The sequence below is a fragment of the Marinobacter manganoxydans MnI7-9 genome (assembly GCF_000235625.1).
Lineage (GTDB): Bacteria > Pseudomonadota > Gammaproteobacteria > Pseudomonadales > Oleiphilaceae > Marinobacter > Marinobacter manganoxydans.
Map to the genome: position 1 here is coordinate 1 of NZ_AGTR01000055.1, position 56,741 is coordinate 56,741.

Below are 56,741 nucleotides of genomic sequence, written 5' to 3' on the forward strand. Positions count from 1 at the left end.
GCACTGAGGTAACTGCCTTCCATCACCTGCGACAGTTCGGCACTGCACTCGTCCTCGGAGATGGCCCCAGCCGCATTGGCCGTAAGACAATCGTCCATCTGTCGCTGGTACGTCTGTGTGTTATCGCGGTTGTTGCCGGTGCCATCGAAAAAGATGCCAGCCTCCACCCGGACCTTAGGACGGTTCTCTTCTTCGGGCGAATCCTCTGGCGATTCGTCAGAAACACCTTCGTCAATCAACGCGCCTTTCTGCGCAGCTTTGCGCACAAACTCCTGCGGATCTTTGTCCAGCAACTCTTTGGCGGCAGGGGTAAGCTGGCCTTTGTCATCCAGCGCACCAGCCATGGCGAAGTCCACAACCGGTGCCGTATTCGTGGCGACACCCAAAATCACTCGTGGATTACCGCTGACAATGGAACCACCATGACTGGTGGGGCTGCCAAGGTATGCCACCGGCATACCATCGGCTAACGCCAACGGGTAGCCTTGAGTAATAACCGCACCACAGCCGGTGACATCACCAACGCGAGCGATAGGTTTACCTTCAACAAGGATGCTGGAGCCGTTTGGCATGATGGGGGAAGAGCCGTGCCCTTTGATCGGGCAAACGTGCATATCGCCGACGCAGGCGGCAATCAGATTGCTCATGGTGAGAGTTCCTTTCTGTGATAAGTAGCGTCCTGGCTATCCGTGATTAAACATTGTTCAAAACCGGCAATTTTAGCATGGTTGGCACCACATAACTCCCGACATCACCGGTGACAGAACCGCAGCGAAGCGGAGGTTTTGGCATCCGGTGCATGGCCTGGTTATGTGCTGCTTCAGGCTGCAACAAGCTTCTTCACGTTGAGCTCTTTGCGGTGTTGTTCAGCATGCCAAAGTTCATATTGGGACTGCTGATTTAGCCAGCTTTCTGCCGAGGTATCGAAAGCGATAGAGAGCCGGATCGCCATTTCTGGACTGATGCCGGCCTTGCCATTCAACACGGCACTCAGCGTTTTGCGGCTAACGCCCAATGCCTCTGCTGCTGCTGTGACAGAAAGGCCAAGGGGCTCAAGACAAAGCTCTCGCAGCACTTCACCCGGGTGTGGAGGGTTGTGCATTAACATTGGCGGTACCTCAGTGATAATCTTCGTAGTTCACAATCTCGGCATCTCCGTCTTCGAATCGAAAGGTCACTCGCCAGTTACCGCTGACGGTCACTGACCAGATTCCGGCACGATTGCCAGAGAGCTCGTGCAAGCGAAGACCGGGTAAGTCCATATCTTTGGCATTCGATGCTGCATTCAATCTACCGAGAATGAGCCGAAGCCTCTTTTCATGAGCGGCCTGAATCCCTGCAGTGCTGCCGGACTTGAAGAATTTTGCCAAGCCCTTGTGTTTGAAGCTTCGAATCATTCCTTGAATGTACCCTGCAACGTATCAGGTGTCAAAACATATAACGAGGCTGTAGAAAAACCCGATTCCGAGTCGTTCCCAGCGCCTGATTCCTAAAATTTTTGTAGCGGCCACCAGCTAGTCGATTATCGCCATTCCGATGATCAGCCATCAGTTTCGCCCATTTGATGGGGTCAGTGTCAGTCCTGCTGGCAACCAGCGACCACGTTTCCGGCCTTCTGCTCTTTGTGTCACGCCGCCAACTGCCCGTAATTCGCCAGCTTCTCAATATTGTGCACCAGGCAGTATAGCTGCCACTGGCCCTGTACTTTCTTCTTGCCCCGCAGACTGAAGCGGTTCAGCCGTTTGGTCGTGCCAATGTTGCCGAACACCGGTTCTACCACCGACATGCGGTGACTGTAGATCTCTTTGCCCTGCCGGCTGTCGACGCGTTGCTTCATCCAGTCGGTGTAAGTGGGCCCGCGCTTTAGCTCCAGGGTGTAGGAGACCTGCCGTCCTTTGCCCTTGCGATGATTTGCAGATTCCGGGTTCTGCATGCACTGGTGTTTCCTGGAACACTGACGACACTGGAGTAACCGGCCCTGGAAATGAGCCCGGGGCACACCATTCTGATCCGTTCTCGTGCCCTCGTAATGCAAGGATTTCCCGGCTGGGCAGATACAGGTCATAGTGACCGGATCGAACTGGAATTCACTGGCCGGGATGGTCTTCTTCCAGCCAGTATCCGGCAGCTTCTGATGACGTTTGCCGTATTTGTCTTTCTGGTTCTGGAACTTCGGATCTCGACTGCGGAACCGGTTGTCTGGCACGTAGCCGTTGATCTGCCGTTCGTGCAGGTACTTCATGTTGGCTTCGTTGGCGAAGCCGGTGTCGGCGGTGATCACAGTGCCTTGCTGGTAGATGCTCTCGGCAATGCCCAGTTTTTTGAAACGGGCTTCGACCGTTTCCAGGACCGGTTGTAGAGTGTGGTGTTCCTGGCCTTCGCCAAAGGCCTGGGCATCGATGATCACCTGGTGTTTCCTGTCCACCGTGGCCACACCGTTATAGCCCTGGATCGTGCCCTTGCTGGTGGTCATCTTGGCGCTTTCGTTGTCAGTCAGGTTGCTCTTCACTTCCTTGCTCCGCTTCCCCCGGCCCATCCTTGGGCGGTTCGTCTTTAGGAAGCGGTCCACTTTGTTCATGGCTTCATCCAGCGAGAGGATGGTGTTTGCACGGCGAATATCCCGATCCAGTTCAGCTTCGGTCTCCGTCTCGTCACGCTCGTAATGTTCCTTCAAGTGGTGACGGATCAGTCGTCGCAACTTCTCTCGTTTCTCTCCCAGTTCCTTGAAGGTACCCGACCATTCCTTGGCAGCGTTGGAGGACATCTTGCAGCCGTCGATGGCAAAGAGTTCGTTGCCCAATAAGCCCCGCTCGTGACACACCAGCAGCACCTGCTCGAACAGTTCTTCAATCTCGCCGGAATGGCTGCTGACAAACTTGGCCAATGTCGTGAAGTGGGGAACGGTATCGCAAGACAGTGCCTTGAAGATGATATTGGTCTCGCAGCACCACTGCATCTCGCGGCTCGAGGTGATGCCTTTGGAATAGGCGAACAGGATGATCTTCAGCAGGATGGCCGGATCGTAGGCCAGCCGGCCGGTGTCTTCGTTGCGGTACTTCGGATGAAAGACTGACAGATCAAGCTTGTGCTCGATCAGGTAGTGCACCGCGTGCTCGAAGGTGCCGGGCTGGAGCTGTTCCTGGTAGTTGATCACGACCATCGCATCCTGGTCGTAGTTGTAGTGCTTGAAGCGGGGCATGGGACGGATCCTTGTCGGGCTGCGATGCCCTGATCCTACCAGGTCTGGAGCAGCGATTCTGGGACTTTTTCTACAGCCTCAACGCCCGCTATCACCGGTGACAAAACCAGAGCGAAGCGGAGGTTTTGGCATCCGGTGCATGGCCTGGTTATGCAGCATGTAGCGGCTTGATCCGATCCACTTCTTCCTTGACCGACTGAGCGGCGGTCCAAAGATCAACAGATCGCTGCGCATTCAGCCAGAATTCCGGCGAATTACCAAACAAACGTGCAAGCCTAAGCGCCATTTCAGGGCTGACAGCACGACGCTCGCGCAGTAATTCATTAACTGACTGGCGAGAGACACCCAGAGACTCAGCCAACCCCGAAACAGTCAGGCCATAGTCCGGAAGAAAATCCTCCCTCAGCATTTCGCCAGGATGAGTCGGTTTGCGCTGCATACCGGCAGTATTAAGAATAGCCATAGTCATCCCCTCACTCAGTGGTAGTCACACACCTCGACTTCATACGCATCGCCATCTTCAAAACGAAAACAGATACGCCACTGATCATTTATTGAAATTGCATGCTGCCCCTGCCTGTCTCCCGACAGCGGGTGAAGGCGATTGCCAGGCGGCACTTTCAAATCCTCTAACTGTACGGCCAGATCCACGTATTCAAGTTTTCTAGCGGCTCTCGATGCAACATCCGCAGGAAATTTCTTTGACTTGCCCTTGGAGTAAAGTTCTTGGGTTCGTTTGTCAGCAAAGGATTTGATCATGAAACGAAGTGTATTGCGTCACGTGACGCTTGTCAATATGGCCTGAGAATTACTGCATAACGCTGAGCTTAGCGGCGCCACGACAGTGGCGTCCGGTGGACGGCCCTCGGGCCGGGAACGCACTACAGCGACTGGTTATACGTGAGTTTCCTTCGGAATCAGAGCCAATAGGTCAGTAACCCCAACGTCCGCACCTGCCTGTGATAATAGAGCGGAAACTTGCCCTCGATGATGAGCCTGATGGTTAAAAAAATGAAGGACAAGACTCGAATATCGCTTATTGGCCGGAATCCCTTTGGTGTTGTGGTAGCTGAGAACGAAATCCAGATCGCTTTGGGTTAACCCGGCTACCCAGCTAATAATCTGCCGGTCAAGCCAAGTCCGATGTTCGAATAAGCTACCAATATCGTCAAACACTATCTGGCTTAGGCTTGTCGGATTTGGAAGGTTGGCGACCTCCTGCAACGAGCCCACGCAGGATGGATGGTTGGCAAACCGCTTCAGCCAGATCGTGTCACCAACGACGATGTGATTCAGAGTTCCAAGAATAGAGCCGAAAAAAGCCCCGCGATCCTGAGTTAAGTCTGTTGCAGAGAGCGAACTTGCAGACTCGTAAATTTTGGAATTCATCCATTGGTTGTATATGGACAGCAATTCAAAGTGATCTTTCAGGCTCACCTGAGTTCCCTCTCATGTATAACATTTTTATATTGGTCGCGATGACCATTTTTCCGACCAACTATCCAGAATGACCACTTTGCCAATCGAACCAAAAGTTCAAAAAATCTCAATATCTTGAATTCCAAACTTGCCTCAAAACTTCTATAAAAACGATCACAACGACTGCTTTTCCTGAGATCACCAATTTTTCGATAAAACCGATGACTTTTCCTGCCCACCAAACAAAAAGGCCCGAAGTTCTCACTCCAGGCCTTCTTGTTACTCAGTGCCGCTCATCATCTCAACCGCACTTGCTATCGCCGCAGGAGAGGCAAGTCGCACAGCCGTCCATCACAATCACCGCCTTGGTGCTGCACTTGCCGCACATGGTGGCGTTGGGTGGGTAGTCGTCGGCTTTTTCGTCGTTCGTGGCCGTGCTGTGGCTGGCTTCGAACTCGGCGCGCTTTTCAGCGAGGATGCGCTTGGTGGTTTCGCTCATTTCCTCGCTTTCCAGCAGGCCGATGGCCTTCAGGTGCTTCTCAATCACGGCGCCGATTTCAGCGACCAGGGACGGCATGAACACGCCGCCTTTCTTGAAGTAGCCGCCGTTGGGGTCGTACACGCTACGCAGCTCTTCCACCAGGAAGGTTACGTCGCCACCCTTGCGGAATACCGCAGAGATAACGCGGGTGAGGGCGATGACCCACTGGAAGTGTTCCATCGACTTGGAGTTGATGAACACTTCGTACGGCTGCCGGCTTTCGTGGTCGGTGCCTTCGTTGAGCAGGATGTCGTTGATGGTGATGTACATCGCGTGCTCAGCCACCGGCGGCTTGATCTTGTAGGTGGTGCCCAGCAGGAAGTCCGGCCGTTCGATGTATTCGTTCATCTGAACGGGCTTGGTTTCTGCGTGCACCGGTGCCTGGTGTTCGGTAGCTTCGGGGTCGACCTTCTTTACGCGGTAGCCGACGATTTTGTTTCTGATTTTAACTGTCATGTTCGTTTTCCTGTGTCGGTTCCCGGATCAGTACTTGCCGTAGGTGCCTTCTTTAAGCGCGTCAAACAGGTTGGCGGCGTTGTGGATTTCGCCGTCGTACTCTACCTGCTCGTTGCCCTTGAGGGTGACCTTGCTGCCATCGTCCAGGGTGAACTCGTACAATGTGTTCTCGAGGTCTTTTTCCTTAACCAGTACGCCCTGGAAGGCTTCCGGGTTGAAGCGGAAAGTGGTGCAACCCTTCAGGCCCATGTCGTAGGCGTAGAGGTAAATGTCCTTGAAGTCCTGGTAGGCGAAGTCTGTCGGAACGTTCGCGGTCTTGGAAATCGAGGAATCTACCCACTTCTGGGCGGCGGCCTGGATGTCCACGTGCTGCGACGGTGTTACGTCGTCGGAGGTGGTGAAGTAGGCCGGCAGCTTCTTGTCCTCGTCATCGGAGAACGGCATGGCGCCCGGGTTCACCATATGACGATATGCGAGCAGCTCGAAGGAAAATACGTCTACCTTCTCTTTTGTCTTCCGGCCTTCGCGGATGATGTTACGCGCGTAGTGGTGCGAGAAGCTCGGCTCGATGCCGTTACTGGCGTTATTGGCCAGAGACAGGCTGATGGTGCCGGTCGGCGCGATGGAGGTGTGGTGGGTAAAGCGGCCACCTTTCTCGGCCAGTTCTTCCACCAGCTTCGGTTCCACGTTGGCAATCTGCTGCATGTACTTGCTGTACTTGGCGTGCAGGATGCGGCCTTTCACCTTGTCGCCCAGTTTGTAGCCGTCTTCAGACAGCTGCGGGCACTTGGTGAGCATTTTCGGGGTAATTTCGAACTCGTCGTCCATGATTGGCGCAACGCCTTTTTCTTCGGCCAGGGCGAGGGACTGGCGCCAGCCTTCCACGGCCATTTCACGCACGACTTCTTCGGTGAACTGTACGGATTCTGCAGAACCGTAGGGCATGCGCAGCATGGCGAGGGTGGAACCCAGGCCCAGGATGCCCATGCCGTGGCGGCGCTTGTAGGTGATTTCGTGGCGCTGCTCGGCCAGCGGCAGGCCGTTGATCTCTACCACGTTGTCCAGCATGCGGGTGAAGATGCCCACCACCTTGCGGTACTTCTCGTAGTTGAAGCTGGCCTTGTCGGTGAACGGGTAGTCCACGAACATGGTCAGGTTCACCGAGCCCAGCAGGCAACTGCCGTACGGGGGCAGGGGCTGCTCACCGCAGGGGTTGGTGGCGCGGATGTCTTCGCAGAACCAGTTGTTGTTCATCTGGTTGACCTTGTCGATCAGGATGAATCCCGGCTCGGCGTAGTCGTAGGTGCTGGTCATGATGGTGTCCCAGATGAACTGGGCTTTCAGGGTGCGGTAGATGCGGCAGGCAACCTTGCCTTCCCCGTTCACCACGTAGCCTTTCTGTTCGGGGAAATCACGGTATACGAACTGGCTCTCGTCGCTCAGGTCCAGCTTTTCGTCTTCCACTTCCTTCTGGGTAACAGGGAAGGAGAGGTGCCAGTCGTCGCCGTTGCGTACGGCTTCGATGAAGTCTTCGGTGATCAGCAGCGAAAGGTTGAACTGGCGCAGGCGACCGTCTTCACGCTTGGCCTGGATGAAATCGATCACGTCCGGATGGTGCACATCGAAGGTGGCCATCTGGGCGCCACGGCGGCCACCGGCAGAGGACACGGTAAAGCACATGCGATCGAAGATATCCATGAACGACAGCGGGCCGGAGGTGGTTGCCCCGGCGCCGGCCACATACGCGCCTTTCGGGCGCAGGGTGGAGAATTCATAACCGATACCACAACCTGCCTTGAGGGTAAGGCCGGCTTCGTGGTTCTTTTCCAGGATGTCGTTCATGGAGTCCTGAACGGTGCCGGAAACGGTGCAGTTAATGGTGGAGGTTGCCGGCTTGTGTGCTTCGGCACCCGCATTGGAGGTAATCCGGCCGGCGGGAATGGCGCCGTTCTGCAGGGCCCAGATGAAGTTCTTCATGTGCTGGGTGCGTACGGATTTGTTTTCCACCTCGGCAAGGGCTTTGGCAACACGTTCGTAGGTTGCGTTGATGTCCTTGTCTACGGGCTCGCCGGTCTTGGTCTTCAACTGATATTTACTGTGCCAGATGTCGATCGAGGCTTCCTGCATCGGGATTGTCGTTACCACTGCCTGTGCCTTAGCGTTCATTTCCACCCTCTGTCTTCCGGTATGTCTTCTTTTGATGGCGCCAGTCCTTATACCGGCGGCGCCATACCCCTTGAGAATCGTCTGATTGGCCTTGGGCCTGTTTTCTTTTTAAACACTATATATGGGCTGAATCTGAAACGAGTATAACAGGATATAGTGTTCTGTGAATAAGAACGCAACTATTGATAGACGCTTCGGGGCAAAGAAAATCAATCAAAACCGACTTGAATCCGGGAAATTTTTTCTAAAACAGCGGTTTGGGGCTAAAGGTTCAAAACCACTACATGTTGTGGTTTTGTGAGGATGTGGTGTCAATAGCGAATTGTGCGATTCCGGTCGAAAAGTCACAAAAACAAGCGGGCCCGGAGGGGAAACGGGGGCCAGTCTGGCCCCGTTTTTTTATCAGCCCAGCAACAGGCTGTCGTCGTCCACTTCCAGCCCACGCTGCTTTTCAAACAGCCCGAGCAGATCCTTCACTTCCAGACCTTCCCGATCTTTGCCTACGATATCGAATACCACCTGGCCCTGGTGCAGCATTACCGTGCGGCTGCCGACTTCCAGTGCCTGCTTCATGCTGTGGGTTACCATCAGTGCCGTGAGCTTCTGCTCTTCGATGATCTTGGTGGTGAGTTCCAGCACGAATGCAGCGGTTTTCGGGTCCAGCGCGGCCGTGTGTTCGTCCAGCAGCAGGATGCTCGAGGGCGTTAGGCTCGCCATCAGCAGGCTCACGGCCTGGCGCTGACCCCCGGAGAGCAGGCCCATCTTGTCGCCAAGACGTTTTTCCAGGCCCAGATTCAGGGACGAAAGGCTGTCCCTGAATTTTTCCATGTACTGCTTCTTCACGGCGCTGGTGAGGCCGCGGCGTTGGCCACGTTTGATGGCCAGGGCGAGGTTTTCCTCGATGCTGAGGCCCTCGCAGGTACCGGCCAGTGGGTCCTGGAATACCCGGGCAACACGGCCGGCCCGTTTGTGGGTCGGCAGTTTGGTGACGTCCAGGTTGTCCACGATGATCTGGCCGCTGTCTACCAGCACTTCGCCGGCGAGGGCATTCAGAAAGGTGGATTTGCCGGCGCCGTTGCTGCCTATCACGGTGACGAACTCACCCTGGTTAACGGTCAGGCTCATACCCCGAAGGGCCGGGTTTTCCAGCGGTGTGCCCCTGCCAAAGGTAAGCCGGAGATCGGTTGCACTGATCATGTCGCCTCCTTAGGCCTTGCTACGGGAAAGTTTGCCGGCAATGGATGAACGTACGCCGGGCAAAACGATGGCCAGGGTAACCAGAACCGCGGTAATCAGGTTCAGATCCTGGGCCTGCAGTCCCAGGAAATCCGCATTCAGAGCGAAGGCAATGGCCAGTCGGTAGATGATTGCGCCCACCACGCACGCGATGAGCGCGCGTACCACGGTCGAGGGAGTCACCACGGCTTCACCGCCAATCAGGGAGGCAAGGCCAATGACGATCACCCCTACGCCCATGGTAACATCGGCTGCACCCTGGCTCTGGGCAAAGAGCGCACCGGCAAGTCCGACAAGGCCGTTGGAAACGGCAACGCCGAGAACAATCATGGCGCCGGTGGCGATGCCCTGTGCCCGGGCCATTCTGGCGTTGGCGCCAGTGGCTCGCATGGCCAGACCGGTTTCGGATTTCATGAAACGCCACAGCAGGATAAGGGCAACAAAGACCACAATAACGAACAGAAGCACCGGTACCTGATGGTAGGCCAGATCCAGGTCGTACCAGGGCGTCAGCACGGTTTCTTCGGTCAGCAGGGCCACGTTCGGGCGGCCCATGATGCGCAGGTTGACTGAATAGAGCGCAATCATGGTCAGGATCGAGGCAAGCAGATTAAGAATGTTGAGTTTCACATTCAGCAGTGCTGTTACCGCGCCTGCGGCCATGCCGGCCATGACGGCACAGCCTGTGGCTAACCACGGGTTCCAGCCTTCAATGATCAGTACGGCGGCAACGGCAGCACCGAGGGGAAAGCTGCCATCTACAGTGAGATCCGGGAAATCCAGCACCCGGAAGGAGAGGTAGATGCCGAAGGCGACCAGGCCGTAGATCAGTCCGGTCTCAATGGCACCATAAAGAGCGATGTTACTCAGCATGGTCGGGTATCACCAATGATAAAACGGGCAGCCCCTCGTGAGGGCCGCCCGTTGGGTTCAGGGGGATTACTTGGCGCTGTCGATCACTTTCTTCGCGTCTGCGATTACATCATCTGACAGGGTGATGCCCATGCGCTCTGCGGCGGCCGGGTTCACGAACAGGTCCAGCTTCTCCATGGTTTCAACCGCCATTTCGCCGGGTTTCTCGCCATTCAATACCCGGGCAACCATCACGCCGGTCTGGCGGCCATGGTCGTAGTAATCAAACCCGAGTGCTGCAACGGCACCGCGCTCAACGGTAGCGGTGTCTGCCGCGAATACCGGAATGCTGGCGCGCTCACCAACAGAGATGACGGCTTCGGCAGCACTGATCACGGTATTGTCTGTGGTCAGGTAGATGGCGTCTGCTTTACCCACCAGGGAGCGGGCCGCGCCCAGAACCTCGGAAGTTTTGGTGGCAGCACCTTTTACCAGTTCAAGGCCACGCGCCGCGAGGCGCTCTTCGAGCAGTTCCACCAGGGAGACGGCATTGGCTTCGCCCGGGTTGTACACCGTGCCAATGCGTTTGGCATCGGGCATTACGCGCTGCAGCATGTCCAGGTGTTTGTCGATGGGCAGCATGTCGCTTACGCCGGTAATGTTGGCGCCAGGCGCCTCCAGATTACTTACCAGCTTGGCGCCAAGCGGGTCGGTCACAGCGGAGAAAATCACCGGTGTATTGCGGGCCGCAGCGGCAACGGTTTGCGCGGAAGGCGTTGCAATCGCCACGATCACGTCGGGACTCTCACCAACGAATTTGCGAGCAATCTGGGAAGCAATGGCAGAGTTGCCCTGGGCACTTTCGTGCATCACTTCGAGGTTGTCGCCCTCTTTGAAGCCGCGCTCGGCGAGTTCATCTTTTATGCCCTGGTAGACGGCGTCCAGTGCCGGGTGTTCCACAATCTGTGTGATGGCTACAACGCGGGGTTCCTGTGCCTGAACAAGTGTTGCCAGCGCCAGCAGGGTGGCACCGAACAGGGTGCGCAGGGTTGTCTTGGCCATATGCCCATCTCCGGGTAGGTTAACTGATATGTTGCGAATCTGAAGGGGCGGAAGTTTACCACAGGCAAGGGGTTCAAGGGGTAGGGGATGTTGCCGGTGGCGGCGTTTTGGTTGCAATAGATGCAGTTGGAAATTATTTTGCTTGTGTCACGTTTTGACCGCTCATACTATGTTGAAATACCCTACGAAAGTCTAATAATAAATCATCTATAACTCGAATAACGAACTGCAAGGAAGGTCCATGGACACAACAAACAAGCTTCCCCTGGATATGGTTGATCACTGGGAGAAGGCCAAGGCGAACTCCGTATACATGACCCAGCCCATTGGCGACGGCAAAACCGTCGACTACACCTGGGGTCGGGCGGTGGATGAGGCGCGGCGCATGGCGTCTTACCTCAAATCGCTGAATCTCCCCGAAAAGAGCCGCATCGGCCTGATCTCCAAGAACTGCGCCCACTGGATCATGACCGACTGGGCCATCTGGATGGCCGGTCACATTTCCGTTCCGCTGTATCCCACCCTGAATGCCGACACCGTTAACTACATCCTGAACCACGCCGAGTGCGAGGTGGTGTTTGTCGGCAAGCTGGACGACTGGGACATGATGAAACCGGGCGTGCCGGAATCCGTGCGTTGCATCTCCTTCCCGCTGAGCCCTCCCAATGATTTCGAAACCTGGGACGATATCGTCGCCAAGTATCCGCCTCTGGAAGAAAATGTTAAGCGTGATGCCGACGAACTGGCCACCATCGTTTACACCTCAGGCAGCACCGGTAAACCCAAGGGCGTCATGCTCAGCTTTTACAACATGGCCTATGCGGCAGAGGGCGGCATGGAGGTACTCGGTGTGAGCTCCGAGGAGCGCATGTTGTCGTACCTCCCGCTGGCTCACGTGTTCGAGCGTACCTTTGTTGAGCTGGCCTCGCTCTATGCGGGTTTCCACCTGTATTTTGCAGAATCTCTGGACACCTTCGTGCAGGATTTGCAGCGTGCGCAGCCAACGCTGTTCCTCTCGGTACCGCGCCTGTGGGTGAAATTCCAGCACGGTGTGCTCCAGAAGCTGCCGAAGAAGAAGCTGGACCGGCTGCTGAAGATTCCGGTGGTCAACAAACTGATCAAGAAGAAAATCCTGAAGGGCCTTGGTCTGGACAAGGTCAAGCTGGCAGGCAGTGGCTCAGCCCCCCTCGCGAGCGACGTTCTGGACTGGTACCGCAACCTCGGCCTCGAGTTGCTTGAGGGCTATGGCATGTCTGAAAACTTTGCCTACTCCCACATGAGCAAGCCAGGGCGCTCAAGAACCGGTTACGTTGGTGAGTCCGCGCCGGGGGTTGAAACCCGCATCAGCCCGGAGGGAGAGATTCAGATCAAGAGCCCGGCCACCATGATGGGCTACTACAAGGACGAAGAGAAAACCCGGGAGACCTTCACCGAGGATGGCTTCCTGAAGACTGGCGACAAGGGTGAAATTGATGAGATGGGCCGGCTCAAGATCACCGGTCGCATCAAGGAAATCTTCAAGACCAGCAAGGGCAAGTATATTGCGCCTGCACCCATTGAGAACCGTCTGATGTCCCACGATGCCATCGAGATGGTGTGTGTCTCCGGTGGCAATCAGACCCAGCCCCACGCGCTGGTGATGCTGGCCGAGGAGTCCCGGCCGAAAATGGCGGATGAAGCCTTCCGTAAGGAAATCGAAGAAAGCTTCAAGAAGCTGATTGCCGATGTGAACAAGACCGTGGATCCGCACGAACAGCTGGCGTTCATCACCGTAATGAGCGACGAGTGGTCGATCGAGAACAGCTTCCTCACGCCGACCATGAAGCTCAAGCGCAACGTGGTTGAGGATGCGTATCAGGAGCAAGTGGACAACTGGTATGCACAGCGTCAGCCGGTTATCTGGCAGTAAAACGCCCGATTCGAAATGAAGATGTTATAGCCCGGCTCTGCCGGGCTTTTTTTGCCGGAAGAAAACCGACGTAAGTCGCATAGGGAAAAGGAGAAAGCGGGCCTAAACTGGATGAATATCAGGAGGATGTTATGAGCCAGTTGTCCCTTTTCCAGAAGCGTATCCAGGACGAAATTCCCCTTTCCCGGGCGTTGGGGATTCAATTGCATTCCTGGGATGGCCATTCGCTGCTGCTCAGTGCGCCGCTGGAACCCAACAAGAACCACCAGGGTACGGGGTTCGGAGGCAGCGTGTACTCTGCGGCGGTTACTGCGGCCTGGGGCCTGACTGAATTGGCACTATGGGATCTTGGCTTAAAGGGCAATGTGGTGGTGCAGAGCGGGAATATCGACTACCTCGAGCCCGTGTCTTCCGATTTCTATGTGATCTGCCGCCTGCCCGGTGAGGAGGTACCGGAACGTTTTCGCAAAAGTCTGGCCCGGCATGGCAAGGGACGGCTGGATCTGACGGCAGAGGTTTTTTGCGGCGAACCAAACACAATGCCTGAGGGGGATCCTGTGGCGGTTTTCCAGGGGCGGTTCGTGGTTCAGGATGTGAAATCCCGGGTAACGTTCTGAGCTGGTCAGGCAATTGACCGGCTGTTGGAGATTGAGCGGCTCATCAGAATAATCGGAATGATGCCAGCCAGAACAATAATCAGGGCGGGCAGGGCGCTGTGGTACAGGCGCTCGTCAGAGGCGAACTGGTACACGTAGGTCGCCAGTGTCTCGAAGTTGAACGGCCTGAGTATCAGGGTGGCCGGCAATTCCTTCATGCAATCGACGAAAACCACCAGGGCCGCTGTTACCAATGTGCCTCGCAACATTGGCAAGTGAACCCTGACCAGGGTGTTGCCCGGGGTGTGGCCCAGAGAGCGGGACGCCATGTCCATGCTCGGGGTAATCTTCTGCAACGCACTCTCCACGCTACCGGCCGAAACGGCAAGGAATCGCACGGTGTAGGCAAACACCAGGGCGAAGGCCGAGCCACTCAGTAACAGGCCCGTGCTGATTCCGAATACGTCCCGCATCAGGCTATCCAGCCAGTTGTCAAAACCTGCCAGGGGCACAATCACACCAACAGCCAGCACGGCGCCGGGCATGGCATAGCCCAGGCTGGAAAGGCGCATCAGTACCTGCATTTTGCGAGTGTTGTGCAGTCGGCGGCTGTAGGCGAGCGTAACACCAATCAGCAGAGTAGTGAGGGCTGCCGTGCCAGAGAGGAAAAGGCTGTTGAAGGTGTTTCGGACAAAATCCGGGTTCCAGCTTTCACCGAAGTATTCCCACGCATAGAGCCCGAGGGTTGCACCGGGAATCACGAAACCGAACAGAACCGGTAAGGCGCAAACCGCTACGCAAATCATCTGGCGCGGGAAGGACATGGTGAAGCGCTGGATCGGCTCACGGTTGTCCCGCGCTGCGAACTGTTGCTGGCGTCTGCGGGAATACCGTTCCAGGGTAACCAGGATCACCACGAAGATCAGCATTGTGGTGGCTATTTGAGCTGCCCCGCCGAGGTTGCCGAGGTTCATCCAGGTATCAAACAGGCCAGCGGTCAGGGTCTGGACGGCAAAGAAGTCCACGGTACCAAAATCGTTCAGGGTTTCCATCAGCACCAGGGAAAGGCCGACGGCTACCGCCGGTCGGGCGATGGGCAGAACCACCCTGAAGAACGTGCTCAGCGCGGAGTGGCCGAGACTGCGGCTGACCGCGAACAGAGACGGGGACTGTTCCAGAAAGGCGGCGCGGGCCAGAAGGTAAACGTAGGGATACAAGACCAGCCCGATCATCAGCGTGGCGCCTTCGAGGCTGCGAATTTCCGGGAACCAGTAGTCTGCGGCACTGCTCCAGCCGAACAGGTCTCGCAAGGCACCCTGAACGGGGCCAGCGTAGTCCAGGAGGCTTGTGTACACATAGGCAATAACGTAGGCGGGCACTGCAAATGGTAGCAGCATCGCCCACTCAAAGAATTTGCGACCCGGAAACTCGCACATGGTGACCGCCCAGGCCGACGCCAGGCCTATAACCAGGGTAAGGGCACCCACCCCAATCATCAGTTTGAGCGTGGTTGTCAGGTACCGGGGAAGGGTGGTTTCGATCAGGTGTGGCCAGATGTTCTCTTCGGGAAAAAACGCCAGAAAAATAACGGAGAGAACCGGAAGGGCGACGATGGCGGTGGTCAGAAGTGCGCTGATCATCCATTTTGGAGAGGTACGCTTAGCCAGCAGGGGCTGGGATAGCCCTGGATTAACGCTGGTTGCGGCCTCGCTCATAGTGTCCCTGCGCCTGGATGTGGAGTCTGTCCAATTGAAGGCTGCAGATTGTAGTCACCTGACCTGATGCCTGCAACGACTGGTGTCATACCGGAAGAGGGAAGCGCCCGCCAAAGGGCATGTGAGGGTGGTCAAACCACCCTCACTGTTGGCGATTACTCGCCGTCGTAATCGACGCGGTCAACCAGTTTGACTGCGGCATTGCGGTTATCTGCAATCTCCTGCAGTGACAGGTTGTCGGGGTTGATCTCACCCCACTCGGCAACCAGTCCGGAAGGCTTAACCTCCGGGTTTGCCGGGTATTCCGTGTTTGCCTCAGCGTAGATACGCTGGGCTTTCGGTGAAGACAGGAATTCCATCAGTTTGATGGCGTTCTCGCGGTTAGGCGCGCTCTTGGTCAGTGAAATACCACTGATATTTACGTGAGTGCCCCGGCCTTCGGCGTTCGGAAATACAAGCCGTACCTGTTCGGCAATCGGCCGCTGGTTCTCATCCTGCAGCATATTGCCATAGTAGTAGCTGTTACCAATGGAGACGTCGCATACGCCCTCGGCAATAGCCTTGATCTGGTCGCGGTCGCCACCCTGGGGTTTGCGGGCCAGATTGTCTTTCAGGCCTTCCAGCCACTTCTCGGTTTCGGCTTCACCATGGTGTGCGATCATGGAGGAGAACAGGGCGATGTTGTAGGGGTGCTTGCCGCTGCGAGTACAGATACGGTTGTTCCACTTGTCGTCTGCCAGTTGTTCGTAGGTGGTGATCTCACCTTCTTCCACGCGGTCCTTGGAAACGAAGATCAGGCGCCCGCGGGTGGTCAGGGCAAACCACTTGCCCTCGGGATGGCGCAGGTTTTCCGGAATGTTCTCTTCCAGAGTCTCGTTGTCGACGTTCTGAACGAGATCACGTTCTACCAGCTCGTTGAGGCGGGAAATATCAACGGTCATCACCAAATCTGCCGGGCTGTTGCGACCCTCGCGCTCCAGTCGCTCGGCCAGACCCTGTTTGGCAAAGACCACGTTGCTCTGGATGCCGGTTTCCTGTTCAAAAGCGTTCAGCAGGGGTTCGAGCAGATATGCCTGACGGTATGAGTAGATATTGACCTCGCCATCTGCGGAGGCGGCCATGGGCATGGCAGAGAGGGCGATTGCTGCGGTAGCAGCCAGTTTCATTCGCATATTCCCATCCTTTCGGGTGTTTCCGGTATTAATTTGCTTTGCCAGGATCGGCAAGTTTTTAAAAACGCCAACCATTCTCATTTCCATTGACTCCAGAGTCAATCTCTCCGTTGGCATATTTTTCTGAAAATGGTGTTATGCTTCGGAAGACTATAAAAACTATGCAAAAAGTAGTGGAATCCTCAAATGGATGGGAACGATCGAAGAGAGCACATACGCACGGCAATGAGTGCGAAAGTAAAGGTGGTTCACGAGGAGCTCGGCGAGTTCATATTCTCGACCCGCGATATCTCCGACGGCGGTGTTTTCATCGTTGTGGACACTGAGCCATTTGCGCCAAACCTCGGCGACACAGTTACCGTGCAGGTGCAGGGGCTACCTGTTCCAGCACCGATACTTGAAATGGTGGTCGTGCGCAAAACCAACGACGGGTACGGCCTCCAGTTTGATCAAAATGGTGACTGATAGACGGATTGAATGCCCCTGCCGTGGATAATGGCAGTGTTCAACCAACCGCTGTCAGGGATGCAACAGCCAGATGATCTTTTCAGTCTTTTCCAGAGCTTACAAGCCGATTATTGCAAGCCTTGTCCTGGTTTCCGTATCGGGCTGTGCGAGCTATTACTCACATTTTGCGATGTTTCCGGCTGAGAATTCATCCGGTGAGCCAAGACACGTACGGCTGTCCTGGCAAAGCGCGGAGTATCCTGGTTGGTGGTTTGCCGGCGATAAAGCCACGCCCGTGAAGCTGGAAACCCAGTGCAGCGACCGTGTCTGGCGCCTCCGCGATGACGAAGAGGCGAGTGCCTGCGGCGAGGGTATTCGTGCCTGTGGCGAAGCGGGCCGGGATCTGGTGGCGCAGACGGGGCAGCCGGCAAGCGGCTCAACCCGCTGCATGTCCATCAATCCGGCGGATCCGGATGCCCGTATTGCAGAAATAGAAGGGAAACTGGAGTTGCTGGTGTCCTGTACCCCTGCCGTCTTGGCAGAGGGTGAGGGTGATGACGCCCTGAACCTTGACTATCTGCGAGCATCATCAGTTCCGTACACGGTTTATGTCCGGAAGGCGCCGCGGGGTTCAATGCGGTCCCGATTGCCTGAATTTGATGAATCGGTATGTGACGCAGAGTGACACTTTCTGACGTTGATATGTGACTCCCATCACGTTGCTACATTTTGTTTCCTGTTGAACATTAGCGTTACGTTTTGTCGCGTTTGGGTTACCTGGCGATACGATATTGTAATTGTGTCTTCCGGCGGTTCGGTCAGAATGGTAGCTATCGAAAAGTTTGTTGTGTGAGGTGGCCCGTGGGTGTCCAACAGAAAAAAGTCGCAGTTCATGATCTGGAAGTGGGCATGTTCGTGTCTGATCTGGATAGACCATGGCACCAGACCCCGTTCCCTATCCAGGGTTTTCATATCCGGTCCCAGGATGACATCCGCGCTCTGGTTTCCCACTGCAAGTGGGTCATGGTCGATGTCGCGGAAGCGAGGGAAACAAAAGAAGTAAAAGGCGATAGCAAGCCGGTTTTCGGCAAGACACTGAACAAGCGTGGTGGCGGGCGAGAGCAGCTTCAGTTGCCGCCACTGAGCATTCGGGAGCCGGTAACCTACGAGACTGTCACCAGTCTGAAAAAGGAAATGAAAACGTCCAAACGCCTGCTAGACGATATGGAGCTGGCGCTGGACCAGCTTTTCGAGACTCTCCGTGCCGAAGGCGTACCGGATCTGAGACCGATCGCCGCGATCACCAGCAAAATGGTGAGCAGCGTTGTTCGCCAGCCCGATGCGTTATTGTGGCTGAGTCGCACCCGTGCCCATGACAGTTACCTGTACCGGCATGCCTTGAATACATCGGTTTGGGCCCTGGTGTGTGGTCGTCATCTGGGTTTGAACGAAGGGCTTCTGAATCATCTTGGCCTGGGTTGTTTGCTGTCACAGGTGGGCAAGACCACGCTGCCGCCGGAGTTGCTGGCCCGGGAAGGTCAGTTGAGTGCCGAGGAATATCTTACCTACCGTGGTTACGTTGCCCGTGGTGTTGCCATGCTGGAGAACAGTGGGCTCTCACGTGCCGTGCTCAGTGTGGTCCAGGGGCATCGCGAGCGTCATAACGGTTCTGGTTTCCCGGAAGGTGTGCGGGGGGATCGCATTCCGTTACTGGCCAAGGTGGCCGGCATTGCGGAATTTTTTGAATCGTTGATTGCGCCTCGCTCCCACGCCGAACCTATGACGCCAGCGAAGGCAGTAACGCTGCTCTACGAGATGCGCAACATCGAGTTCCAGGAAGACCTGGTTGAGAATTTCATCCAGGCAATTGGTATCTACCCCACCGGCAGTCTCGTGGAACTGACCGACGGCCAGCGTGGCATCGTCGTGTCCCATTCTCCGGAACGTCGGCTCTGGCCCCGCGTTATGGTTATGACCGATGCCGCTGCCAGGCCGTTGAAAACCGCCAAGATCATTGATCTGGCAAAGTACAACGAAGGCAGGGAAGCAGCAGAAACCGTGCGAATTCGTGAGTGCCTGCCCCATGGCACGGAAGGACTGGACCCATCCTATTACGATGTTACCGGTGTGGAGTCCCGCTGGAGCCTGTCCCGCCTGATCAGCGGATAATCACGCGCAGCTGTTTGCGAACCCACCGATAGGTATCCTCCGGACGGAAGCTGAGCAGAAGCTCGGATTCGCCGCCGGAGGGGCCTGCCACAAAATACTCCACGTCTCCGCTCTGCCAGTCCGCTGAGTTGATCTGGACATCCTGGGGGCGCGTACTGATCGCTTCCAGTTCCGCCAGAGATAGTCCGCCTCCAATCTTTCGCACCGCAACCTGCTTCAGGGCGGTATCCGTTGCCGGATGGCTGGCTACGTCCTCATCCAGGAAATAACGGTTAGCGACGGTTGTACTGATGGCCTTGAGTTCCCGCGTCAAGTAGGTCTGCGCATCTTCCGAGTCGATGTCTTCCATGGTACGCACGGCATTTTCGATTCTGTCCTTTTTTGCCTGCAGATCCTCACTGTATTCAATGTCCGGATCGCGATCCTCGTCATTTTCTGGCCGTGGAGGCGCGTTGTCGATTTCCTCCTGGGTGGGCGGGTCCTCACAAAGTTCATCGTCTTCCGGGTAAAAGCAGATTGCGGCCAGCAGCTGGTTAGCCGGGGACATGGGATCCGTCGCAGTGAACTCCGATTCGCTGACGCTGAAGTCAATTGGTGCTGTCAGGTCCGGAAGGGCAGCATTCAACTGCGCAATCATCCGGTCTCGGATATCGACCCCTTCGCCCTCCGCGACATTCTGGCTCCAGTTCAGAAGCATCAGAAATCGGGACAGGTTCATCAGGGTTGTGTTCTCCAGAACCTGTTGCTCGGTCAGTGTATGGGTGCTCAGGCCTTCGTCATCCACCATTGGCGTTTGCAGCTCTGTGCGGGTGGCTTCGAAGAATTCGAGCAGGTTTACGTATCGCCGGGCCGGCACACCGCTGACCAGTGGCAGGTCCCCAACGCGGAAGGTTAGTGTTTCGCCGGGATAGTAGCGGAACTCTCCTGCAGCGTTCGTAGTGCCCGATTGACTCGCGGTCTGGTAGGAGAGGCCGTTAAAGCCGTTGAAGTTGACCTGGCCGGTGCTGGTATCGTCGCCGGAACCGCCGTCATCGTCCAGGCAGCCAGAGAGGGCGAGGGCGCCAAGCAGTGTAAACGTTAGTCGGATGCGGTGAACGGATCTCATGGTTGGTCGTACATTCCCTTCGATTCAGCGCGCCCGCACCCAGGGTGCGGCAGCCCCTTTTGTAAATTGTTGTAACCGCATTATAAGGGCGGGGTTTGCCTCAAATCGGGATTCCTGTCGCAGTTTCCGTTATTGACCCGGGGACATCACCGGCCCATAAGGGCCTTGAAATCAGCGACTTTGTCACAATAAATAGCATTCTAAATTCTGGCGGGCGGCTTCGGCCGCTCATGGCCGTTTTTCATCGAGTCGGGATGGTTTATGACCAATGCACTGGAAATTGAGGGCCTCACCAAGACCTACGGTGACGGGTTTCAGGCTCTCAAGGGGATTGATCTGCACGTCGCCGAGGGGGATTTCTTTGCCTTGCTGGGGCCAAACGGGGCTGGCAAATCGACCACTCTGGGCATTGTCTGCTCCCTGGTGAACAAGACGGCAGGCAAGGTGAGGGTGTTCGGGTATGACACCGATACCCACCTCTCCGATGCCAAGCTGAACCTCGGCGTGGTTCCCCAGGAGTTCAACTTCAACCAGTTCGAGAAAGTCTTTGATATTGTCACCACCCAGGCTGGCTACTACGGAATTCCGTTGAAGCAGGCTTCGGCGTCGGCCGAAAAGTATCTGAAAAAGCTTGGTCTGTGGGACAAGCGGAACACCCCGGCCCGGATGCTCTCCGGCGGCATGAAGCGCCGTCTGATGATTGCCCGCGCCCTGGTCCACGAACCGAAACTGCTGATTCTGGATGAGCCCACCGCCGGTGTGGATATTGAGCTGCGCCGGTCCATGTGGACCTTTCTGGAAGAGATGAATCGCCAGGGCACAACCATCATCCTGACGACACATTACCTGGAGGAAGCGGAAGCCCTTTGCCGCAACATTGCCATTATCGACCATGGCAAGATCCTCAAGCACACCAGCAAGAAAGCCTTGCTGCAGCAACTGAGCCTGGAGACGTTTGTGCTGGACACCGAGAAGACCCTCGATTCCGCGCCCGAGCTCAACGGTTTTCCGACACGCCTCGACGCCGAAGGAGCCCTGGAGGTGGAAGTGGAGAAAGGTCAGGGGCTCAACCAGGTATTTGTGGAGCTTGAGCGACTGGGCATCAAGGTGGTCAGCATGAGAACCAAGGCCAATCGTCTGGAGGAACTTTTCCTTCGCCTGGTTGAAGAGAACGCAGAATCCAGCAAGGCAGTGGAGGGTGCAGCATGACGCCGCACGCCCTGTTCACAGCCTTCAGCACCATCGTTGTCCGGGAGATACGCCGGTTTACCCGTATCTGGGCGCAGACGCTGCTGCCGCCTGCGGTCACCATGACCCTGTATTTCATTATTTTCGGCAACCTGATCGGTTCCCGGATTGGCGAAATGGGCGGCTTTGATTATATGTCGTTCATTGTACCCGGGCTGATCATGATGGCAGTGATCACAAGCTCGTACGCCAACGTGGTGTCTTCGTTTTTCTCCATGAAATTCCAGCGCAGCATTGAGGAGCTCCTGGTGTCGCCGGTGCCAAACTGGGTGATCCTGTCCGGCTATGTGACCGGAGGCATGGCCCGGGGCCTGGGGATTGGCCTCATCGTCACGTTGCTGTCACTGGCGTTTACCCGGTTGTCCATCCACAACCTGCCCATGATGGTCCTGACGGTATTTCTGACTTCCGCACTGTTTGCAGTGGGCGGCTTTATTAACGCCATGCTGGCAACCAAGTTTGATGACATCTCCATCGTCCCAACATTCGTACTAACGCCCCTGACCTATCTTGGCGGTGTCTTTTACAGTATCGATCTGCTGCCTGGATTCTGGCAGGGGGTGTCTATGATTAATCCGATCCTGTACATGGTGAACGGCTTCCGCTACGGGATTCTGGGTGTGTCAGACGTTAATCCCTTTGTTTCTCTTGGTATGATTCTGGTTTTCATCTCCGTGCTCTCGGTGATTGCCCTGAGAATGCTGGAGCGTGGTAAAGGCATTCGCCACTGATTTCAGGAACAGTTATGGCACTTAATGACGCTCCGCTTGGCAAGACAAGCGATTATCCGGACAACTACGACCCAGGCCTGCTGTTCCCGGTGGCGAGGGAGGAAAACCGTCGCCGCCTGGGGCTGGAGGACGGCCGCTGGCCCTGGTTTGGCGAGGACCTGTGGCAGGCCTGGGAAATCTCGTGGCTTCGGCCAAATGGTGTGCCGGAGGTTGCCTGGGCGCAGATTGTCTTTCCGGCCGCTTCGCCATCGATCATCGAGTCCAAATCGCTCAAGCTGTATCTCAACTCGCTGAACCAGGCGGTTTACTCGTCCCGTGAGCAGGTTGCGGAGGTAATTACCCAGGATCTGTCCAGTGCTTGCGGCGGAGCGGTTCAGGTCAACCTGTTAAGCGTCGACGAATCCGGGGAGGCGGTTGGTCGCCCTGAAGGATTCGAGTTGATTGATGATGAACCGGTGAGCGATGTGGTGTATGAGTATTCACCCGAGTCTCTCGAGGCCGGAAATGAGGTGGTGACTGAGCAGTTATGCTCCCATCTCCTAAAGAGCAACTGTCCGGTGACGGGCCAGCCGGACTGGGCCACCCTGTTGGTCAGCTACACCGGCCCGAAAATCGACCGGCCTGGCTTGCTGCGTTACGTGGTGAGTTTTCGGCAAAAACAGGATTTTCACGAGCATTGTGTGGAAACGGTGTTTACCGATCTGATGGCGCGATGCAGCCCGGAGTCGCTAACGGTGATTGCCCGATACACCCGGCGTGGCGGGCTGGATATTAATCCATGGCGAAGCACCGAAACCGGCAAGGACGCCGGGCCGCGGCTGATACGTCAGTAATTCGAATCGCGGTGAGCGCAGGGACGCGCCTCAGGAAACATCCTCTTCCCGTCGCAGACGGTCTGCGGCGTCCTCCAGGGCGGTCAGGATGGCCTGGCGTTCCTTCTCGGTGATCTTGTCTGAATCCAGATACATGGCGAAACCACTGTGCTCATGCTCCAGGAAGCTGCGGTTGGGGCCCATGTCGCGCCGGAAATCCACCACTTCATAAATCGGTACCGGCTTCCCGAAGCCTTTCACGGTAATCTCGCCCTTGTCCCGGCACATGATCTTGTTCTTGATCAGCGAGAAGGTCTCGTAGGACACCAGGATTTCACCAGGTTCCGCAAGGGATTCAAGCCGGCTCGCAAGATTTACTTCCTTGCCGATGATGGTGTAATCCATCCGGTTTTCAGCGCCGAAGTTGCCCACGGTTGTGTAGCCGGTACTGATGCCCATGCGTATTTCCAGCGGGGTCTTGATGCCCTGACTGCGCCATTTCTGGCGCATGATTTTCATGTGTTTACGCATCTCGATGGCCATGGAAACACAGGCAAAGGCATCTTCCCGTTGGCCCCGGCTGGTGGGGTCGCCAAAGAACACCATGATGGAATCGCCGACGAACTTGTCGATGGTGCCGCCATATTTCAGGGCCACTTCCGACATTTCATTGAAGTAGTGATTCAGTAACTCAGTCAGGGCCTCGGGTTCCATTTCCTCGGACAGCTCCGTGAAGCCCTTGATGTCCGAGAAGAACACCGCCAACTTCTTGCGCTGGGTCTCCAGCCGAACGTCCCGCTCACCGGTAAAAATGGACTGCCAAACCTGGGGTGAAAGGTATTTCGACAGCTTGTGGGAGAGTGCGATGGACTGCTCCCGCTGGTTCTGGATCTGGGTCTTTGCCAGCATTAACGCCCGTGCCTGCTGGTGGGAGTAATAGGCGGTGACGCAGATATAAAGCCCGGTTGAGAGTATCGATACGATGCTGGTCAGTAGCGGTGAATGCGGGCCGTCTGCCGGGCCAAGGATTGCCACAGTGCCGGCAATGGCCGATGCCATGAAAACGGTTCCCAGAAGCCACTGGCGGATGCCCCCCACCATCAGGCAACTGAACATCAGCATCAGTGCAACCGCCATGGAGGGAATGACGATCAGTCCGATACAACCAATAAACGCCCCACCGACAACGCAATCAAAAATCAGCATTTTCTGGCGTATGCGGGGGGAGTTTCTAAGGAAGGTCCGGCGGGTCAGGGCGTGGGCAATGTGGGGCCAGGTAAGGGCGCCTGCCACCAGCCACAGAAGCCATTGGGCAAAAGCGCCCTGAAGAACGCCGGTAACGATGATAGCGGCAGTTGATGTATAGGCCAGCACCCGACCGTTATAGTCGGGCATCGGCGGAATGGCGACGGGGTTGCCCGACGCCTCAGACGCCAGGGACCGGCCGGCGGAGCTGCTGGCACTGCGCAGGTCTGCTGGTGCGCTCATCATCTCAGAAACGGATCCTGCCAATCAGCATGTCGCGGAACATGACCCAGTCGCCCATCAGGCTGTAAAGTGGGTATTTAAAGGTGGCTGGCCGGTTTTTCTCAAACTTGAAATGGCCGATCCAGGCAAAGCCGTAGCCGATTACAGGCAGGGCCAACAGCCACAACAACTTGCCGGAGACCAGTGCCCAGGCAGCAACGAGCAGAACGAGAAGGCTGCCCGCAAAGTGCAGACGGCGACAGGTTACATCGCTGTGTTCTTCAAGGTAGAAAGGATAGAATTCAGAGAAATTGTTGAAGGTTTGCTGGTTGCTCATTGTGTTGCCACTCACCGTTGTACGACCGCGTCATTTATTGTTGTTGGCAGACCCGACTACGACTAAAGGTTAACAGTATTACGTACAAGCCACAATTCACGGTCGGGAATTGCGTTCGTACCGACAATCTCAAAGTCATCACTACAGCCATCATACAGCGAGCAGATATGACAGCAGTTACCGATTTCCTCCTGAACCGTTCCTCGGAGCCGAGGCTGGAGTCGCCCGCGCCGGACCGGGAAACCCTTGATCGGGCTTTCGCCTGTGCCGCCCGCGCGCCTGATCACGCCCTGCTGAGACCCTGGCGTTACCTTGTTGTGGAAGGCGAAGGGCTGGAGGCTCTGGGTGAACTGTTTGCGTCTACCTGTGCCAATAACAGTGACGAAAAAGAAATCGAGAAGCTCAGGCGCGCACCGCTCAGAGCGCCAATGGTGATTGTGGGAATCGCGTCGCCGAAAACCCATCCCAAAGTGCCTGAAATTGAGCAGTTGATGTCGGCGGCTGCCGGCATGAGCTTCGTTGAACTTGCGCTGCAGGATGCGGGTTACGGCGTTATGTGGAGAACCGGCTCTGTCGCTTACCACGCTTCAGTGCACGCGGGCCTGGGGCTCGAAGAGCATGAGCAGATCGTCGGCTTTCTCTACACTGGCACCGTTTCCGCGGCAAAGCCTTCCGTTCCAAGGCCGGCGGTGGAGGAATTTGTGCGCCACTGGCCCTGATATTCTACCTGAAAGTCCCCCGGCCCACTCCCGGGGGAAGCAGCTTGCCGCTTTTTCCTGACCGTTCCTTCCTTGCTTTGCCCTGACCATTAATTAACCGCCGGCCAGGGCCTGCCAATACTGGATTTTCTGACAAAATTAGACCTCACCCGAATTCTGGCATCCAGCTTGCTTTAGTCCTGTCAAAGAGCACAGCCGGCAAAAGCAGGTCGGCATACTGGTGCAGTTTTCGGGAGGCAACATGGCGATTACGTTCGATTCGGCTCTGGGCATTCACCAACACGCGGTTGAAGCGCGGGTTAAACGTGCCGAAGTTTTGGCAAACAACCTGGCGAACGCCGATACCCCGGGCTTCAAAGCGCGCGACCTGGATTTCCAGGCAATGATGCAGAAGGCCCAGGAGCAGGTCAGCGGATTCCAGATGGATAAAACCCATGACGCGCACATGGATACCTCAGTGTCAGCCTCGGAAAGCGATTTGATGTATCGGGTACCTCATCAGCCGTCGGTTGACGGTAATACCGTGGATGCCCAGCAGGAGCAGACTCGCTTTATGCGCAACGCCATGGATTTCCAGGCCAGTTTCCAGTTTCTGAATAGTAAGTTCAGCGGTTTGACCAAAGCCATTAAAGGCGAGTAAGCCGCAGTCACAGGGTTAGCGAAGGAGAGTTTTCATGTCACTGGGCAGCATTTTTGATATCGCCGGTTCCGGCATGACCGCGCAATCACTGCGGCTGAATACAACCGCTTCGAATATCGCCAACGCCGAGACCGCCAGTTCCAGCACCGGCGAAACCTATCGGGCCAGGAAGCCGGTTTTCTCGGCCATTCAGCAGTCGCTGATGAATCCGGGGCAGGGCGGTTTGCCGATGGCGGCCGATGAGGGCCCGGGCGCCGGTGTCAGGGTTGAAGGTATCGTTGAAAGCGATGCGGAGCTGCAGATGCGCTACGAGCCCCATCACCCGGCGGCCAACGAGGACGGCTACGTCTACTACCCCAATGTGAATGTGGTTGAAGAGATGGCGGACATGATGTCGTCGTCCAGAAGTTTCCAGATGAATGTGGATGTCATGAACACAGCCAAGTCCATGATGCAGCGCATTCTGACTCTCGGTCAGCAGTAACAGGGTGAGGAGCACAACATGACTGCAGTAAATGCAACAGACGCGTCGGATGTTCTGAGCCAGTACCAGCTGAAGCAACAGAATGGCGGCCAGGGCACCAGCGAGTTGGGTCGGAACGAGTTCATGGAACTGATGCTGGCACAGCTGAAGAACCAGAACCCGCTGGAACCCCAGGACAACGGTGAATTCATCTCCCAACTGGCCCAGTTCAGCTCACTGGAGGAAATGCAGAACCTTTCCGGTACGGTTGAGGATGTGGTGGGTCAGTTCCGTTCCAGCCAGGCGCTGCAGGCCTCTGCCATGGTCGGCAAAACCGTGCTTGCCCCTTCCCAGATCGGGGTTCTGGGTGCGGACGGTGAGATCAGCGGCACCGTTGAAGTGCCGGCATCGACCGGTGGCCTTCGGCTTTCGATTCAGGGTCAGAATGGTGAGCGGGTTCGCCAGATCGACATGGGTAGTAGTCCGGCAGGGGTGACCTCGTTCCGCTGGGATGGCCAGGACGGCAACGGCAATCCCTTGCCGCCGGGCGCCTACCGGATTGTGGCCGAGGCTTCCTACCCGGATGGGCCGCAGCAGTTGGGTACGATGGTAAGTGCCAATGTTGACAGCGTGTCCCTGGGCCAGGGTGGCTCCATTACCCTGAATCTTGCAGGCATGGGCTCCATCGCCCTGTCTGATGTAAAACAAATTAACTGATACCGGTGAAACACCAAGGGGTGAACCATGGGATTTAATACGGGTTTGAGTGGCCTTCGCGCGGCATCGGTGGATCTGGACGTCACCGGCAACAACATTGCCAACGCCAGTACCGTTGGTTTCAAGGGCAGCAAGGCCCAGTTTGGCGATCTATACGCCAGCGGTTTCCTGAGCGCAGGCACCAACCCGATCGGCGACGGTGTCCGGGTCCAGGATGTAAAACAGTCGTTCGGTCAGGGCAATATCAGCTTCACTGACAACGGTCTGGATATGGCGATTGCCGGTGATGGTTTCTTTATCCTGAATAACGGCGGTGAGATTCGTTACTCCCGAGCAGGGCAGTTTGGTATTGATAAGGGAGGGTTCGTTACCAATAACGAGAATATGCGGGTTCAGGGATATACCGCGGATGAAGATGGCAATCTCTCTGGCATTCGGGGCGATCTGCAGATTGAAACTGACAACTTGGCGCCACGCCGAACAACAAATCTGGACTCTGATTTAAACCTGGACTCGCGGGAGCCGGTGCTGGAGTCCAGGGTGACTCAGCTCGATGAGGTCTCGATAGATGGTTTTGCCGGCGATGAGTTTGTTATTTCTTATGCCGATGGGCGACCAAGCCAACGGGTGGTCGTCCCCGAAGAAGTGACGAATGAGGATGGAACTTCTCGACCTGTTACGGCCAGGGAAGTTGCGAATCAGCTAAATGCAATTGACGGTGTATCATCCTCTGCGACTACAAGTTTTCTTTTTGAGAATGATGGCAATGACGATGGAATCGATCCAGATGGAATTGCGGATCTGGAGTCAGCGCTTGGTGATGCAAACTTTGTCTTTGAGCTGGATGTGGATGGTCAAAATGTTTTCTCGACATCGGGCTCAACTACTAAGCAGGGGTTAGTTGATGCAATTAATTCGTCAAATGCCAGTTCAATTTCAGCCTTCCTAGTTGATGGTGTAGATTCAGCCGGCGATCCAATTCAGGACATTAGAATCACAGATAATCGCGGTTCTAATTTAACCGTCAGCTATGGCACTGGTCCAAATCCATCGTCCTACGATAAGATTGGGGATCTTGATGTTTTCGTTGACAGAAGTGTTCGAGATATAACCCCGACAGATCCAAATGATCCCTCATCAACCAGTGTCTTTGCAATTGCCTATGACGCGGGCGAGTTGTCAATCACAAACGCGTTTAATCCACTTGATCAGCGCACCTACAACCACGCAACCTCAACTACCATCTACGACAGTTTGGGTAATTCCCATGAACTGACGCAGTTCTTCGTGAAAAATCCATCGCCGGGTGACGGTGTCGGCGTCAGTGAATGGTCTGTCTACGCCCAGATTGATGGCGAGCTGGTTGGGGGAACTGATGTTTCACCATTCACCGCGCGCTTCGATCAGGATGGGGCCTTACAGTCCATAAACGGAGACCCAAACGGTGAAATTCTAATTGATGACTGGGTACCAAAAGACAGCAATGGCGAGCCGAACGGCGCTGATGGCCCTCCAGCTGAGGGTGAGGAGGTGGTTACGCCGATTCCAGAGCCGCCCACAACGTCGGCTTTCGTTGTTAACCTTGGTGGGACTACTCAATACGGGGCTGAGTTCGGTGTCAATGATCAACAGCAGAACGGTTATACCACGGGGCGTTTGTCCGGGCTGGATGTCTCTGATGAGGGGGTGCTGTTCGCCCGATATACCAACGGTCAGTCCCAGGCGCTAGGGCAGGTCGCATTAGCCTCGTTCAATAATACCAACGGACTGTCGCCGGTGGGTGATACTTCCTGGGTTGAAACCTTCGAATCCGGCCAGCCGATTATCGGCGCACCGGATACTGGAACCCTTGGTTCCATTAAGGCCAGCTCAGTAGAAGAATCAAACGTGGATTTGTCTGCGGAACTGGTCAACCTGATCATCGCCCAGCGGAACTATCAGGCCAATGCCAAGACCATTGAAACCTCCGATGCGGTCACCCAGACCATCATCAACCTCCGTTAAGTTCGCGAGCTAGCGAACATGGCATGACTCCTGCTAGAAGACTGGAAACAGTCAAAATTCCGGCAGGAGTTTTCCCATGGACAAAGCCCTCTACATCGGTATGTCTGGCGCCAAGCAGAACATGCTGGCCCAGCAAGCCCATGCCAACAACCTGGCGAATGTCAGCACCACCGGCTTCAAGAAGGACTTCGCCCAGGCCCGTAGCATGCCTGTCTTCGGGGAACACCATCCCACCCGGGCCTATGCCATGACAGAGCGACCCGGCACGGACCTTTCCGCAGGCGCCCTGATGGACACCGGCCGCAAACTGGATGTGGCGGTTGAAGGTGAAGGGTGGCTTTCCATCCAGAACGATCAGGGCGAAGAGGTGTTTACCCGCAGCGGCAGTCTTCAGGTTGATGTGAATGGTCTGGTGCGCCTGGCCAATGGTGAACTTGTTCTTGGCAATGGTGGACCGGTTGCGCTGCCGCCTTTCGACAACGTGCAAATCGGCGCTGACGGCACGATTTCTGTTGTTCCTGTTGGCGGCCCGCCGAATCAGCTGGTTGAGGTGGATCGTCTGAAGCTGGTCAACCCGCCACCGGAAGCTCTGGAGAAGGGGCTAGACGGGCATATGCGCCGCAAACCGGACCAGGCAATCGATGGCCCTGAGCCCCCGGATGCAAATCTCAGAGTGGTCTCGGGTTTTCTTGAGAGCTCCAACGTGAATGCGGTGGAAGAGATGATTTCCAATCTGCAGCTTTCCCGGCAATACGAAATGCAGGTGAAGGTAATGACCACCGCCAACGAGAATTCCGAAGCAACGGCACGGCTGTTGCAGAACCTTTAAGTAACGACCGAACACATTGGCCTGGCGGGCCTGAAGCGGCAAAAACTGGCCGCCTGATTGCCCCCCCCGGTATGGAGTAAGCAGCATGAATCCAGCACTTTGGGTCAGCAAGACCGGCTTGAGCGCGCAGGACACCAACATGTCCACCATTTCCAACAACCTGGCCAACGTCAACACCACCGGCTTCAAACGGGACAAGGCGGTCTTCCAGGACCTCCTGTACCAGATCAACCGACAACCCGGTGGCCTCACCAACCAGAACTCAGAACTGCCTTCCGGCTTGCAGTTGGGTACGGGTGTCCGGGTTGTGGGCACGGTCAAGCAGTTCTCCCAGGGCAATCTCCAGATTACCGAGCAACCGCTGGACATGGCCATCAATGGCCGGGGTTTTCTGCAGATTCTGCAGCCGGATGGCCAGATTGCCTACACTCGGGACGGTCAGTTCCAGTTGAACTCCAACGGCGATGTGGTGAATCCGGACGGGTACCCCCTGGAGCCGGCCATCAATATTCCCGATAACGCCACCAATATCACCATTGGCAAGGACGGCACGGTAACGGCGGTAACGGATGACCAGGCGGCGCCGGTAAACCTTGGCCAGATCACCCTGGTGGATTTCATCAATCCCCAGGGCCTGCAGGCCATCGGAAACAACCTGTTCAAGGAAACCATTGCCAGTGGCAACCCCGTTGAGGGGGAGGCGGGTCTGCTCGGGCTTGGCACCATCGAACAGGGTTCCGTGGAGGCTTCCAACGTTGAAGTGGTGGAAGAACTGGTGAACATGATTACCACCCAGCGCGCCTACGAAATGAACTCGAAAGTGGTCTCCACGACGGACCAGATGCTCCAGTTCATTACCAACAACATTGGCTAACGCCGCCAGAGGTGACGTCATGAATCCGATGACATCCAGCCGGATAACCCGGGGCGCCAGTACCCTGGCGACCTTGGTGGTACTGATCCTGCTACAGGGTTGCACGGCCATGAGCCGGCCCCGGGCGATGCCGGATGATCCTGAGTTTGCACCGGTACGCCCTGAGGCCATGACACAGAGAGACAGGGCGTCTGGTTCGATTTACCAGGTTTCCCGAAACTATAACTTTTACGGGGATACCATCGCGCTCAATGTGGGTGATGTACTGACAGTGAATCTCCAGGAATCCACCCGTGCCAGCAAGAATGCCGAAACCAGCATCACCAAGGACAACGAAATCACGCTGCCGGAGCCGAACATTCTGGGTAAGAACAACTTCGGGATCGGCACCTCACTGAACAACGAGCGCGATTTTGAAGGCACGGCTGAGGCTGATCAGAGCAACAGTCTTGCTGGCAGCATCACCGTCACGGTCACAGAGGTGCTGCCCAACGGCGTGCTGCGGATCCGGGGTGAGAAATGGCTGTCACTGACCAATGGCGACGAGTACATCCGCCTGACCGGGCTGGTTCGCCCCCGGGATATCCAGCCGGACAACGCTGTTGCCTCAAACCGTATTGCTGATGCGCGTATTGCCTATGGCGGTACCGGTGATTTCGACCAGGCAAACCAGATGGGCTGGCTTGCCCGCTTCTTTAACAGTGAGTGGTGGCCGCTATGAGCATGCGGCGTTTTCTTGCCTGGGTACTTGTTCTGGCGGCGGTTGCGGCACCGGTGATGGCGGACCGGCTGAAGGACCTGTCCCGCATCAAAGGGGTAAGGAACAACCAGCTGGTGGGCTACGGACTGGTGGTTGGCCTTGACGGGACCGGCGACAAGGCACCGTTCACCAATCAGACCTTCCGGAACATGATGAACCAGTTCGGTATCACTCTGTCTGAAGGCGTGAACCCGAAACTCACCAACGTCGCCGCCGTAACCGTGAGTGCCACATTGCCACCGTTTGCCAAGGCCGGGCAGGAGATTGATATCACGGTTTCCTCCATCGGCAACGCCGACAGCCTGCGCGGCGGTACCCTGCTGATGACCCCGCTGAAGGGCGCTGACAACAACGTCTACGCCATGGCTCAGGGCAGTCTGGTGGTTGGCGGTTTTGGTGCCCAGGGGCAGGATGGCTCCAGAATTACCGTGAACGTACCGAGCGTCGGCCGGATTCCCAACGGTGCCACTATCGAGCGGGAAGTGGTCTCGCCTTTTAGTCAGGGCGACACCATTACCTTCCACCTTCTGCGCCCAGATTTCACAACGGCACGTCGGGTGGTGGAAGCGGTAAACGACCGGCTGGGCCCCGATATGGCCTATGCCCACGATGCCACGTCGATTTCTGTGCGTGCGCCAAGGGATCCGTCCCAGCGGGTCAGCTTCCTGTCGATCCTTGAAAACATTGAGGTGGATCCGGCCGAGGATGCCGCGAAAGTGGTGATCAACAGCCGTACCGGCACCATTGTGGTTGGCCAGAATGTTCAGGTCAGTCCGGCGGCAGTCACCCACGGCAACCTGACGGTGACCATTCAGGAAAACCCCAATGTGGAGCAACCGAATCCGTTCGCCGGTGGCGACACCGCTATTGAGCAGGATTCCCAGATTGCCATTACCGAGGAGCCGGCGCGGATGTTCAAGTTCGGCCCCGCCGTCACGTTGAACGAGATCGTGCAGGCCGTAAACCAGGTGGGCGCGGCTCCGGGCGACGTAATGGCGGTACTCGAAGCCCTGAAACAGGCCGGTGCACTGCGCGCCGAGCTGATTGTTATCTAGGTGGCATGATGCAGGACTACAAGGTTCAACAGGCCCAGGTTTACACCGACTTCAACGGTCTCAATGCGTTGAAGGCCCAGGCTCGCACTGACAAAGAGTCAGCTCTGCGTGAGGTGGCGCGCCAGTTCGAGAGCCTGTTCCTGTCTGAAATGTTGAAGTCCATGCGCAAGGCCGGCGACGTCTTCTCCGAGGGCAACTACCTGAAGAGTAATCAGTCCGAGCTTTACCGGGATATGTTCGATAGCCAGATGAGTCTGACCATGGCCGGTGGCAAGGGCAGTGGTCTCGCAGATGCACTGGTACGTCAACTCGGCAAACAGATTCCGGGCATGAATAACGAAGGCGGCAGACTTGTTGGCCACAAGGCGAGCCTTGCAGATTATGATCGAAGCCTGCCCGCTCTCAATACCCAATTACCGGAGCAGGTGCAGAAGGTGACTTCTGTGGCAGAGGAAGCGCCTTTGGCAGTGACCGCGACCCCGCAGGATTTACCGCACCAGTTTGATTCTCCGGAGCACTTCGTCACCGAGTTGCTGCCGGTGGCCGAGCGGATTGCCCGCGATTCGGGCATTGATCCGAAACTCATGGTGGCCCAGGCCGCCCTGGAAACCGGCTGGGGCCGGCACATGATCCGCGGGGAGCAGGGTGAGCCCAGTTTTAACCTGTTCGGTATCAAGGCGGATAGCCGCTGGCAGGGGGATGCGGTATCCATCACCACCACGGAATACCGGGAAGGGCTGCCAATGAAAGAGCAGGCCAGCTTCCGGGCCTACCGGGATTACGAATCCAGCTTCCGTGATTATATCTCGTTCCTGGAATCCAATCCCCGATACCGGGAAGTGCTGTCAGTAGCAGACAAGCCTGAAGTCTTTGCAGAGAAACTCCAGGAAGCCGGCTACGCCACCGACCCCAACTACGGCAGCAAGATCCGCCAGATCATGAACCGTGACTCACTGATGACACTGTCCATGGGCAGTGACGGGATGAAGGAGTAAACCTTATGGCAGGGCTGATAGGCATTGGTCTGACCGGCATCCTCAGTCAACAGGCTGCGCTGAATACCACAGGCAACAATATAACCAACGCCAATACGCCTGGTTACAGTCGCCAGGAAGTGCTGTTTGAAACCCAGGAAGGTCAGCGCACTGGCGCCGGCACCATTGGTAGCGGCGTAAGCGTTGCGGACATTCGCCGCCTGGCCAATGAATACCTGGTTCAGCAGGTTCGTGAAGACAGCACCCTGTATGGCGAGCAGCAAGCCCTCAACTCCGAACTTTCGAGGCTTGATAACCTTCTGGGGGGCGAAAACACGGGCCTGAGCAATGCCTTGAACAACTTTTTTGCCAGCCTTCAGAACGCAGCCGAGGATCCGACGTCTCTGCCACAGCGCCAACTGGTTCTGAGCGAGGCGCAACAGGTTGTTAACCGGTTCCAGGCCCTTAACCAGGAATTCATTCAGCAGCGGGAATCCATCAAGACCCAGATGCAGCAGGGTGTGAAGGACGCCAATACCCTGCTCAAGAGCATTGCAGAACTGAATCTGGCGATTTCTGAATCACCCGGCATTGCACAGGGGCAAATGCCCAACGATCTGCTGGACAAGCGGGATGAGAAACTGCGTCAGCTTTCTGAACTGGTCAGTATCAAGGTAACTCCCACCGACGGCAGCCAGGTCAACGTGTCACTGTCGAACGGCCTTTCCCTGGTGGTAGGCAGCAATGCGTCGACCCTTGGTACTCGGGAAAACGCCGAAGATCCGACCCGTCTTGAATTCACCCTGAATAACGGTGGTCGAACTCTCAATATTGATGAGCAGATTACCGGCGGCAAGCTGGGCGGTCTTTTGCGTTTTGATACCGAAGGCCTGAAGCCGGCTTTCGATGAGCTTGGCAGAATTGCCATTGCGCTCTCCGACACCATGAATCATCAACATGAAATCGGGATGGATCTGGAGGGTGATCTTGGTGGGACTTTTTTCACCGACATAAATTCAAGAGAGGCTCAAAGCAGCCGAGTTGTCCCTAATGGCAGTAACTCAACTTCCACGACTGGCCGGTTGGCGGTTGAAATAACCGATAGCTCTTTACTTCCAGCAGGCCGTTGGACTTTGCAATTTATCGGGGACGGGCGAAGTTTTGAGCTAATCGATCAGGCCAGCGGAAAAACGGTCAACCAGGGACGTCTCCCAGATCCGGTTCAGTCTGAAATTGGCATGCCCGGTTTCAACATCCGGGTTGAAGGCGGCACTTTCAATGCCGGCGATAAATATCTGATACAGCCTTCACGAAATGCGGCAGCAAGCCTCGGTCTGGAGGTGAGGAGAGAGGAGGACTTGGCATTTGCTAGTCCCATTCGTGTTGTAACCGGTGACGAAAACATCGGCACAGGAAAGATCAGTCAGGGCACTATGCTGGATGTCCGAAACCCGAATACGAATGTGCTGCTTCCCGGTTTTGAATCCAGTGGCCGTCTTTCGAACGGTCCCGTGGTGCTCAGCTTTACAAGCTACGATTCAACTGCGGGTACCTTCGCGTATGAAATCAGGGATAATAGGCCCACTTCTCCCGGAGACCCCGACGCCAATCTATTGGAGTCTGGAGCCTATGACCCACGGGAAATCAAAACCTTCTTAAGCTCAGATCCTCTAGCAGGTGATGCCTACCAAGGTTATCAGTTCGAAATGAGCGGAAAGCCGGCAGTTGGGGATAGCTTCAGTGTTGTATTTAACGCGAATGGTGTTTCAGATAACAGAAATGCCGAATTAATGGCTTCTTTAGGAACCGCCAATACTCTCAATGGTGGCAGCCAGAGTTTTGCAGAAGGCTATGCGGGCCTGGTAGAGGATATTGGTGTGAAAACCCGTCAAAGCCAGTTGGATGTCGATGCAGGAAAAACGTTGCTTGAGCAGTCTACGAATCAGCGGGAATCGGTCTCCGGTGTCAACCTGGATGAGGAAGCCGGCCGCCTGATCCAGTATCAGGCCGCATACAATGCCTCGGCTCAGGTGATGTCGGTTGCTCAGGACCTGTTCAATACCCTGTTACAGAGTTTCCGGTAACGGTTGAGGTGATGTGACATGATCAGAATTTCATCACAGCAGATTTTTTCGGGCGGTATCAATCGGCTTCAGGAGCTGAATACCAGCCTGAATAACACCCAGCAACAGATCTCGACTGGCCAGAGAGTAAACAAACCCTCCGACGATCCGGTTGCTGCGGCGAGGATTCTGAAACTGGATCAGGAGCTTTCTCGGGTTGAAACCTACCAGCGTAATGTCGACCTGGCAGATAACCGGCTGAAGCAGGAAGAGAGTGCGCTGGAAAGCTCAACTGATGTGATTCAACGGATCCGCGAGTTGACCGTTCAGGCCGGTAACGGATCGCTGTCGGCCAACGATCGGCGGTCGATTTCGTCCGAGCTGGAGGAGCGCCTGGGTCAGCTGGCGAATATTGCCAATACCCGTGATGCGTCGGGAGAGTACATTTTCAGCGGATTCCAGGGCTCGGTGAAGGCTTTTGAAAAGGACCCTTCGGGTAGCTGGGTATACCAGGGCGACGAGGGCCAGCGCGTCCTCGAGATTGATGACGGCGTTACCGTTCCCATAAGCGACAATGGCAAGGACATCTTTGTAAGAGTTCCTGCCGCCATAACCGGTGAAAATACATCGGTCACGTCAGGTTCGTCCATTTCGGGCGTTTCGTTGGTCAATGAAGCTGACTTAAAGGCCGCTTTCCCCGAGACTTTCCCGGATGATATAACCATCCAGGTAGATGACAGCGGAGCGATAACGGCTTCAAGCAGCAGCAATCCGTCTTTGGATGTAACTCCCGATACTTATGTCAGTGGCGAGCCGTTCGAAGTTGCTGGTGTGGAAGCGACAATTACTGGGCCCTTGCCAACGCCTCCTGATGTCGATAGTTACACACTCAAGATCAACGAAAAACAATCCGTGTTCGGCACCATCGAAAACCTGATTGCCGGCCTCAACAACATCGACAAGAGCAGCCCGGGCGGGCAGACCGAATACGATGACCTGATCGCCAATTCCCTGATCAACCTGGACAACGCCCAGGAGAGCATCATCCTTAAACAGACCGAGTTGGGTGGCCGGATGAACGCGGTGGAATCGACCAAGACTTTCCTTGAGGATTCTTCGGTGTATACCAATGAAATCCGGTCCCAATTACAGGATGTGGACTACGCAGAAGCGATCAGTAACCTGAGTTTCCAGAGCTTCGTGCTGCAGGCGGCTCAGCAGTCGTTTGCGCAGGTTTCGCAACTGTCGTTGTTCGACAGATTGTAAATATCCGAGCCAGCGGGCAGTTGTGTCCGCTGGCTTATTGCTTTCGCGATTAAGCTCAGTATAATCCCCACCACTCTCCGATGGCGGCGTGGTGAAATTGGTAGACACGACGGATTCAAAATCCGTTGGGGTAAAACCCGTGGCGGTTCGAGTCCGCCCGCCGCTACCATCTTCTTTCCTTCGGCGTCGTTAACAGTCCATTCCATGAATGTCTCCGATTTTCATTTTGACCTGCCGGACGAATTGATCGCCCGCTATCCGCTCAAAGATCGCAGCGCGTCCCGGCTACTTTGTCTTGATGGTCTCTCCGGAAAGCTCAATCACCGGATTTTCAGTGAACTTCCTGACCTGCTTCAGCCCGGCGACCTGTTAGTGTTCAACGACACACGGGTGATACCGGCGCGGCTTTTTGGCAAAAAGGAAACCGGTGGCCAGGTTGAAGTGCTGGTTGAGCGGGTGACTGGAGAGCATGAAATCATCGCCCATGTTCGTGCCTCCAAGGCTTTGAAGGATGGCCAGAAGATTATTCTGGAGGACGGTACCTGCATGCGTATGTCGGGCCGGGAAGAAGCGCTGTTTCATCTGGTGTGTGAAGCTGAGGAACCAGTGCTCGACGTGCTGGAGCGCATTGGCCATATGCCACTGCCGCCTTACGTTGATCGACCGGACGAATCCACTGATCGGGAACGTTACCAGACCGTTTATGCCCGGGAGGCCGGCGCCGTTGCTGCACCGACGGCGGGGCTGCATTTCGATGAGAGTCTGCTTGAAAAACTGGCCGCCTGTGGAATTGAAAGCACGTTTGTGACGTTGCACGTGGGTGCCGGGACCTTTCAGCCGGTTCGGGTGGACAAAATCGAAGATCACACCATGCACAGCGAGGTGGTGAATGTCCCCCAGGACGCCGTTGACGCGATCGAGCGGACCCGCGCAAGGGGAGGGCGCGTGGTTGCGGTAGGCACCACGTCAGTTCGCTCCCTTGAGTCTGCCAGTCGGGGCGGTCGGTTGCGGCCGTTCACTGGTGAGACCGATATCTTTATTTACCCGGGGTATCGCTTCCAGACCGTCGATGCCCTGATTACGAACTTCCATTTGCCGGAATCCACTCTGATCATGCTGGTCAGTGCGTTCGCCGGCTATGACAATGTGATGGCGGCCTACCGGGAAGCGGTAAAGGAACGCTACCGCTTTTTCAGTTACGGCGACGCCATGTTTATTACCGGGCAGGAACCCAGCCGTGGCATGTTGCTGGGTTCAGCCGTGGAATCCAATGAAGCCGGTACCGATAATGCCGGGGAGGCCTTGTGACACAAACCTGTTTCATGTCGTTCGAAAAACTGGGAGAGGATGGGCGTGCCCGTCGTGGCCGCCTGACGTTTCCACGGGGCACCGTTGAAACCCCTGCATTCATGCCTGTCGGCACCTACGGCACGGTGAAGGGTATGCTGCCCCGCGATATCCATGAAATCGGGGCAGAGATCATCCTCGGGAACACCTTTCACCTGATGCTGCGGCCGGGTACCGAAGTGGTCAAGGCTCATGGTGACCTTCATGATTTTACTCAGTGGCAGGGGCCCATCCTGACCGATTCTGGCGGCTTCCAGGTGTTCAGTCTGGGCGAGATGCGCAAGATCACCGAAGACGGGGTTACCTTCCGCTCACCGGTAGACGGCTCTCCGGTGGAGCTGTCTCCGGAGATTGCTATTCAGGTGCAACGGGATCTGGGCTCGGACATTGTCATGATTTTTGACGAGTGCACCCCTTACCCTGCTACCGAGCGCCAGGCAAAGGACTCCATGGAGTTGTCCCTGCGTTGGGCGCAACGGAGCAAGGATGCCCACGAGGGTAATCCCGCGGCATTATTTGGCATTGTCCAGGGTGGTATGTACGAGAACCTGCGGGACTACTCCCTGGAGGGGCTCACGGATATTGGCTTCGATGGCTATGCCATTGGTGGTCTTTCCGTTGGCGAACCCAAGGAAGATATGATCCGGATTCTGGATCATTTGCCACCGAAGATGCCGGAGGACAAGCCGCGGTACCTGATGGGCGTTGGGCGCCCGGAAGATATTGTTGAGGCCGTCCGGCGTGGAGTGGACATGTTTGACTGCGTGATGCCGACCCGAAATGCCAGGAATGGTTACCTGTTCACCTCAACCGGGATTGTAAAGATCCGCAATGCACGGCACCGCCATGATACCTCGCCGCTGGATGAGCGTTGCGACTGTTACACCTGCAAGAACTTTTCGAGAAGTTATCTGCATCATCTGGATAAATGTGGAGAAATGCTTGGCTCACAACTGAATACCATTCACAACCTCCGGTTCTATCAGAACCTGATGGCTGGATTGCGTGGGGCCATTGAAGCAGGTACATTGTCGGACTTTGTAACCGACTTCTATGCCCTGCGCGGAGAGACCGTTCCGCCCCTGGGCAATGTTTGATCTATTCGCTAAACCAACGGAGATATTCAATGAAATCTATTAAAATGCTCGTTGCCGGCCTTTTGGCTCTGATGCCTGCTCTGGCCATGGCACAGGATCCGGGTGCTCAGGGAATGGGTGTTATGGGTCAGGTGATCTTTTTTGCAGGCTTCATCCTGATTTTCTATTTCCTGATCTGGCGCCCGCAGTCCAAGCGTGCGAAAGAGCACAAAGCCCTGATGTCCGGCCTGAACAAGGGTGACGAAGTTGTGACCTCCGGTGGTGTTGCCGGCAAGATCACCAAGGTAACCGACGATTTCATCGTTGTGGAAGTTGCCGACAACGTAGAGATCAAGGTCCAGAAAGTAGCCGTTGCTGCGGCTCTGCCGAAGGGCACGCTCAAGGACATCTGAGCGGGGCCATTTAGCCGGCCATCCCTGGTGGCCGGTCTGAATCTTCCTGGCTGAAACACCAAGGCCGGCCACCAGGCCGGCTACAAGGGATCCCATGCTGAACAAGTATCCGCTTTGGAAAAACCTGGTTATCCTGGTCGCGCTCGTGATCGGGTTTATCTACGCTTTGCCCAACCTCTTCCCCGACGATTACGCCATCCAGATCACTGGCGCCCGTAGCAGCACCGAGGTGAATGCCGGTGTGCTCGACAGGGCTGTTGATGTTCTGGAACGCCAGGGTATCGAGGTGAAAAGCAGTACTCTTCAGGATCGGGATGCACTGATCCGTCTCACCACCTCTGAAGACCAGTTGCAGGCTCGTCCGCTGGTGCAGGCCGCACTTGGCAATGAATACCTGGTTGCTCTGAATATGGCTGCCTCCACGCCGGACTGGCTGAGAAGCCTGGGTGCCGGCCCCATGAAGTTGGGTCTGGACCTTCGCGGCGGTGTCCACTTCCTGCTCGAAGTCGACATGGAAACGGCCGTTAGCCAGCGGCTGGAGGCCATGTCAGGCCAGATCAAGCGGGAGCTACGGGAAGAGCGGATCCGTTACCGTGGCGGAGATGTGCAGGACAGCCGGGAGATCGTTCTCAGCTTCCGGGACGAGGAATCCCGCACCGAAGCTTTCAATATGGTGCGCGACCAGTACAACGAATTCCTGCTGGATGAACAGACCGAGGGCGATGAGTTCCTCCTTGTCCTGACCCTGTCTGAGGCGGAGGTCACGGCGATTCAGGATTACGCCCTGGAACAGAACCTTACAACCATCCGCAACCGGGTGAATGAGCTGGGCGTTGCCGAGCCACTGGTTCAGCAGCAGGGCGCTGACCGTATTATTGTTGAGCTGCCCGGTGTACAGGACACTGCACAGGCCAAGCGTGTCCTTGGTGCCACCGCGAACCTTGAGTTCCGCATGGAGGCACGTCAGGACGCGCCGAGCAGCGAAACCGAGGAGTTCGGTTTCAGGGATCAGCCCCAACGCACCGCCCGCCTTGAGCAGGAGGTGATTGCGACCGGTAATAATGTGGCCAATGCTCAGCAGGCCTTTGATGAAAACGGCCAGCCCCAGGTCAATATCACCATGGATTCTGTGGGGGGTGACCTGATGAACCGCGCCACCCGCAATGCCATTGGCCGCAGGATGGCGGTGCTGTTCATTGAGTACCGCACCGAAACCGAAACCCGCATGGTTGATGGTGAGCCTCAGGAAGTGGAAAACCGCGTTGTGGAGAAGGGCATCATCAGCCTGGCCACCGTGCAATCCGCCCTGGGTAGCAGCTTCCGGATTACCGGGCTTGATTCCATCCCGGAGGCCGCGGAACTGGCGTTGCTGCTGCGTGCCGGAGCGCTGGCGGCGCCAATGTACTTTGTTCAGGAGCGGACCATCGGCCCGAGCCTTGGTCAGAAAAACATTGATGCCGGCATGATGTCTGTTGCTCTCGGTTTCGGTCTGGTGCTTATTTATATGCTCGTCTACTACCGTGGATTCGGTGTGGTCGCGAACATTGCCCTGACCCTGAACCTGATGCTTCTGGTAGCGTGCATGTCGATCCTGTCGGCGACACTGACCTTGCCGGGTATTGCCGGTATCGTTCTGACCGTGGGTATGGCGGTGGATGCCAACGTGCTTATCTTCGAGAGGATAAAGGAAGAGCTGAAATCCGGTGCGCCGCCGCAGACGGCGATCAATTCCGGCTATTCCCGGGCCTTTGTATCCATCTTTGACGCCAATATCACCACCTTGCTGGTTGCCGTTATTCTTTTCGCGATGGGTTCCGGCCCGGTGAAAGGGTTTGCGGTGACACTGTGCATCGGGATCTTGACCTCGATGTTCTCTGGCCTGATGGTCAGCCGCAGCATCGTTAACCTTGTTTACGGCGGCCGCAGGGTCGAGAAGCTGTCGATCGGAGGAAAGCTCGCCAATGTCTGAAGATCAGAAGCAACCGTTTGATTTCATGGGGCTGCGGAAAATTGCTTCCGTAATCTCCATCTCGCTCATCATTGTGTCCATTGCCCTGCTGGCCATTCGCGGCCTGAATCTGGGCATGGATTTCACTGGCGGTACCTCCGTTGAATTTGAGTATGCGGAGGCGCCGCAGCTTGATGATATCCGCTCCAGGCTTAATGCTGCCGGCTATGAGCAGTTTTCGGTCCAGAACTTCGGGGCCGATACTACAGTGCTGGTGCGGATGGCCGAGGCTGATAATGATCAGCTGGCACCCGAGGTAACCCGAACCCTGAAAGAGGGTGGCGCAGAGCTTGAGCTGGTAAGTTCCGAGTTCGTTGGTTCACAGGTTGGTGAGGAGCTCAAGGAAGACAGCGGCCTTGGATTGCTGATTGCCCTGGCGGTCGTGCTGATCTACGTGGGTATGCGCTTCCAGTTCAAGTTTGGTATTGCCTCGGTGGTGCCTCTGGCTCACGATGTGATTATCGTTCTGGGTGTTTTCGCCCTGTTTCAGTGGACCTTCGATCTAACCGTACTGGCGGCCCTGCTCGCAGTTATCGGCTACTCGTTGAACGACACCATCGTTGTTGCGGATCGGATCCGGGAGAATTTCCGCAAGATGCGCGTGGGTGAGCCCTGGGACATTATCAACGAGTCGATTCACCAGACCATTGCCCGAACAATCAACACTTCCGGTACTACGTTGATCGTGCTGTTGGCGCTGTACTTTCTGGGTGGTGAGGCGATCAATAACTTCGCCCTGGCTTTGATCATTGGTGTCATTGTCGGTACCTACTCATCGATCTACGTGTCTGCCAATCTTCTGATGGTTATGGGTGTGTCCCGTGATGATCTGATCGTGCCGCCGAAAGAGGGGGCGGAAGATGCCGAAGAGCAAGAGGAGCCACCGGAGTGGCTGAACCGGATGTAACGGTACTTCTGGCCAATTACGGACACAAAAAAACCGCCACAGAATGCTGGCGGTTTTTTTGTGTCCGTAAGAACCGGAAACCTCAGCGAGGCAGGCGGCCCCGGAACGGATGCAGTACTTTCAGGACTTCGCGGAACAGTTTCGGATTCGCCACGACCAGTTGGCGGGCGTTACCGGTAGACGGGTTGCCGGAGAAGTCACCGGTCAGTGCGCCGGATTCCATGGCGAGTGTCACGCCAAGATCCAGATCGGACGCTTCCGGGCGGAAAATGATCGCCGCGTCCATCAGTCCCGCAGAAACCCGTGCAATGTCCAGAACCACGCAGCCGGATGTGCGGAACATGCCGGAATCCCGCGCCAGTACAGCGGCCATTTCGCCCCAGAGCATAGGGTCTTCGCTCTTGCGGGCCTGGTCCAGCAGGTTGGTGGCGATGGCTGCTTTCTCTGGCAGTTTGATTTCAGAAGCGCGAACCCGGCGACTGTTCAGGGCAGCACCATGGCCACGGCTGGCGGAGTACTCTTCGCCCGTGACAGGGTTCACCAGGAGCAGGTTTTCAGTGCGGTTATTCTTCTTCTGGGACAGGGCCAGGGCGAACTCGGGAATGCCCCGCAGGAAATTCTCACGGCCCAGAACAGGGAAAATATGCCAGCTTTTCTCGCTGGTTCCGGCATTCGCTTCGTTCAGAGGCGCGATGCTGTGGTCCTTGTAGGCCTTTTCAAGCTGTTCAGCAAAATTACCGTATATAGATTGCTCAACCCGCTCCAGTTGACGACGGCGTTCAGAGTCGTCCTTGCCGGTGGGTTCCTGGCGCTCGAAATGGGCTTTCAGATAATCGGACCCCTGACGCGCGACGCGCAGGGCCATTTTAATAGCTGGTTGCATCTGAGTGTTCATTATCCGGGTGTGTGAAGGCCGGGTATGATAGCAAAAGATCACCCCGCTTGTATGTTTTTTGACTCAGCAATAGCACGGATAACCAGAGGTTACGGGTTCTCCGGAGGGGCAGGATGGCGGTGCTTTCTGCTATCATTGCCGCCCTGATTAATAACCTTGGGCCTGCTTAACATGCACAAAAGCGCACTTCCACAGGAAGGGACGGAGACATTTAAGGATCAGATCCGGATCATTCTGGTTGAGACCTCCCATTCGGGCAACATCGGTGCTGTTGCTCGCGCCATGAAAAACATGGGGCTGGGTAATCTCTGGCTGGTCAATCCGTCGTCCTTCCCGGATGAGGCGTCGTACGCCAGAGCTGCGGGTGCCTCAGATGTGCTGGACAGTGCCCGGGTGGTTTCCTCGCTGGATGAAGCCCTGGCCGATTGTGTGCTGGTTATGGGTACCAGCGCGAGGGGAAGAAAGGTGCCCTGGCCTGTTTGTGCGCCGCCGGAAGCCGCGGCCGCTGCCGCCAGCCACGCAGAGGGTGGCCCGGTTGCCCTGGTGTTCGGACGAGAGAACCACGGTCTCAGCAATGATGAGCTGCAGCGTTGCCATTACCACATTCATATCCCGTCTAACCCCGATTACAGCTCTCTTAATCTTGCCATGGCGGTACAGGTCATGTGCTATGAATTGCGAATGTATTATCTGCGCAGCCTTGAAGGCGGTGAAGGGAGCCCATATCTAAAATCGATGACGAAACCGGGTGATGAGGGCTGGGACGTGCCGCCTGCCAAAGTGCAGGATGTGGAAGGGTTTTTCGGGCATCTGGAGCAGGTGCTGACTGATGTCGACTTCCATCGACGGGAGAACCCCAGGCAGTTGATGACACGCTTGCGGCGGTTGTTCCAGCGAGCCAGACTGGACCAGATGGAAATCAATATTCTCCGCGGAATTCTCACTGCCGTACAAAAGGCGGCAGGCACACAGAATAAGAGCAAATCAACCGAGGCCGGCACTGCGGCGACGAAACAGGACAATGGCCATGTTTGAGCGTTTGCGGGAAGACATTAACAGCGTGTTCCACCGGGATCCTGCGGCCAGGAACACCTTTGAAGTTCTTACCAATTACCCGGGTTTGCATGCTCTGCTTTTTCATCGATTTTCCCATTGGTTGTGGAACCTTGGTCTGAAGTGGCTGGCCCGGACCATTTCCACGATCGCTCGTTGGCTGACCGGGATTGAGATTCACCCGGGGGCAACGATTGGCCGCCGATTCTTCATTGATCATGGCATGGGTGTCGTGGTTGGCGAGACCACGGTGATCGGCGATGACGTTACGCTTTACCAGGGCGTAACCCTTGGCGGAACCAGCTGGAACAAGGGCAAGCGACATCCCACGATCGGAAACAGTGTGGTGGTTGGTGCCGGAGCGAAGATTCTCGGTCCCTTTGAAGTAGGCGAGGGTGCCAAGATTGGTTCAAACTCGGTGGTTACCAAGGCAGTGCCAGAGGGAGCAACCGTTGTAGGTATCCCTGGCCGCGTTATTGTCAAACGCCAGGGCGAAGACGATGCCCGCCGCAAGGAGATGGAAGAGCGAATGGGCTTCGATGCATACGGCGTTACAGAAGAAATGCCGGACCCCGTCGCACGGGCCATGCGCTCGTTGCTTGATCACATGCATGCCGTGGATGACCGCATAGAGAATATGTGCAAGGCGTTGCGCAAGGTGAACAGTGAATACCAGAATGGCGAACTGCCACCGCTCCACGAGGAGGATTTCGATTGCGTGCGAGACGACGAAGAGGTGCGGCGCTGAATACTTGACTGAAATGGTTGGTCAATTCATACTCTGTTCTGCATTTTTGAGATTCAATCCCGCCATGGGGCTGACGCTATGAAGTTGACCACCAAAGGCCGCTATGCCGTTACGGCAATGCTGGATCTGGCTCTGCATGGAGACCAGGGGCCGGTGAGTCTGGCCGATATATCGGCGCGTCAGGAAATCTCACTGTCCTACCTGGAGCAGCTTTTCTCCCGTCTCCGCCGCCAGAAACTGGTTGTCAGTATTCGCGGTCCCGGTGGTGGATACAGGCTCAGTCGTCCTGCGGCTGATCTCTACATTGCCGAAGTTGTTGATGCCGTCAGCGAATCGCTGGATACCACCCGGTGCGGCAACAAAGGCGATTGCCAGAATGGCGAGAAATGTCTGACTCACCACCTCTGGTCTGATCTCAGTGATCAGATTCATCAGTTTCTCAGCGAGATCAGTCTCGGAGATCTGATGAGGAAGCATGAAATTCGCCAGGTTGCGGACCGGCAAAATCGCCGCCAGTCCGACAGTGGCTCTGAAACCATCAATACCGAACGCCTGTCCGATCAGGCGCCGGCCTGACACCAACAAGTTTCCGGAATCCATGAAAAAGCCCGTTTATATGGACTACGCGGCCACCACGCCCGTTGATCCAGCCGTTGCTGATGAAATGATGAAATACCTCACGCTGGATGGTGTATTCGGTAATCCGGCATCCCGCACCCACGCCTATGGTTGGCAGGCAGAAGCCGCAGTGGAAGCTGCACGCAAGAAGGTCGCCAGTCTCGTTCACGCTGATCCGCGGGAGATTGTCTGGACCTCGGGGGCAACGGAATCAGACAACCTCGCCATCAAAGGGGCGGTTGCCGGCCGGCAGGGCGCTCATATCGTTACCTCCAGGATCGAGCACAAAGCGGTTGTTGATACCTGCAAGTGGCTGGAGCATCAGGGTACTGAAGTCACCTGGCTGGAGCCGGCAGCCGACGGAACCATCGGTTTTGATCAGGTGTTGGACGCGCTCAAGGAAAATACCGTGCTCGTCAGCCTGATGTTGGTGAACAACGAGCTTGGAACAATCAATGATATTGCCGCCATTGGTGCCGAATTGCGCCAGAGAGGCATTCTTTTTCACGTAGACGCCGCCCAGGCCGCCGGCAAGATGGCAATTGATGTTGGCTCCATGCCGGTGGATCTGCTGGCGCTTTCCGGCCACAAGGTTTATGGCCCGAAGGGCGTCGGCGCCCTGTACGTCAGGCGGTCGCCAGATGTTCGTATTGAGGCGCAGATTCATGGTGGTGGCCATGAGCGAGGAATGCGCTCCGGAACGCTCCCCACCCATCAGATTGTCGGAATGGGAAAGGCGTTCGAGATCGCCCAGTCCGCGCTTGAACAGGAAGTGGAGAAGCTGGAAGCCCTGCGGGAGGCGTTTCTTTCGGGGCTCCGGCCTCTCGAGGGTGTCACTCTCAACGGCAGTGAATCCCGGCGCGTCCCGGGCATAATGAATCTTTCCTTTGAAGGCGTCGATGCGGAGTCCCTCATGCTCGGCCTTCGGGATCTGGCGGTATCCTCCGGTTCGGCCTGCGCTTCAGCCACGGTAGAGCCCTCATATGTGCTTCGTGGCATCGGGTTGAGTGAACAGCAGGCCCATCGTGCGCTGCGCTTTTCCATCGGCCGCTACACCACGAACGAGGAAGTGGCGTTTGCCAGCGCGCAAATAGTTGATGTTGTTAGTCGCCTCCGCGCAGTGCGGTAGGAAGTTTGCCCCGGACTGCGTATAATCGCAGGCCAGAATTTTAACCATCCACAAACTGGAGAAATACCATGGCAACTGAGCGCACGCTCTCGATTATCAAGCCCGACGCGGTAGCAAAGAACGTGATCGGCGAAATTTACAGCCGCTTCGAGAAAGCTGGGCTGAACATCGTTGCTGCCAAGATGATGCACCTCACCCAGGAGCAGGCAGAAGGCTTTTACGCAGAGCACAAAGAGCGTCCGTTCTTTAACGACCTGGTTGCATTCATGACCTCCGGTCCGGTGGTTGTGCAGGTTCTGGAAGGTGAAGGCGCGATCCTTAAAAACCGTGACCTGATGGGCGCGACCAACCCGAAAGAAGCCGAGGCGGGCACTATCCGCGCTGATTTCGCATCGTCCATCGACGCAAACGCCGTTCACGGCTCTGATTCCGCGGCTTCTGCCGAGCGCGAAATCGCTTACTTCTTCAATGACAACGAGATCTGCCCGAGGGGTTGATTGCGTTGATCGGGGGCGATCATCCGGTCGCCTCCGAATTGATTATCTGATCGAGGTTATGAAATGACAGCGGCCGCTGAAAAAACCAATCTCCTGGGAATGCCAAAAGCAAAGCTCGAGGCCTTCTTCGAGTCCCTGGGAGAGAAGCGTTTTCGTGCCACTCAGGTTTTGCAGTGGATCCATCAGCGTGGCGCCGATGACTTCGATCAAATGACCAATATGAGCAAGGCGCTTCGGGAAAAGCTGAAGCAGGTTGCCGAGATTCGTGGTCCTGAGGTGGTGTACGACGAAACCTCCAAAGACGGCACCCGCAAATGGGTGATGCGCATGGACAACGGCAACAGCGTGGAGACGGTACTGATTCCCGATGGCGAACGCGGCACACTCTGCGTTTCCTCACAGATTGGTTGCAGCCTGGACTGCACCTTCTGCTCCACCGGCAAGCGGGGCTTTAACCGTAATCTGACTGCGGCGGAAGTCATTGGTCAGGTGTGGGTTGCGCGCAAGGCCTTCATGCCTTTTGAGCCGGGCCCCGATCGGCCGATTACCAACGTGGTCATGATGGGCATGGGCGAGCCCCTGCTCAATTTTGATAATGTCGTGGACGCCATGAACCTCATGATGGAGGATCTGGCGTACGGGATCTCCAAGCGCCGGGTGACCCTCAGTACCTCTGGCGTGGTGCCCGCGCTGGATCGCCTGTCGGAAGTTACCGATGTTTCACTGGCCATTTCCCTGCATGCCCCGAATGATGAACTGCGTAACAAACTGGTTCCGTTGAATAAAAAGTACCCGATCTCAGAGCTGCTTGCGGCCACCAAGCGGTATTTCGCCCGTTTGCCAGACAAGCGTAAGGCTACAATCGAGTACACCGTTATCGAGGGGATGAACGATCAGCCCGAGCACGCCCGGGAACTGGCGGTGCTGTTGCGGGATCTTCCGTGCAAGATCAACCTGATTCCCTTCAATCCGTTTCCGGAGAGCGATTTCCGGAGACCGAGTATGAATGCCACGCGGCGGTTCCAGAACGTTCTTAACGAAGCTGGCTACATCACCACCATCAGAACCACGCGGGGCGATGACATTGACGCCGCCTGTGGGCAACTGGTCGGGCGGGTCGAGGACAGAACCCGGCGGAGTCAGCGGTATATTCAGGTTCAGCAGGTGAATCCCTGAACCAGATACGTCTTGCAGCCCAATCGAGGAAGGGGACACCCGTGATAACACCACCAGCAAACCGACGTTCATTCGTGTTGGCCACCCTGTTGCTGACCCTGCTGGTTACAGGTTGCGTTACCACTACCGACAGTCGGTTTTCACGGGAAGCAGATCAGCAGGAAGCGCTCGATAACTATGTGAAACTTGCCACGGCCTATATTGGGCAGGGCAATCTTGAACGTGCACGCCATCACCTCGACAGGGCATTGAAACTGGATTCAGATGACCCGGGCGCCAGGGCTGCGATGGGGCTTGTCTATAACGCCGAGGGTGAGCCAGAACTGGCTGAGCGTAATTTCAAACAGGCTATTTCCGAGGATCCAGGGTACACACGGGCGCGGGTTTATTACGGAGCTTTCCTGTTCGGCCAGAACCGGATGGAAGACGCGCGGGATCAATTCCGTGCTGCGTCCCGGGATACCGGTTATCAGGATCGCGGCTCGGTTTTCTTTAACCTGGGCATGACCCAGGAGCGCCTCGGAGAACTGGAAGCTGCGGCCACATCCTATCGCCGCGCAGTGGAGCTGACACGAGGCGATGCACGTTCCCTGCTGGCGCTCTCCCGGGTGTCCGTAGAGACTGGCGACTACGACGACGCGGCACGCTATTACTCGCGACTGATTTCATTGATGCAGCGAAATCAGCGTCTGGTCCACTCACCGGAGAGCCTTCTTACCGGAATCCGCATTGCCCGCTTCTACAGTGATGAAAACCAGGAGGCGAGCCTTGCGCTTCAACTCAGAAACAAATTTCCGGAGTCAGTCGAATACCAACAATATAAGGTGCTGATTTCTAATGGCAACTGAAGAAAACTCACAGCCAGCTATGAAGGAGCCCGTAGGGCGGCAGCTTCAAAAGGCACGGGAGAAAACCGGTCTGAGTACCGGTGATGTCGCAGCAGCGCAGCATTTGCGTCCTTCGGTAATCCAGGCGATCGAGTCGGGAGATTACAGCCAGATTGACAGTGAACTCTTTCTGAAAGGGTATGTCAGGGCTTATGCAAAACAGGTTGGGCTGGACGCAGATGCAGTGATTGCCGACCTCGACCAGGAACTGGAACCCATTCGGCAACAGCGGGAACAGGAGCAGGAAGCCAATCCGCTGGTAGACATCGAACGTCGCAGACGTCGTAAACGTCAGCTTGCCAAGGCTCTGTTTTTCCTGGTGGTGCTGGGCATTGCCGGATACCTTGCTTTCACCTTTCTGGCTCCTTCACAGGGCCCGGCGCCTTCCGAGCCGACGACAGAACCGGAATCAGTGCCGGAGGAGCCTGCTCCTGCTGAAGCCGAGGAATCGGCTGCGTTGGCCGAGCCAGAGCGCTCCGAACCTGTGCTTGTTGCCAGTGCTGAAGAGTCGGAATCGGCAGTTATGGAGGCGGAGGCGCCTACCGTGCAGCAGTCTGAAACAGAAACTGAGGCTCAAGCGCCTGAAACTGACGTTGGTGAAAATCAGTTGCCTGAAAACACACTGGCTACGGACGATGGCGCGGCTGATGCAACCGAGCCTGTTACCGATCAGATTCCTGCGGTCGTCCAGACCCCCGAGCCGGTTCTGGAAGACCCGAATGGGCTGTCGGATGCTTCGGACAACGGTCGACTCCAGATTCGCTTCAGTGACGATTGTTGGGTGCAGATCAGTGACGCAGCCGGTAACCGCCTGGTGAATTCGCTCCAGCGTAACGGGGATCTGATTGATATCGAGGGGCCGACGCCCTTGAGGGTTGTGATTGGCGCAGTCGATGCGGTTGAATCCATCCGTTTCCAGGGCGAGCCAGTGGATATCGGTGGCTACCGGGTTGTTAACAACCGGTCAGAATTCACCCTGACAATCTGAAATTTGATCAAATTTTCCATATCGGTCAGTAAGACATGAAACAGGATTCCCCGATTATCAGACGCAAATCCCGCCAGATCATGGTGGGCAATGTTCCTGTGGGTGGTGACGCGCCGATTGCGGTGCAGAGCATGACCAACACCGAAACCTGTGACGTAGAGGCCACCGTTGGCCAGATCAAGGCATTGCAGGAGGCAGGTGCGGACATAGTGCGTGTTTCCGTTCCGTCCATGGACGCCGCTGAGGCGTTCGGGAAGATTCGGGAGCAGGTTTCCCTGCCGTTGGTTGCCGACATCCACTTCGATTACAAAATCGCTCTTCGGGTAGCAGAACTGGGTGTTGACTGTCTCCGGATCAATCCTGGCAATATCGGCCGCGATGACCGCGTCAGTGCCGTGATCAGTGCGGCCCGGGACGGCAACATTCCCATTCGCATTGGTGTGAACGCCGGTTCGCTGGAGAAGTCTCTCCAGCGCAAATATGGCGAGCCGACGGCAGACGCGCTGGTGGAGTCCGCCATGCGCCACATCGATATCCTGGATCGTCATGACTTCCAGGATTTCAAGGTTAGCCTGAAAGCGTCGGAAGTGTTTATGACGGTCGATGCCTACCGTAAGATTGCCCAGCAGATTGAGCAGCCCCTGCACCTTGGCATCACCGAGGCCGGTGGTTTGAGATCCGGAACCGTGAAGTCCTCCATTGGCCTTGGCATGCTGTTGATGGACGGCATCGGTGACACCATCCGGGTATCGCTTGCAGCGGACCCCGTGCAGGAAATCAAGGTGGGCTTCGATATACTGAAGAGCCTGCGCCTGCGCAGTCGCGGTATAAACTTCATCGCCTGTCCCAGCTGTTCCCGGCAGAATTTCGATGTCATCCAGACCATGAATGATCTGGAAGCTCGTCTGGAGGATGTAAACGATTCTCTGGATGTGGCGATCATCGGGTGCATCGTAAACGGTCCGGGTGAGGCGAAAGTGGCGGATCTCGGACTTACCGGCGGGAGCCCCAAGAACCTCTTCTACATGGCGGGAAAGCCGAACCAGAAGCTGGACAACGCGACATTGACGGATGATCTGGAGCGCCTGATTCGCGAGGAAGTGGCACGGCGCAAGGAACAGGAAGATTCGATTATTGCCCGGTCAGACAACTGATTGTTTCCAGTTCCCGGCATAACCATCCAGAAAAAGTTAAGGGTTAACATTGGCAAAGATTCAGGCAATTCGCGGGATGAACGATATCCTGCCGGAGCAGACGCCGGTTTGGCAGTTTGTGGAATCCACGGTTCGCAGAGTACTGGCCCAGTATGGCTACCAGGAAATCCGCATGCCGATTGTGGAACAGACCGATCTGTTCAAGCGTTCGATTGGTGAAGTGACCGACATCGTCGAAAAGGAAATGTACACCTTTGAAGACCGCAACGGTGACAGTCTGACCCTCCGCCCGGAGGGCACCGCCGGTTGTGTTCGGGCCGCCGAAGAGCACGGTCTTCTGTTCAATCAGACCCGCCGTCTCTGGTACACCGGCCCGATGTTCCGGCACGAACGTCCGCAAAAAGGCCGCTATCGCCAGTTTCATCAGATTGGCGTGGAATGTTTTGGCATGAACGGTCCGGACATTGATGCCGAACTGCTCATCTTGACGGCAAGGCTCTGGAAAGAGCTTGGGCTTGCCGAGCATACCCGGCTTGAGATCAATTCCATCGGAACGTCGGAGTCCCGTCGGGTTTACCGGTCCGCCCTCGTGGATTACCTCGGTCAGTTCAAGGCAGACCTGGATGCCGATAGCCAGCGTCGCCTCGAATCGAACCCCCTGCGCATTCTGGATAGCAAGGATCCTTCCACTCGGAAAATCCTCGAAAACGCGCCCAGCCTTGACGACTATCTCGACGAAGAATCCCGCGAGCACTTCGAGCGCCTGAAGGCGCTTCTTGAGGCTGCAGGGGTGAATTATTCAGTGAATCCAGCGCTGGTGCGGGGCCTCGATTACTACGGCAAGACGGTGTTCGAGTGGATTACCGACAGCCTCGGCGCCCAGGGTACGGTGTGTGCAGGTGGTCGATACGATGGCCTGGTGGAACAGCTGGGTGGCAAGCCGACCTTTGCAGTGGGCTTTGCAATGGGCCTTGAGCGCCTTATCCTGCTGCTGGAAACGCTGGAACTGGTTCCTGAGCACGTAAACAGCAATGCCGATGTCTACGTAACGGCGATGGGCGAGGGCGCATTGGCGCCTGCGCTCGTTCTGGCTGAACAGCTCCGGGCAGCCCTGCCAGAGCGTGTGATTGTTTCCCATTGTGGCGGTGGCAGTTTCAAAAGCCAGATGAAAAAGGCAGACCGCAGTGGTGCCAGGTACGCGGTGATTCTGGGCGAGAACGAAGTGGCCAACGGCACCGCCGGGCTTAAACCCTTGCGAGCCGACGAGCCGCAGGCGGAGATCGCCCAGGACAAGCTTGCGGACACTCTGGCAGCGGCGCTGGCCAACTGAATCTGACCAAATTTACTGATACAAAAGCAAAAATTCGACAACAGGAGTCCCCATGGCAGAGTTGCGCACCGAAGAAGAACAGGTCCAGGCGATCAAGGACTGGTGGAAGAAAAACGGCAGTTCTCTGCTGATCGGCATTGGTGCAGCCCTGGCCATTGTGTTCGGCTGGCAGGCTTGGCAGAACCATCAGGCGCAGCAACGCACCGAGGCAGCCAACCAGTTTGCCAATCTGCTGAATGCCTTCAGTGATCAGGCTGATGAAACCAGTGGCGAGACCGTCGCTTTCGTCGCGCAGACCCTGCGGGAGGACTATACGGATAGCGCCTATGCGGTTTACGGTAACCTGATCCTCGTCCGTCAGCAGTTGATGCAGGAGGGCAACGCCGAAGCCGCCATTGATTCCCTGAAGTGGGCATTGGAAAAAACCGGAGAGCATGAGGCACTGGCGCTTGTGGTCCGTAATCGTCTGGCTCGCGCCCAGTTTTCCTCAGGCCAGTACGAAGATGCTCTGGCCACCATCGACGGCGCCGGTAATGCCGATGCGTTTGATGCCATGTACTCCGAGCTCCGTGGCGACATCCTGTTGGCGCAGGGCGACCGGGAGGGCGCACGTGAGGCCTATCTTGCTGCCCGTGAGCAGAGCCAGCAGGGTCGTAGCGGTATTCTGGAACTGAAACTGGCAGACCTCGGTGTCGGGGAGGATGCCTGATGCCGGTTATCCGCGACAGGATCTCAAAACGCGGACTGCTGATGGCGCTGGCAATGCTGGCGGCACTTTCCGGGTGTAGCACCACGGATACTTTCGAACAACCTGTTCCGGTTCCCGAGATTGAGGCGACCGCCGAATTCAAGAGAGTCTGGAGCATGTCCGTGGGCGACGGTCATGATGGTGATTTTCTCTACCTGGCACCCCTGAATACCGGTGATCTGATCTACGCCGCATCGGCAGATGGTGAGCTTTACGCAGTGGCCTCGGATTCCGGCAAGGTTGTCTGGGAATCAGAATTTGAGGAGCGCATCTTCTCTGGTCTCGGCGGTGATGGGCAGTATCTTTACCTGACCACCGAGAACGCGGATCTGGTAGCCCTTTCCCGTGAGGACGGCTCCGAGGTCTGGCGTCAGCCTCTGCCGACGGAAGTACTGTCAGCGCCCCAGTCCAATGGCTCGCTCGTTGTTGCCCAGACCACTGATGGCAAGGTTCTCGGCTTCAGCGCCGCTGATGGCGAGAAGCTATGGCAGTATGACGGAACCGTTCCGGTCCTTTCGATGCGGGCCGCCGCTGCACCTCTGGTCGGTGGTGATGTGGTGATTGCATCCTTTGCCAGCGGCAAACTGATCGCTCTGGCAGCAGCCTCGGGGCAGCCCATGTGGCAGTACGAAGTGGGCCAGCCTCAGGGGCGTACCGAGCTGGAAAGGCTGGTTGACGTGACTGGGCAACCCCTGGTTATTGAGACCGCCGTTATGGTGGTTGGCTACCAGGGTAAGCTTGCCCTCGTTGATATTCGCACGGGCCAGGAGATCTGGAGCCGGAAGGCGTCCAGCCTCTACTCGCCAATGATTGGTGGCGGTCAGATCTATCTGGCCTCGGCCAATGGCGACATTGTTGCCCTGAGAGGCTCGGATCGTCGGGAAGTCTGGACCCAGGATCGTCTTGCCTGGCGCCAGCTGACCCAGCCAATGGTTTATGAAAACTATCTGGTGGTGGGCGATTTCGAAGGCTACCTGCATGTCATTGACCGTGAGGATGGCAAGCTGGTTGGCCAGCTGGAGTTCGACGATGAGGGTATCCGCGTACCGGCACAGCGCCTTGCCAATGGTAACCTGCTGGTTTTTGGCAACAGCGGAAAGATGGCCGTATTCCAGGTTAAGCCGCAGGATTGATCCCCCATTATGACCCCAGTTATTGCCCTTGTCGGACGCCCTAACGTCGGCAAATCGACATTATTTAATCAGATGACCCGTTCCAGGGATGCCCTGGTTGCGGACTTTCCGGGGCTTACCCGTGACCGCAAATACGGTGAGGGCAGCTATGAGGGGCAGCGCTTCATCGTCATAGACACCGGTGGTCTTACCGGTGACGAGCAGGGCCTTGATCTTGAAATGGCCCGCCAGTCCATGCAGGCGGTAGAAGAGGCTGACATCGTATTGTTCCTGGTGGACGGTCGTGCCGGCCTGACTGCGGGCGATGAACTCATTGCAGACAGTCTTCGTCGGTCCGGAAAGCAGGCCCGTCTGGTTGTGAACAAGACCGATGGTCAGGATCCGGACATCGCGGCATCGGATTTCTACAGCCTGGGCTTTGAATCCACCTTCCTGATTGCAGCCTCCCACAACCGGGGTATCCGCTCGATGCTCGAAATCCTGCTGCCCTCAGAGGAGGAGCGGGAGGAAGAGGACCGGGCTGATCGTTACCCCGGCATCCGCATCGGAGTGGTCGGCCGGCCGAACGTGGGCAAGTCCACCCTGGTCAACCGCATGCTCGGTGAAGAGCGTGTGGTGGTTTACGATATGCCGGGTACTACCCGGGATAGCGTTCATATCCCGTACGAGCGTCAGGGCAGTCAGTACACGCTGATTGATACCGCCGGTGTCCGTCGCCGCAAGAATGTCAGTGAAGTGGTGGAGAAGTTCTCCATTATCAAGACGCTGCAGGCCATTGACGACGCTCACGTGGTTATTCTGGTCATTGATGCCCGGGAAGGCCTCGTGGATCAGGACCTTCACCTGATCGGGTTTGTCCTTGATGCCGGCCGTTCACTGGTGATCGCCGTCAACAAGTGGGACGGCATGGACCCGGAAGACCGCGCCCGGGTGAAAGAACAGGTTCAGCGTCGCCTGGACTTTCTGGATTACGCTGATAAGCACTATATCTCGGCGCTTCACGGCTCCGGCGTCGGCGTGATGTATGAGTCGGTGCAAGCCTGCTACGAGTCCGCGATGGCGAAATGGCCAACCAACCGCCTGACTGCGATTCTGCAGGATGCTATTGCCCAGCATCAGCCGCCCATGGTGCACGGTCGCCGGATCAAGCTGCGTTACGCGCACCAGGGCGGTTCCAACCCCCCTGTGATTGTGGTTCACGGTAACCAGGTGGATTCCCTGCCGGGCGCATACAAGCGGTATCTTGAGAATACCTTCCGTAAGGTTCTGAAGGTAACGGGTTCACCAATCCGCTTCGAGTTCAAATCGGGTGAAAATCCGTTTGCCGGCAAAGTGGATCGGCTAACTCCGCGTCAGAGGGTCAAGAAGGACAACGACGAGAAGAAGGGCCGTCGTCCGAAAAAACAGCGTCAGAAGAGCCTCAAGCGCTGAGTGAGTGGCCGGGCTCAGGACTTATTCCTGATCCGGCCCCGCACTTTCCACCTGCTTGGCCTGCACAGCGGTCAATGCAACCGTAAACACGATATCCTCCACCAGAGCCCCACGTGAAAGGTCGTTCACCGGCTTGCGCAAGCCCTGAAGCATTGGCCCGACACTGACCACATTGGCACTTCGCTGAACCGCCTTGTAAG

General features: G+C 56.3%; 57 protein-coding genes and 1 tRNA gene (1 of these 58 running past the window's edge). 39 read left to right on the forward strand and 19 right to left on the reverse strand.

All coding sequences use genetic code 11. The features are described 5' to 3' along the window. The 12 genes from KYE_RS20905 to KYE_RS13350 all read right to left on the reverse strand — a co-directional run. Positions 1-647 (reverse strand): PAAR domain-containing protein (locus KYE_RS20905; RefSeq protein ID WP_008174249.1); only part of this gene is annotated, 647 nt, incomplete at its 3' end. Between the two features lie 173 nt (positions 648-820). Next, positions 821-1,108, reverse strand: a complete 288-nt coding sequence (locus KYE_RS13300; protein WP_036148342.1) for a HigA family addiction module antitoxin — start codon at positions 1,106-1,108, stop codon at positions 821-823. A 10-nt stretch (positions 1,109-1,118) separates the two neighbouring features. Beyond that, positions 1,119-1,397, reverse strand: coding sequence for a type II toxin-antitoxin system RelE/ParE family toxin (locus KYE_RS13305; protein ID WP_008174254.1), 279 nt, complete (start codon positions 1,395-1,397; stop codon positions 1,119-1,121). Positions 1,398-1,627: 230 nt separating this feature from the next. Next, positions 1,628-3,199 carry a transposase gene (locus KYE_RS13310; protein ID WP_008174256.1) on the reverse strand — a complete coding sequence of 524 codons (1,572 nt, stop codon included), beginning with the start codon at positions 3,197-3,199 and terminating at the stop codon, positions 1,628-1,630. 148 nt (positions 3,200-3,347) lie between these two features. Beyond that, positions 3,348-3,662, reverse strand: coding sequence for a HigA family addiction module antitoxin (locus KYE_RS13315; RefSeq protein WP_008174257.1), 315 nt, complete (start codon positions 3,660-3,662; stop codon positions 3,348-3,350). Positions 3,663-3,676: 14 nt separating this feature from the next. Then, positions 3,677-3,958 carry a type II toxin-antitoxin system RelE/ParE family toxin gene (locus KYE_RS13320; protein ID WP_008174260.1) on the reverse strand — a complete coding sequence of 94 codons (282 nt, stop codon included), beginning with the start codon at positions 3,956-3,958 and terminating at the stop codon, positions 3,677-3,679. A 135-nt stretch (positions 3,959-4,093) separates the two neighbouring features. Next, positions 4,094-4,636 (reverse strand): DinB family protein, encoded by a 543-nt coding sequence (locus KYE_RS13325; protein ID WP_008174262.1) that lies wholly within the window; start codon positions 4,634-4,636, stop codon positions 4,094-4,096. A gap of 283 nt (positions 4,637-4,919) precedes the next feature. Further along, the gene (locus KYE_RS13330) at positions 4,920-5,615 is read right to left on the reverse strand and encodes a hypothetical protein (protein WP_008174265.1); all 696 of its coding nucleotides are present in this window, start codon (positions 5,613-5,615) and stop codon (positions 4,920-4,922) included. 27 nt (positions 5,616-5,642) lie between these two features. Next, complete coding sequence (locus KYE_RS13335; protein ID WP_039882043.1) at positions 5,643-7,781, reverse strand: adenosylcobalamin-dependent ribonucleoside-diphosphate reductase; 2,139 nt, start codon at positions 7,779-7,781, stop codon at positions 5,643-5,645. Positions 7,782-8,183: 402 nt separating this feature from the next. Continuing rightward, complete coding sequence (locus tag KYE_RS13340; RefSeq protein WP_008174268.1) at positions 8,184-8,978, reverse strand: ABC transporter ATP-binding protein; 795 nt, start codon at positions 8,976-8,978, stop codon at positions 8,184-8,186. 9 nt (positions 8,979-8,987) lie between these two features. Next, positions 8,988-9,890 (reverse strand): ABC transporter permease, encoded by a 903-nt coding sequence (locus tag KYE_RS13345; protein ID WP_008174269.1) that lies wholly within the window; start codon positions 9,888-9,890, stop codon positions 8,988-8,990. 66 nt (positions 9,891-9,956) lie between these two features. Beyond that, complete coding sequence (locus tag KYE_RS13350) at positions 9,957-10,931, reverse strand: ABC transporter substrate-binding protein (RefSeq protein ID WP_008174270.1); 975 nt, start codon at positions 10,929-10,931, stop codon at positions 9,957-9,959. A 241-nt stretch (positions 10,932-11,172) separates the two neighbouring features. Here KYE_RS13350 and KYE_RS13355 point away from each other — a divergent pair, with 241 nt between their 5' ends. Beyond that, positions 11,173-12,840, forward strand: a complete 1,668-nt coding sequence (locus KYE_RS13355) for an AMP-binding protein (protein ID WP_008174271.1) — start codon at positions 11,173-11,175, stop codon at positions 12,838-12,840. A gap of 131 nt (positions 12,841-12,971) precedes the next feature. Beyond that, the gene (locus KYE_RS13360) at positions 12,972-13,457 is read left to right on the forward strand and encodes a thioesterase domain-containing protein (RefSeq protein WP_008174272.1); all 486 of its coding nucleotides are present in this window, start codon (positions 12,972-12,974) and stop codon (positions 13,455-13,457) included. 5 nt (positions 13,458-13,462) lie between these two features. Here KYE_RS13360 and KYE_RS13365 read toward each other — a convergent pair whose 3' ends face one another. Together KYE_RS13365 and KYE_RS13370 are read right to left on the reverse strand one after the other, a co-directional pair. After that, complete coding sequence (locus KYE_RS13365) at positions 13,463-15,151, reverse strand: ABC transporter permease (RefSeq protein ID WP_008174273.1); 1,689 nt, start codon at positions 15,149-15,151, stop codon at positions 13,463-13,465. Positions 15,152-15,306: 155 nt separating this feature from the next. After that, entirely contained in the window at positions 15,307-16,323 is a 1,017-nt protein-coding gene (locus KYE_RS13370; protein WP_039882044.1) for a Fe(3+) ABC transporter substrate-binding protein, read from the reverse strand. Positions 16,324-16,509: 186 nt separating this feature from the next. Between KYE_RS13370 and KYE_RS13375 the strand changes: the two genes are divergently transcribed. From KYE_RS13375 to KYE_RS13385, 3 genes are all read left to right on the forward strand, one after another. Continuing rightward, complete coding sequence (locus KYE_RS13375) at positions 16,510-16,788, forward strand: PilZ domain-containing protein (protein ID WP_008174275.1); 279 nt, start codon at positions 16,510-16,512, stop codon at positions 16,786-16,788. A gap of 73 nt (positions 16,789-16,861) precedes the next feature. Beyond that, positions 16,862-17,455: a hypothetical protein gene (locus KYE_RS13380; RefSeq protein WP_008174276.1), complete on the forward strand. Its 594-nt coding sequence runs from the start codon at positions 16,862-16,864 to the stop codon at positions 17,453-17,455. Between the two features lie 176 nt (positions 17,456-17,631). Then, the gene (locus KYE_RS13385; RefSeq protein ID WP_008174277.1) at positions 17,632-18,939 is read left to right on the forward strand and encodes an HD-GYP domain-containing protein; all 1,308 of its coding nucleotides are present in this window, start codon (positions 17,632-17,634) and stop codon (positions 18,937-18,939) included. On the opposite strand, the gene KYE_RS13390 is transcribed toward KYE_RS13385, so the two are convergent. After that, on the reverse strand, positions 18,929-20,044 hold the full coding sequence (locus KYE_RS13390; RefSeq protein ID WP_008174278.1) for a hypothetical protein: 1,116 nt from the start codon (positions 20,042-20,044) through the stop codon (positions 18,929-18,931). The genes KYE_RS13385 and KYE_RS13390 overlap by 11 nt on opposite strands. Positions 20,045-20,305: 261 nt before the next feature. Between KYE_RS13390 and KYE_RS13395 the strand changes: the two genes are divergently transcribed. Genes KYE_RS13395 through queF form a run of 3 tightly spaced genes read left to right on the forward strand, consistent with a single transcriptional unit; the run spans position 20,306 to position 22,856 of the window. After that, the gene (locus KYE_RS13395; protein ID WP_008174279.1) at positions 20,306-21,253 is read left to right on the forward strand and encodes an ABC transporter ATP-binding protein; all 948 of its coding nucleotides are present in this window, start codon (positions 20,306-20,308) and stop codon (positions 21,251-21,253) included. Beyond that, positions 21,250-22,023, forward strand: coding sequence for an ABC transporter permease (locus KYE_RS13400; protein ID WP_008174280.1), 774 nt, complete (start codon positions 21,250-21,252; stop codon positions 22,021-22,023). Before KYE_RS13395 ends, KYE_RS13400 begins: the two co-directional genes overlap by 4 nt. A 14-nt stretch (positions 22,024-22,037) precedes the next feature. Continuing rightward, complete coding sequence (gene queF, locus KYE_RS13405) at positions 22,038-22,856, forward strand: NADPH-dependent 7-cyano-7-deazaguanine reductase QueF (RefSeq protein WP_008174281.1); 819 nt, start codon at positions 22,038-22,040, stop codon at positions 22,854-22,856. A gap of 30 nt (positions 22,857-22,886) precedes the next feature. Here the strand turns inward: queF and KYE_RS13410 are convergent, their stop codons facing one another. Continuing rightward, positions 22,887-24,326: an adenylate/guanylate cyclase domain-containing protein gene (locus KYE_RS13410; RefSeq protein WP_008174282.1), complete on the reverse strand. Its 1,440-nt coding sequence runs from the start codon at positions 24,324-24,326 to the stop codon at positions 22,887-22,889. 1 nt (position 24,327) lies between these two features. Further along, positions 24,328-24,639, reverse strand: coding sequence for an Mpo1-like protein (locus KYE_RS13415; protein ID WP_008174283.1), 312 nt, complete (start codon positions 24,637-24,639; stop codon positions 24,328-24,330). Positions 24,640-24,806: 167 nt separating this feature from the next. On the opposite strand from KYE_RS13415, the gene KYE_RS13420 reads away from it, so the two are divergent. The 18 genes from KYE_RS13420 to secF all read left to right on the forward strand — a co-directional run bounded on the left by KYE_RS13420 (position 24,807) and on the right by secF (position 42,754). Continuing rightward, positions 24,807-25,358: a nitroreductase family protein gene (locus tag KYE_RS13420; protein WP_008174284.1), complete on the forward strand. Its 552-nt coding sequence runs from the start codon at positions 24,807-24,809 to the stop codon at positions 25,356-25,358. Between the two features lie 241 nt (positions 25,359-25,599). Then, a complete protein-coding gene (gene flgB / locus KYE_RS13425) occupies positions 25,600-25,998 on the forward strand; it encodes a flagellar basal body rod protein FlgB (protein WP_008174285.1) in 399 nt (132 codons plus the stop codon). Between the two features lie 34 nt (positions 25,999-26,032). After that, a complete protein-coding gene (gene flgC / locus KYE_RS13430) occupies positions 26,033-26,482 on the forward strand; it encodes a flagellar basal body rod protein FlgC (RefSeq protein ID WP_008174287.1) in 450 nt (149 codons plus the stop codon). Positions 26,483-26,500: 18 nt separating this feature from the next. Then, positions 26,501-27,178: a flagellar hook assembly protein FlgD gene (locus tag KYE_RS13435; RefSeq protein ID WP_008174289.1), complete on the forward strand. Its 678-nt coding sequence runs from the start codon at positions 26,501-26,503 to the stop codon at positions 27,176-27,178. 27 nt (positions 27,179-27,205) lie between these two features. Further along, positions 27,206-29,182 (forward strand): flagellar hook protein FlgE, encoded by a 1,977-nt coding sequence (locus tag KYE_RS13440; protein ID WP_008174291.1) that lies wholly within the window; start codon positions 27,206-27,208, stop codon positions 29,180-29,182. A gap of 76 nt (positions 29,183-29,258) precedes the next feature. Continuing rightward, on the forward strand, positions 29,259-30,011 hold the full coding sequence (locus KYE_RS13445; protein WP_008174293.1) for a flagellar basal body rod protein FlgF: 753 nt from the start codon (positions 29,259-29,261) through the stop codon (positions 30,009-30,011). Positions 30,012-30,096: 85 nt separating this feature from the next. Continuing rightward, entirely contained in the window at positions 30,097-30,885 is a 789-nt protein-coding gene (flgG, locus tag KYE_RS13450; protein ID WP_008174295.1) for a flagellar basal-body rod protein FlgG, read from the forward strand. A gap of 19 nt (positions 30,886-30,904) precedes the next feature. Then, on the forward strand, positions 30,905-31,606 hold the full coding sequence (gene flgH, locus KYE_RS13455; RefSeq protein WP_008174297.1) for a flagellar basal body L-ring protein FlgH: 702 nt from the start codon (positions 30,905-30,907) through the stop codon (positions 31,604-31,606). Continuing rightward, positions 31,603-32,700: a flagellar basal body P-ring protein FlgI gene (locus KYE_RS13460; RefSeq protein WP_008174300.1), complete on the forward strand. Its 1,098-nt coding sequence runs from the start codon at positions 31,603-31,605 to the stop codon at positions 32,698-32,700. The genes flgH and KYE_RS13460 overlap by 4 nt, the downstream gene beginning before the upstream one ends. An 8-nt stretch (positions 32,701-32,708) precedes the next feature. Then, positions 32,709-33,695 carry a flagellar assembly peptidoglycan hydrolase FlgJ gene (gene flgJ, locus KYE_RS13465; protein ID WP_039882046.1) on the forward strand — a complete coding sequence of 329 codons (987 nt, stop codon included), beginning with the start codon at positions 32,709-32,711 and terminating at the stop codon, positions 33,693-33,695. Positions 33,696-33,700: 5 nt separating this feature from the next. Then, on the forward strand, positions 33,701-35,758 hold the full coding sequence (flgK, locus tag KYE_RS13470) for a flagellar hook-associated protein FlgK (protein WP_008174303.1): 2,058 nt from the start codon (positions 33,701-33,703) through the stop codon (positions 35,756-35,758). An 18-nt stretch (positions 35,759-35,776) separates the two neighbouring features. Continuing rightward, on the forward strand, positions 35,777-37,003 hold the full coding sequence (flgL, locus tag KYE_RS13475) for a flagellar hook-associated protein FlgL (protein ID WP_008174305.1): 1,227 nt from the start codon (positions 35,777-35,779) through the stop codon (positions 37,001-37,003). A gap of 82 nt (positions 37,004-37,085) precedes the next feature. Next, a tRNA-Leu gene (locus tag KYE_RS13480) sits at positions 37,086-37,172 on the forward strand. 35 nt (positions 37,173-37,207) lie between these two features. Further along, a complete protein-coding gene (gene queA / locus KYE_RS13485) occupies positions 37,208-38,311 on the forward strand; it encodes a tRNA preQ1(34) S-adenosylmethionine ribosyltransferase-isomerase QueA (protein ID WP_008174307.1) in 1,104 nt (367 codons plus the stop codon). 14 nt (positions 38,312-38,325) lie between these two features. Further along, on the forward strand, positions 38,326-39,447 hold the full coding sequence (gene tgt, locus KYE_RS13490) for a tRNA guanosine(34) transglycosylase Tgt (RefSeq protein WP_008174308.1): 1,122 nt from the start codon (positions 38,326-38,328) through the stop codon (positions 39,445-39,447). Between the two features lie 86 nt (positions 39,448-39,533). Next, positions 39,534-39,839 carry a preprotein translocase subunit YajC gene (yajC, locus tag KYE_RS13495; RefSeq protein WP_228739403.1) on the forward strand — a complete coding sequence of 102 codons (306 nt, stop codon included), beginning with the start codon at positions 39,534-39,536 and terminating at the stop codon, positions 39,837-39,839. 94 nt (positions 39,840-39,933) lie between these two features. After that, a complete protein-coding gene (secD, locus tag KYE_RS13500; protein ID WP_008174311.1) occupies positions 39,934-41,808 on the forward strand; it encodes a protein translocase subunit SecD in 1,875 nt (624 codons plus the stop codon). Then, positions 41,801-42,754 carry a protein translocase subunit SecF gene (secF, locus tag KYE_RS13505; RefSeq protein ID WP_008174313.1) on the forward strand — a complete coding sequence of 318 codons (954 nt, stop codon included), beginning with the start codon at positions 41,801-41,803 and terminating at the stop codon, positions 42,752-42,754. The genes secD and secF overlap by 8 nt, the downstream gene beginning before the upstream one ends. An 82-nt stretch (positions 42,755-42,836) precedes the next feature. Here secF and KYE_RS13510 read toward each other — a convergent pair whose 3' ends face one another. Next, positions 42,837-43,637, reverse strand: a complete 801-nt coding sequence (locus KYE_RS13510; protein ID WP_008174315.1) for an inositol monophosphatase family protein — start codon at positions 43,635-43,637, stop codon at positions 42,837-42,839. Between the two features lie 183 nt (positions 43,638-43,820). Here KYE_RS13510 and trmJ point away from each other — a divergent pair, with 183 nt between their 5' ends. The 13 genes from trmJ (at position 43,821) to der (ending at position 56,541) form a co-directional block, all read left to right on the forward strand. Continuing rightward, positions 43,821-44,684 carry a tRNA (cytosine(32)/uridine(32)-2'-O)-methyltransferase TrmJ gene (gene trmJ, locus KYE_RS13515; protein WP_008174317.1) on the forward strand — a complete coding sequence of 288 codons (864 nt, stop codon included), beginning with the start codon at positions 43,821-43,823 and terminating at the stop codon, positions 44,682-44,684. Next, complete coding sequence (gene cysE, locus KYE_RS13520) at positions 44,677-45,450, forward strand: serine O-acetyltransferase (protein ID WP_008174319.1); 774 nt, start codon at positions 44,677-44,679, stop codon at positions 45,448-45,450. Before trmJ ends, cysE begins: the two co-directional genes overlap by 8 nt. Before the next feature lie 78 nt (positions 45,451-45,528). After that, entirely contained in the window at positions 45,529-46,026 is a 498-nt protein-coding gene (gene iscR, locus KYE_RS13525; protein WP_008174321.1) for a Fe-S cluster assembly transcriptional regulator IscR, read from the forward strand. A 22-nt stretch (positions 46,027-46,048) separates the two neighbouring features. Further along, the gene (locus KYE_RS13530; protein ID WP_008174323.1) at positions 46,049-47,197 is read left to right on the forward strand and encodes an IscS subfamily cysteine desulfurase; all 1,149 of its coding nucleotides are present in this window, start codon (positions 46,049-46,051) and stop codon (positions 47,195-47,197) included. Between the two features lie 68 nt (positions 47,198-47,265). Further along, complete coding sequence (ndk, locus tag KYE_RS13535) at positions 47,266-47,694, forward strand: nucleoside-diphosphate kinase (protein ID WP_008174325.1); 429 nt, start codon at positions 47,266-47,268, stop codon at positions 47,692-47,694. 63 nt (positions 47,695-47,757) lie between these two features. Continuing rightward, positions 47,758-48,870 (forward strand): 23S rRNA (adenine(2503)-C(2))-methyltransferase RlmN, encoded by a 1,113-nt coding sequence (gene rlmN, locus KYE_RS13540; RefSeq protein WP_008174327.1) that lies wholly within the window; start codon positions 47,758-47,760, stop codon positions 48,868-48,870. A gap of 74 nt (positions 48,871-48,944) precedes the next feature. Then, entirely contained in the window at positions 48,945-49,718 is a 774-nt protein-coding gene (gene pilW, locus KYE_RS13545; RefSeq protein ID WP_008174329.1) for a type IV pilus biogenesis/stability protein PilW, read from the forward strand. Beyond that, entirely contained in the window at positions 49,708-50,745 is a 1,038-nt protein-coding gene (locus tag KYE_RS13550; RefSeq protein ID WP_008174331.1) for a RodZ domain-containing protein, read from the forward strand. The genes pilW and KYE_RS13550 overlap by 11 nt, the downstream gene beginning before the upstream one ends. Positions 50,746-50,780: 35 nt before the next feature. Continuing rightward, positions 50,781-51,899: a flavodoxin-dependent (E)-4-hydroxy-3-methylbut-2-enyl-diphosphate synthase gene (gene ispG, locus KYE_RS13555; RefSeq protein WP_008174332.1), complete on the forward strand. Its 1,119-nt coding sequence runs from the start codon at positions 50,781-50,783 to the stop codon at positions 51,897-51,899. Between the two features lie 49 nt (positions 51,900-51,948). After that, positions 51,949-53,229, forward strand: a complete 1,281-nt coding sequence (gene hisS / locus KYE_RS13560) for a histidine--tRNA ligase (protein ID WP_075267707.1) — start codon at positions 51,949-51,951, stop codon at positions 53,227-53,229. A 52-nt stretch (positions 53,230-53,281) separates the two neighbouring features. Further along, complete coding sequence (locus tag KYE_RS13565) at positions 53,282-53,938, forward strand: YfgM family protein (protein ID WP_008174336.1); 657 nt, start codon at positions 53,282-53,284, stop codon at positions 53,936-53,938. Beyond that, a complete protein-coding gene (gene bamB, locus KYE_RS13570) occupies positions 53,938-55,110 on the forward strand; it encodes an outer membrane protein assembly factor BamB (protein WP_008174337.1) in 1,173 nt (390 codons plus the stop codon). The genes KYE_RS13565 and bamB overlap by 1 nt, the downstream gene beginning before the upstream one ends. 9 nt (positions 55,111-55,119) lie before the next feature. Then, positions 55,120-56,541 (forward strand): ribosome biogenesis GTPase Der, encoded by a 1,422-nt coding sequence (der, locus tag KYE_RS13575; RefSeq protein WP_008174340.1) that lies wholly within the window; start codon positions 55,120-55,122, stop codon positions 56,539-56,541. A gap of 21 nt (positions 56,542-56,562) precedes the next feature. Here der and pta read toward each other — a convergent pair whose 3' ends face one another. Beyond that, positions 56,563-56,741 carry the 3' portion of a phosphate acetyltransferase gene (pta, locus tag KYE_RS13580; protein ID WP_008174342.1) on the reverse strand. The gene runs 1,984 nt beyond the window's last position, so the window shows 179 of its 2,163 coding nt (coding positions 1,985-2,163); the start codon falls outside the window, past its right edge; it ends in the stop codon at positions 56,563-56,565.

What these genes read in the sequence shown, in the direction of transcription:
- KYE_RS13300 (WP_036148342.1), bottom strand. Translation starts at nt 1,108, where the DNA reads ATGTTAATGCACAACCCTCCACACCCGGGTGAAGTGCTGCGAGAGCTT.
- KYE_RS13305 (WP_008174254.1), bottom strand. Translation starts at nt 1,397, where the DNA reads ATGATTCGAAGCTTCAAACACAAGGGCTTGGCAAAATTCTTCAAGTCC.
- KYE_RS13310 (WP_008174256.1), bottom strand. Translation starts at nt 3,199, where the DNA reads ATGCCCCGCTTCAAGCACTACAACTACGACCAGGATGCGATGGTCGTG.
- KYE_RS13315 (WP_008174257.1), bottom strand. Translation starts at nt 3,662, where the DNA reads ATGGCTATTCTTAATACTGCCGGTATGCAGCGCAAACCGACTCATCCT.
- KYE_RS13320 (WP_008174260.1), bottom strand. Translation starts at nt 3,958, where the DNA reads ATGATCAAATCCTTTGCTGACAAACGAACCCAAGAACTTTACTCCAAG.
- KYE_RS13330 (WP_008174265.1), bottom strand. Translation starts at nt 5,615, where the DNA reads ATGACAGTTAAAATCAGAAACAAAATCGTCGGCTACCGCGTAAAGAAG.
- KYE_RS13335 (WP_039882043.1), bottom strand. Translation starts at nt 7,781, where the DNA reads ATGAACGCTAAGGCACAGGCAGTGGTAACGACAATCCCGATGCAGGAA.
- KYE_RS13340 (WP_008174268.1), bottom strand. Translation starts at nt 8,978, where the DNA reads ATGATCAGTGCAACCGATCTCCGGCTTACCTTTGGCAGGGGCACACCG.
- KYE_RS13345 (WP_008174269.1), bottom strand. Translation starts at nt 9,890, where the DNA reads ATGCTGAGTAACATCGCTCTTTATGGTGCCATTGAGACCGGACTGATC.
- KYE_RS13350 (WP_008174270.1), bottom strand. Translation starts at nt 10,931, where the DNA reads ATGGCCAAGACAACCCTGCGCACCCTGTTCGGTGCCACCCTGCTGGCG.
- KYE_RS13355 (WP_008174271.1), top strand. Translation starts at nt 11,173, where the DNA reads ATGGACACAACAAACAAGCTTCCCCTGGATATGGTTGATCACTGGGAG.
- KYE_RS13360 (WP_008174272.1), top strand. Translation starts at nt 12,972, where the DNA reads ATGAGCCAGTTGTCCCTTTTCCAGAAGCGTATCCAGGACGAAATTCCC.
- KYE_RS13365 (WP_008174273.1), bottom strand. Translation starts at nt 15,151, where the DNA reads ATGAGCGAGGCCGCAACCAGCGTTAATCCAGGGCTATCCCAGCCCCTG.
- KYE_RS13370 (WP_039882044.1), bottom strand. Translation starts at nt 16,323, where the DNA reads ATGCGAATGAAACTGGCTGCTACCGCAGCAATCGCCCTCTCTGCCATG.
- KYE_RS13375 (WP_008174275.1), top strand. Translation starts at nt 16,510, where the DNA reads ATGGATGGGAACGATCGAAGAGAGCACATACGCACGGCAATGAGTGCG.
- KYE_RS13380 (WP_008174276.1), top strand. Translation starts at nt 16,862, where the DNA reads ATGATCTTTTCAGTCTTTTCCAGAGCTTACAAGCCGATTATTGCAAGC.
- KYE_RS13390 (WP_008174278.1), bottom strand. Translation starts at nt 20,044, where the DNA reads ATGAGATCCGTTCACCGCATCCGACTAACGTTTACACTGCTTGGCGCC.
- KYE_RS13395 (WP_008174279.1), top strand. Translation starts at nt 20,306, where the DNA reads ATGACCAATGCACTGGAAATTGAGGGCCTCACCAAGACCTACGGTGAC.
- KYE_RS13400 (WP_008174280.1), top strand. Translation starts at nt 21,250, where the DNA reads ATGACGCCGCACGCCCTGTTCACAGCCTTCAGCACCATCGTTGTCCGG.
- queF (WP_008174281.1), top strand. Translation starts at nt 22,038, where the DNA reads ATGGCACTTAATGACGCTCCGCTTGGCAAGACAAGCGATTATCCGGAC.
- KYE_RS13410 (WP_008174282.1), bottom strand. Translation starts at nt 24,326, where the DNA reads ATGATGAGCGCACCAGCAGACCTGCGCAGTGCCAGCAGCTCCGCCGGC.
- KYE_RS13415 (WP_008174283.1), bottom strand. Translation starts at nt 24,639, where the DNA reads ATGAGCAACCAGCAAACCTTCAACAATTTCTCTGAATTCTATCCTTTC.
- KYE_RS13420 (WP_008174284.1), top strand. Translation starts at nt 24,807, where the DNA reads ATGACAGCAGTTACCGATTTCCTCCTGAACCGTTCCTCGGAGCCGAGG.
- flgB (WP_008174285.1), top strand. Translation starts at nt 25,600, where the DNA reads ATGGCGATTACGTTCGATTCGGCTCTGGGCATTCACCAACACGCGGTT.
- flgC (WP_008174287.1), top strand. Translation starts at nt 26,033, where the DNA reads ATGTCACTGGGCAGCATTTTTGATATCGCCGGTTCCGGCATGACCGCG.
- KYE_RS13435 (WP_008174289.1), top strand. Translation starts at nt 26,501, where the DNA reads ATGACTGCAGTAAATGCAACAGACGCGTCGGATGTTCTGAGCCAGTAC.
- KYE_RS13440 (WP_008174291.1), top strand. Translation starts at nt 27,206, where the DNA reads ATGGGATTTAATACGGGTTTGAGTGGCCTTCGCGCGGCATCGGTGGAT.
- KYE_RS13445 (WP_008174293.1), top strand. Translation starts at nt 29,259, where the DNA reads ATGGACAAAGCCCTCTACATCGGTATGTCTGGCGCCAAGCAGAACATG.
- flgG (WP_008174295.1), top strand. Translation starts at nt 30,097, where the DNA reads ATGAATCCAGCACTTTGGGTCAGCAAGACCGGCTTGAGCGCGCAGGAC.
- flgH (WP_008174297.1), top strand. Translation starts at nt 30,905, where the DNA reads ATGAATCCGATGACATCCAGCCGGATAACCCGGGGCGCCAGTACCCTG.
- KYE_RS13460 (WP_008174300.1), top strand. Translation starts at nt 31,603, where the DNA reads ATGAGCATGCGGCGTTTTCTTGCCTGGGTACTTGTTCTGGCGGCGGTT.
- flgJ (WP_039882046.1), top strand. Translation starts at nt 32,709, where the DNA reads ATGCAGGACTACAAGGTTCAACAGGCCCAGGTTTACACCGACTTCAAC.
- flgK (WP_008174303.1), top strand. Translation starts at nt 33,701, where the DNA reads ATGGCAGGGCTGATAGGCATTGGTCTGACCGGCATCCTCAGTCAACAG.
- flgL (WP_008174305.1), top strand. Translation starts at nt 35,777, where the DNA reads ATGATCAGAATTTCATCACAGCAGATTTTTTCGGGCGGTATCAATCGG.
- queA (WP_008174307.1), top strand. Translation starts at nt 37,208, where the DNA reads ATGAATGTCTCCGATTTTCATTTTGACCTGCCGGACGAATTGATCGCC.
- tgt (WP_008174308.1), top strand. Translation starts at nt 38,326, where the DNA reads ATGTCGTTCGAAAAACTGGGAGAGGATGGGCGTGCCCGTCGTGGCCGC.
- yajC (WP_228739403.1), top strand. Translation starts at nt 39,534, where the DNA reads ATGGCACAGGATCCGGGTGCTCAGGGAATGGGTGTTATGGGTCAGGTG.
- secD (WP_008174311.1), top strand. Translation starts at nt 39,934, where the DNA reads ATGCTGAACAAGTATCCGCTTTGGAAAAACCTGGTTATCCTGGTCGCG.
- secF (WP_008174313.1), top strand. Translation starts at nt 41,801, where the DNA reads ATGTCTGAAGATCAGAAGCAACCGTTTGATTTCATGGGGCTGCGGAAA.
- KYE_RS13510 (WP_008174315.1), bottom strand. Translation starts at nt 43,637, where the DNA reads ATGCAACCAGCTATTAAAATGGCCCTGCGCGTCGCGCGTCAGGGGTCC.
- trmJ (WP_008174317.1), top strand. Translation starts at nt 43,821, where the DNA reads ATGCACAAAAGCGCACTTCCACAGGAAGGGACGGAGACATTTAAGGAT.
- cysE (WP_008174319.1), top strand. Translation starts at nt 44,677, where the DNA reads ATGTTTGAGCGTTTGCGGGAAGACATTAACAGCGTGTTCCACCGGGAT.
- iscR (WP_008174321.1), top strand. Translation starts at nt 45,529, where the DNA reads ATGAAGTTGACCACCAAAGGCCGCTATGCCGTTACGGCAATGCTGGAT.
- KYE_RS13530 (WP_008174323.1), top strand. Translation starts at nt 46,049, where the DNA reads ATGAAAAAGCCCGTTTATATGGACTACGCGGCCACCACGCCCGTTGAT.
- ndk (WP_008174325.1), top strand. Translation starts at nt 47,266, where the DNA reads ATGGCAACTGAGCGCACGCTCTCGATTATCAAGCCCGACGCGGTAGCA.
- rlmN (WP_008174327.1), top strand. Translation starts at nt 47,758, where the DNA reads ATGACAGCGGCCGCTGAAAAAACCAATCTCCTGGGAATGCCAAAAGCA.
- KYE_RS13550 (WP_008174331.1), top strand. Translation starts at nt 49,708, where the DNA reads ATGGCAACTGAAGAAAACTCACAGCCAGCTATGAAGGAGCCCGTAGGG.
- ispG (WP_008174332.1), top strand. Translation starts at nt 50,781, where the DNA reads ATGAAACAGGATTCCCCGATTATCAGACGCAAATCCCGCCAGATCATG.
- KYE_RS13565 (WP_008174336.1), top strand. Translation starts at nt 53,282, where the DNA reads ATGGCAGAGTTGCGCACCGAAGAAGAACAGGTCCAGGCGATCAAGGAC.
- bamB (WP_008174337.1), top strand. Translation starts at nt 53,938, where the DNA reads ATGCCGGTTATCCGCGACAGGATCTCAAAACGCGGACTGCTGATGGCG.
- der (WP_008174340.1), top strand. Translation starts at nt 55,120, where the DNA reads ATGACCCCAGTTATTGCCCTTGTCGGACGCCCTAACGTCGGCAAATCG.